General features: G+C 74.4%; 56 protein-coding genes, 2 tRNA genes and 2 pseudogenes (1 of these 60 only partly in view). 43 read left to right on the top strand and 17 right to left on the bottom strand.

Going from position 1 to position 56382, the window contains the following annotated elements; translation table 11 throughout:
- Nucleotides 1-72: 72 nt before the first annotated feature.
- Nucleotides 73-333: a 30S ribosomal protein S20 gene (rpsT, locus tag HL189_RS10075; protein WP_369133562.1), complete on the bottom strand. Its 261-nt coding sequence runs from the start codon at nucleotides 331-333 to the stop codon at nucleotides 73-75.
- Nucleotides 334-522: 189 nt separating this feature from the next.
- Here rpsT and lepA point away from each other — a divergent pair, with 189 nt between their 5' ends.
- The 6 genes from lepA (at nucleotide 523) to HL189_RS10045 (ending at nucleotide 10029) form a co-directional block, all read left to right on the top strand.
- A complete protein-coding gene (lepA, locus tag HL189_RS10070) occupies nucleotides 523-2367 on the top strand; it encodes a translation elongation factor 4 (RefSeq protein WP_369133561.1) in 1845 nt (614 codons plus the stop codon).
- Nucleotides 2368-2387: 20 nt separating this feature from the next.
- Complete coding sequence (locus HL189_RS10065; RefSeq protein WP_369133560.1) at nucleotides 2388-3062, top strand: MOSC domain-containing protein; 675 nt, start codon at nucleotides 2388-2390, stop codon at nucleotides 3060-3062.
- A 122-nt stretch (nucleotides 3063-3184) separates the two neighbouring features.
- A complete protein-coding gene (locus HL189_RS10060) occupies nucleotides 3185-6766 on the top strand; it encodes a BTAD domain-containing putative transcriptional regulator (RefSeq protein WP_369133559.1) in 3582 nt (1193 codons plus the stop codon).
- A gap of 12 nt (nucleotides 6767-6778) precedes the next feature.
- Entirely contained in the window at nucleotides 6779-8167 is a 1389-nt protein-coding gene (locus HL189_RS10055) for an FAD-binding oxidoreductase (RefSeq protein ID WP_369133558.1), read from the top strand.
- Nucleotides 8168-8264: 97 nt separating this feature from the next.
- On the top strand, nucleotides 8265-9662 hold the full coding sequence (locus HL189_RS10050) for an FAD-binding oxidoreductase (RefSeq protein ID WP_369133557.1): 1398 nt from the start codon (nucleotides 8265-8267) through the stop codon (nucleotides 9660-9662).
- Nucleotides 9663-9723: 61 nt separating this feature from the next.
- Nucleotides 9724-10029 (top strand): hypothetical protein, encoded by a 306-nt coding sequence (locus HL189_RS10045; RefSeq protein WP_369133556.1) that lies wholly within the window; start codon nucleotides 9724-9726, stop codon nucleotides 10027-10029.
- Here the strand turns inward: HL189_RS10045 and HL189_RS10040 are convergent.
- The 4 genes from HL189_RS10040 to selD form a co-directional block, all read right to left on the bottom strand.
- A complete protein-coding gene (locus HL189_RS10040) occupies nucleotides 10019-10336 on the bottom strand; it encodes an antibiotic biosynthesis monooxygenase (protein ID WP_369133555.1) in 318 nt (105 codons plus the stop codon). The genes HL189_RS10045 and HL189_RS10040 overlap by 11 nt on opposite strands.
- A 13-nt stretch (nucleotides 10337-10349) precedes the next feature.
- Nucleotides 10350-10811 carry a YbaK/EbsC family protein gene (locus HL189_RS10035; protein ID WP_369133554.1) on the bottom strand — a complete coding sequence of 154 codons (462 nt, stop codon included), beginning with the start codon at nucleotides 10809-10811 and terminating at the stop codon, nucleotides 10350-10352.
- A 92-nt stretch (nucleotides 10812-10903) separates the two neighbouring features.
- Nucleotides 10904-11869, bottom strand: coding sequence for a zinc-binding dehydrogenase (locus HL189_RS10030; protein ID WP_369133553.1), 966 nt, complete (start codon nucleotides 11867-11869; stop codon nucleotides 10904-10906).
- Between the two features lie 76 nt (nucleotides 11870-11945).
- Nucleotides 11946-12956 carry a selenide, water dikinase SelD gene (gene selD / locus HL189_RS10025; protein WP_369133552.1) on the bottom strand — a complete coding sequence of 337 codons (1011 nt, stop codon included), beginning with the start codon at nucleotides 12954-12956 and terminating at the stop codon, nucleotides 11946-11948.
- Nucleotides 12957-13191: 235 nt separating this feature from the next.
- Between selD and HL189_RS10020 the strand changes: the two genes are divergently transcribed.
- The 6 genes from HL189_RS10020 (at nucleotide 13192) to selB (ending at nucleotide 19694) form a co-directional block, all read left to right on the top strand.
- Nucleotides 13192-14148 (top strand): carbohydrate ABC transporter permease, encoded by a 957-nt coding sequence (locus HL189_RS10020; protein WP_369133551.1) that lies wholly within the window; start codon nucleotides 13192-13194, stop codon nucleotides 14146-14148.
- On the top strand, nucleotides 14145-15032 hold the full coding sequence (locus HL189_RS10015) for a carbohydrate ABC transporter permease (RefSeq protein WP_369133550.1): 888 nt from the start codon (nucleotides 14145-14147) through the stop codon (nucleotides 15030-15032). The genes HL189_RS10020 and HL189_RS10015 overlap by 4 nt, the downstream gene beginning before the upstream one ends.
- A 52-nt stretch (nucleotides 15033-15084) precedes the next feature.
- Entirely contained in the window at nucleotides 15085-16461 is a 1377-nt protein-coding gene (locus HL189_RS10010; protein WP_369133549.1) for an ABC transporter substrate-binding protein, read from the top strand.
- A 24-nt stretch (nucleotides 16462-16485) separates the two neighbouring features.
- Nucleotides 16486-16581: transfer RNA gene (locus HL189_RS10005), tRNA-OTHER, on the top strand.
- 60 nt (nucleotides 16582-16641) lie between these two features.
- Complete coding sequence (gene selA, locus HL189_RS10000; RefSeq protein ID WP_369133548.1) at nucleotides 16642-17958, top strand: L-seryl-tRNA(Sec) selenium transferase; 1317 nt, start codon at nucleotides 16642-16644, stop codon at nucleotides 17956-17958.
- Entirely contained in the window at nucleotides 17949-19694 is a 1746-nt protein-coding gene (selB, locus tag HL189_RS09995) for a selenocysteine-specific translation elongation factor (protein WP_369133547.1), read from the top strand. Before selA ends, selB begins: the two co-directional genes overlap by 10 nt.
- A 3-nt stretch (nucleotides 19695-19697) precedes the next feature.
- Here the strand turns inward: selB and HL189_RS09990 are convergent, their stop codons facing one another.
- Both HL189_RS09990 and HL189_RS09985 read right to left on the bottom strand, forming a co-directional pair.
- Complete coding sequence (locus tag HL189_RS09990; protein WP_369133546.1) at nucleotides 19698-19862, bottom strand: hypothetical protein; 165 nt, start codon at nucleotides 19860-19862, stop codon at nucleotides 19698-19700.
- A 101-nt stretch (nucleotides 19863-19963) separates the two neighbouring features.
- A complete protein-coding gene (locus HL189_RS09985) occupies nucleotides 19964-20746 on the bottom strand; it encodes an enoyl-CoA hydratase-related protein (protein ID WP_369133545.1) in 783 nt (260 codons plus the stop codon).
- Between the two features lie 48 nt (nucleotides 20747-20794).
- Between HL189_RS09985 and hemW the strand changes: the two genes are divergently transcribed.
- The 5 genes from hemW to HL189_RS09960 all read left to right on the top strand — a co-directional run bounded on the left by hemW (nucleotide 20795) and on the right by HL189_RS09960 (nucleotide 25520).
- Nucleotides 20795-22039, top strand: coding sequence for a radical SAM family heme chaperone HemW (gene hemW, locus HL189_RS09980; protein ID WP_369133544.1), 1245 nt, complete (start codon nucleotides 20795-20797; stop codon nucleotides 22037-22039).
- Nucleotides 22040-22120: 81 nt separating this feature from the next.
- Nucleotides 22121-23029: an ATP-binding cassette domain-containing protein gene (locus HL189_RS09975; protein WP_369133543.1), complete on the top strand. Its 909-nt coding sequence runs from the start codon at nucleotides 22121-22123 to the stop codon at nucleotides 23027-23029.
- Complete coding sequence (locus HL189_RS09970) at nucleotides 23026-23772, top strand: ABC transporter permease (RefSeq protein WP_369133542.1); 747 nt, start codon at nucleotides 23026-23028, stop codon at nucleotides 23770-23772. The genes HL189_RS09975 and HL189_RS09970 overlap by 4 nt, the downstream gene beginning before the upstream one ends.
- Nucleotides 23773-23808: 36 nt before the next feature.
- Nucleotides 23809-24918, top strand: a complete 1110-nt coding sequence (locus HL189_RS09965) for a sensor histidine kinase (RefSeq protein WP_369133541.1) — start codon at nucleotides 23809-23811, stop codon at nucleotides 24916-24918.
- A complete protein-coding gene (locus HL189_RS09960) occupies nucleotides 24915-25520 on the top strand; it encodes a DNA-binding response regulator (RefSeq protein ID WP_369133540.1) in 606 nt (201 codons plus the stop codon). Before HL189_RS09965 ends, HL189_RS09960 begins: the two co-directional genes overlap by 4 nt.
- A gap of 140 nt (nucleotides 25521-25660) precedes the next feature.
- Here the strand turns inward: HL189_RS09960 and HL189_RS09955 are convergent.
- Nucleotides 25661-25951 (bottom strand): annotated as a pseudogene (locus HL189_RS09955) (type II toxin-antitoxin system VapB family antitoxin); the annotation flags it as partial.
- A gap of 207 nt (nucleotides 25952-26158) precedes the next feature.
- Here HL189_RS09955 and hrcA point away from each other — a divergent pair.
- The 8 genes from hrcA to HL189_RS09915 all read left to right on the top strand — a co-directional run bounded on the left by hrcA (nucleotide 26159) and on the right by HL189_RS09915 (nucleotide 32937).
- Nucleotides 26159-27181, top strand: a complete 1023-nt coding sequence (gene hrcA / locus HL189_RS09950; RefSeq protein ID WP_369133539.1) for a heat-inducible transcriptional repressor HrcA — start codon at nucleotides 26159-26161, stop codon at nucleotides 27179-27181.
- Nucleotides 27182-27194: 13 nt separating this feature from the next.
- On the top strand, nucleotides 27195-28325 hold the full coding sequence (gene dnaJ / locus HL189_RS09945) for a molecular chaperone DnaJ (RefSeq protein WP_369133538.1): 1131 nt from the start codon (nucleotides 27195-27197) through the stop codon (nucleotides 28323-28325).
- Complete coding sequence (locus HL189_RS09940; RefSeq protein ID WP_369133537.1) at nucleotides 28322-29080, top strand: 16S rRNA (uracil(1498)-N(3))-methyltransferase; 759 nt, start codon at nucleotides 28322-28324, stop codon at nucleotides 29078-29080. The genes dnaJ and HL189_RS09940 overlap by 4 nt, the downstream gene beginning before the upstream one ends.
- Nucleotides 29081-29107: 27 nt before the next feature.
- Complete coding sequence (locus tag HL189_RS09935; RefSeq protein ID WP_369133536.1) at nucleotides 29108-29467, top strand: histidine triad nucleotide-binding protein; 360 nt, start codon at nucleotides 29108-29110, stop codon at nucleotides 29465-29467.
- A 112-nt stretch (nucleotides 29468-29579) separates the two neighbouring features.
- Nucleotides 29580-30716 carry a PhoH family protein gene (locus HL189_RS09930; RefSeq protein ID WP_369133535.1) on the top strand — a complete coding sequence of 379 codons (1137 nt, stop codon included), beginning with the start codon at nucleotides 29580-29582 and terminating at the stop codon, nucleotides 30714-30716.
- A gap of 5 nt (nucleotides 30717-30721) precedes the next feature.
- Entirely contained in the window at nucleotides 30722-31234 is a 513-nt protein-coding gene (gene ybeY, locus HL189_RS09925) for an rRNA maturation RNase YbeY (protein ID WP_369133534.1), read from the top strand.
- Complete coding sequence (locus HL189_RS09920; protein ID WP_369133533.1) at nucleotides 31231-32592, top strand: hemolysin family protein; 1362 nt, start codon at nucleotides 31231-31233, stop codon at nucleotides 32590-32592. The genes ybeY and HL189_RS09920 overlap by 4 nt, the downstream gene beginning before the upstream one ends.
- A gap of 6 nt (nucleotides 32593-32598) precedes the next feature.
- A complete protein-coding gene (locus tag HL189_RS09915) occupies nucleotides 32599-32937 on the top strand; it encodes a cytidine deaminase (RefSeq protein ID WP_369133532.1) in 339 nt (112 codons plus the stop codon).
- 60 nt (nucleotides 32938-32997) lie between these two features.
- Here HL189_RS09915 and HL189_RS09910 read toward each other — a convergent pair whose 3' ends face one another.
- Nucleotides 32998-33594, bottom strand: a complete 597-nt coding sequence (locus tag HL189_RS09910; protein ID WP_369133531.1) for a hypothetical protein — start codon at nucleotides 33592-33594, stop codon at nucleotides 32998-33000.
- Between the two features lie 58 nt (nucleotides 33595-33652).
- Between HL189_RS09910 and era the strand changes: the two genes are divergently transcribed.
- Genes era through HL189_RS09895 form a run of 3 tightly spaced genes read left to right on the top strand, consistent with a single transcriptional unit; the run spans nucleotide 33653 to nucleotide 36078 of the window.
- Nucleotides 33653-34570, top strand: coding sequence for a GTPase Era (gene era, locus HL189_RS09905; protein WP_369133530.1), 918 nt, complete (start codon nucleotides 33653-33655; stop codon nucleotides 34568-34570).
- The gene (recO, locus tag HL189_RS09900; protein WP_369133529.1) at nucleotides 34571-35317 is read left to right on the top strand and encodes a DNA repair protein RecO; all 747 of its coding nucleotides are present in this window, start codon (nucleotides 34571-34573) and stop codon (nucleotides 35315-35317) included.
- Nucleotides 35314-36078 carry an isoprenyl transferase gene (locus HL189_RS09895; protein ID WP_369133528.1) on the top strand — a complete coding sequence of 255 codons (765 nt, stop codon included), beginning with the start codon at nucleotides 35314-35316 and terminating at the stop codon, nucleotides 36076-36078. The genes recO and HL189_RS09895 overlap by 4 nt, the downstream gene beginning before the upstream one ends.
- 12 nt (nucleotides 36079-36090) lie before the next feature.
- On the opposite strand, the gene HL189_RS09890 is transcribed toward HL189_RS09895, so the two are convergent.
- Nucleotides 36091-36483 (bottom strand): Fur family transcriptional regulator, encoded by a 393-nt coding sequence (locus tag HL189_RS09890; RefSeq protein WP_369133527.1) that lies wholly within the window; start codon nucleotides 36481-36483, stop codon nucleotides 36091-36093.
- Entirely contained in the window at nucleotides 36483-36836 is a 354-nt protein-coding gene (locus HL189_RS09885; RefSeq protein ID WP_369133526.1) for an ArsR/SmtB family transcription factor, read from the bottom strand. Before HL189_RS09885 ends, HL189_RS09890 begins: the two co-directional genes overlap by 1 nt.
- A gap of 50 nt (nucleotides 36837-36886) precedes the next feature.
- Between HL189_RS09885 and HL189_RS09880 the strand changes: the two genes are divergently transcribed.
- The 3 genes from HL189_RS09880 to HL189_RS09870 all read left to right on the top strand — a co-directional run bounded on the left by HL189_RS09880 (nucleotide 36887) and on the right by HL189_RS09870 (nucleotide 39424).
- Nucleotides 36887-37174 carry an antibiotic biosynthesis monooxygenase gene (locus tag HL189_RS09880; protein WP_369133525.1) on the top strand — a complete coding sequence of 96 codons (288 nt, stop codon included), beginning with the start codon at nucleotides 36887-36889 and terminating at the stop codon, nucleotides 37172-37174.
- Nucleotides 37165-37926 (top strand): sulfite exporter TauE/SafE family protein, encoded by a 762-nt coding sequence (locus tag HL189_RS09875; protein WP_369133524.1) that lies wholly within the window; start codon nucleotides 37165-37167, stop codon nucleotides 37924-37926. Before HL189_RS09880 ends, HL189_RS09875 begins: the two co-directional genes overlap by 10 nt.
- Before the next feature lie 82 nt (nucleotides 37927-38008).
- Complete coding sequence (locus HL189_RS09870) at nucleotides 38009-39424, top strand: glycine--tRNA ligase (RefSeq protein WP_369133523.1); 1416 nt, start codon at nucleotides 38009-38011, stop codon at nucleotides 39422-39424.
- Nucleotides 39425-39427: 3 nt separating this feature from the next.
- Here HL189_RS09870 and HL189_RS09865 read toward each other — a convergent pair whose 3' ends face one another.
- Nucleotides 39428-40003, bottom strand: a complete 576-nt coding sequence (locus HL189_RS09865) for a DinB family protein (RefSeq protein ID WP_369133522.1) — start codon at nucleotides 40001-40003, stop codon at nucleotides 39428-39430.
- 80 nt (nucleotides 40004-40083) lie between these two features.
- Between HL189_RS09865 and dusB the strand changes: the two genes are divergently transcribed.
- From dusB to HL189_RS09830, 7 genes are all read left to right on the top strand, one after another.
- Complete coding sequence (dusB, locus tag HL189_RS09860) at nucleotides 40084-41244, top strand: tRNA dihydrouridine synthase DusB (RefSeq protein WP_369133521.1); 1161 nt, start codon at nucleotides 40084-40086, stop codon at nucleotides 41242-41244.
- Between the two features lie 13 nt (nucleotides 41245-41257).
- The gene (locus HL189_RS09855; protein ID WP_369133520.1) at nucleotides 41258-41716 is read left to right on the top strand and encodes a hypothetical protein; all 459 of its coding nucleotides are present in this window, start codon (nucleotides 41258-41260) and stop codon (nucleotides 41714-41716) included.
- Nucleotides 41717-41843: 127 nt separating this feature from the next.
- Nucleotides 41844-44546 (top strand): pyruvate, phosphate dikinase, encoded by a 2703-nt coding sequence (gene ppdK / locus HL189_RS09850; protein WP_369133519.1) that lies wholly within the window; start codon nucleotides 41844-41846, stop codon nucleotides 44544-44546.
- Between the two features lie 66 nt (nucleotides 44547-44612).
- Nucleotides 44613-45227, top strand: a complete 615-nt coding sequence (locus HL189_RS09845; RefSeq protein ID WP_369133518.1) for a YdcF family protein — start codon at nucleotides 44613-44615, stop codon at nucleotides 45225-45227.
- Nucleotides 45227-45748 (top strand): hypothetical protein, encoded by a 522-nt coding sequence (locus tag HL189_RS09840; RefSeq protein WP_369133517.1) that lies wholly within the window; start codon nucleotides 45227-45229, stop codon nucleotides 45746-45748. The genes HL189_RS09845 and HL189_RS09840 overlap by 1 nt, the downstream gene beginning before the upstream one ends.
- Nucleotides 45748-48576: a DNA primase gene (dnaG, locus tag HL189_RS09835; protein ID WP_369133516.1), complete on the top strand. Its 2829-nt coding sequence runs from the start codon at nucleotides 45748-45750 to the stop codon at nucleotides 48574-48576. Before HL189_RS09840 ends, dnaG begins: the two co-directional genes overlap by 1 nt.
- Nucleotides 48573-49154: a hypothetical protein gene (locus HL189_RS09830; RefSeq protein WP_369133515.1), complete on the top strand. Its 582-nt coding sequence runs from the start codon at nucleotides 48573-48575 to the stop codon at nucleotides 49152-49154. Before dnaG ends, HL189_RS09830 begins: the two co-directional genes overlap by 4 nt.
- A gap of 7 nt (nucleotides 49155-49161) precedes the next feature.
- Here HL189_RS09830 and HL189_RS09825 read toward each other — a convergent pair whose 3' ends face one another.
- On the bottom strand, nucleotides 49162-49461 hold the full coding sequence (locus tag HL189_RS09825) for a hypothetical protein (RefSeq protein ID WP_369133514.1): 300 nt from the start codon (nucleotides 49459-49461) through the stop codon (nucleotides 49162-49164).
- A gap of 136 nt (nucleotides 49462-49597) precedes the next feature.
- Between HL189_RS09825 and HL189_RS09820 the strand changes: the two genes are divergently transcribed.
- Nucleotides 49598-49670 (top strand) — tRNA-Asn (locus HL189_RS09820).
- A 348-nt stretch (nucleotides 49671-50018) separates the two neighbouring features.
- On the opposite strand, the gene HL189_RS09815 is transcribed toward HL189_RS09820, so the two are convergent.
- On the bottom strand, nucleotides 50019-50234 hold the full coding sequence (locus HL189_RS09815; protein WP_369133513.1) for a hypothetical protein: 216 nt from the start codon (nucleotides 50232-50234) through the stop codon (nucleotides 50019-50021).
- A 233-nt stretch (nucleotides 50235-50467) separates the two neighbouring features.
- Between HL189_RS09815 and HL189_RS09810 the strand changes: the two genes are divergently transcribed.
- From HL189_RS09810 to HL189_RS09795, 4 genes are all read left to right on the top strand, one after another.
- Nucleotides 50468-51385 (top strand): CHAD domain-containing protein, encoded by a 918-nt coding sequence (locus tag HL189_RS09810; RefSeq protein WP_369133512.1) that lies wholly within the window; start codon nucleotides 50468-50470, stop codon nucleotides 51383-51385.
- The gene (locus HL189_RS09805; RefSeq protein ID WP_369133511.1) at nucleotides 51382-52131 is read left to right on the top strand and encodes a ParA family protein; all 750 of its coding nucleotides are present in this window, start codon (nucleotides 51382-51384) and stop codon (nucleotides 52129-52131) included. Before HL189_RS09810 ends, HL189_RS09805 begins: the two co-directional genes overlap by 4 nt.
- Nucleotides 52132-52295: 164 nt before the next feature.
- Complete coding sequence (locus tag HL189_RS09800) at nucleotides 52296-53240, top strand: 3-hydroxyacyl-CoA dehydrogenase NAD-binding domain-containing protein (protein WP_369133510.1); 945 nt, start codon at nucleotides 52296-52298, stop codon at nucleotides 53238-53240.
- Nucleotides 53241-53260: 20 nt separating this feature from the next.
- The gene (locus HL189_RS09795) at nucleotides 53261-54043 is read left to right on the top strand and encodes an SDR family oxidoreductase (protein WP_369133509.1); all 783 of its coding nucleotides are present in this window, start codon (nucleotides 53261-53263) and stop codon (nucleotides 54041-54043) included.
- Between the two features lie 18 nt (nucleotides 54044-54061).
- On the opposite strand, the pseudogene HL189_RS09790 reads toward HL189_RS09795, so the two are convergent.
- The 3 genes and pseudogenes from HL189_RS09790 to aceB form a co-directional block, all read right to left on the bottom strand.
- A pseudogene (locus HL189_RS09790) lies at nucleotides 54062-54286 on the bottom strand (serine hydrolase); the annotation flags it as partial.
- A gap of 27 nt (nucleotides 54287-54313) precedes the next feature.
- The gene (locus HL189_RS09785; RefSeq protein ID WP_369133508.1) at nucleotides 54314-54835 is read right to left on the bottom strand and encodes a serine hydrolase domain-containing protein; all 522 of its coding nucleotides are present in this window, start codon (nucleotides 54833-54835) and stop codon (nucleotides 54314-54316) included.
- Nucleotides 54836-54902: 67 nt separating this feature from the next.
- Nucleotides 54903-56382, bottom strand: the 3' portion of a protein-coding gene (gene aceB, locus HL189_RS09780) for a malate synthase A (protein ID WP_369133507.1). 176 nt of this gene lie beyond the right edge of the window; only the last 1480 of its 1656 coding nucleotides appear in the window; its start codon lies off the right edge, out of view; the stop codon is at nucleotides 54903-54905.

Below are 56382 nucleotides of genomic sequence, written 5' to 3'. Positions count from 1 at the left end.
CCGGAACGCGACGAGCCCCTCTCCCAGCGGGGGAGGGGCTCGTGGACGGGGCGGCGCGGCCGCCCCGGTGGATCAGAGAGCGGCAGCGCGCTTGGCCAGCGCCGACTTGCGGTTGGCGGCCTGGTTCTTGTGGATGATGCCCTTGCTGGCGGCCTTGTCCAGCGCCTTGCTGGCGCTCCGCAGCGCGGTGACCGCGGTCTCCCGGTCCCCGGCGTCGGCGGCCGAGCGGAAACGCCGGACCGACGTCTTCAGGGCGGACTTGACCGCGACGTTGCGCTGACGCGCCCGCTCGTTCGTCTTGATCCGCTTGATCTGGGACTTGATGTTCGCCACGCGTGAGCCTCGGATGTCTCGCAGGAAGGGGTACGTCTGACAGTGCGTCCACGGCACGACGAAGCGCCTGCGGACCGGCCTCACAAGATACCAGCACACCGGAACCGCCCCAACCCGGAGGCGGGGGCAGGCGGCGCGAGCGGCGTCCTGCCGGGGTTTCGGCTCGACGGCGGGGGAGTCCGTGGGACGATGGGCAGCACTGTGACGACTCCTGCCTCCACCGATCCTGCCCGGATCCGGAACTTCTGCATCATCGCCCACATCGACCACGGCAAGTCGACGCTGGCCGACCGGATGCTCGAGGTCACCGGGATCATCGAGGCACGGCAGATGCGTGCCCAGTACCTCGACCGGATGGACATCGAGCGGGAACGCGGCATCACCATCAAGGCGCAGAACGTGCGCCTGCCGTGGCGGGTCGGCGACGACGAGTACGTCCTCGACATGATCGACACCCCCGGCCACGTCGACTTCACCTACGAGGTGTCCCGGTCGCTGGCCGCCTGCGAGGGCGCCGTGCTGCTGGTCGACGCCGCGCAGGGCATCGAGGCCCAGACGCTGGCCAACCTGTACCTGGCGATCGAGAACGACCTCACGATCATCCCGGTGCTCAACAAGATCGACCTGCCGGCCGCGCAGCCGGAGAAGTACGCCGCCGAGATCGCCCACATCATCGGCTGCGACCCCAGCGAGGTGCTCCGGGTCAGCGGCAAGACCGGGGAGGGCGTCGCCGACCTCCTCGACGTCATCGTCGAGAAGATCCCCGCTCCCGAGGGGGACGCCGACGCACCGGCCCGGGCGATGATCTTCGACTCGGTCTACGACATCTACCGCGGCGTGATCACCTACGTCCGGGTCGTCGACGGCCGGATCTCCGGGCGCGAGCGGATCAAGATGATGTCCACCGGTGCGGTCCACGAGCTGCTGGAGATCGGCGTCATCTCCCCGGAGCCCAAGCCGGTCGAAGGGCTCGGGGTCGGTGAGGTCGGCTACTTCATCACCGGGGTGAAGGACGTCCGCCAGTCCCGCGTCGGTGACACCGTCACGCTGCAGCACAAGCCGGCGGCCGAGCCGATCGGCGGCTACAGCGACCCCAAGCCGATGGTCTACTCCGGCCTCTACCCGATCGACGGCAGCGAGTACCAGCTGCTCCGCGAGTCGCTGGACAAGCTGCTCCTCAACGACGCCGCGCTGGTCTACGAGCCGGAGACCTCGGCCGCGCTGGGCTTCGGGTTCCGGGTCGGCTTCCTCGGCCTGCTGCACCTGGAGATCGTCCGCGAGCGGCTGGAGCGCGAGGGTGGGCTGAGCCTGATCTCGACCGCGCCCAACGTCGTCTACCGGGTGGTGATGGAGGACCGCTCGGAGGTCGTCGTCACCAACCCCAGCGACTGGCCGGCCGGCAAGATCGACAAGGTCTACGAGCCGATCGTCAACGCCACGATCATCGCCCCCAGCGACTACACCGGCGCGATCATGGAGCTCTGCCAGAGCCGCCGCGGCGCGCTCACCGGGATGGATTACCTGTCCGAGACCCGCGTCGAGCTGCGCTACACCCTGCCGCTGGGCGAGATCATCTTCGACTTCTTCGACGCACTGAAGTCCCGCACCCGCGGCTACGCCTCCCTGGACTACTCCGAGGCGGGTGAGCAGGAGTCGCAGCTGGTGAAGGTGGACATCCTGCTGCAGGGCGAGGCGGTCGACGCGTTCTCCGCGATCGTGCACAAGGACAAGGCGTACAGCTACGGCGTGCTCATGGCCGGCAAGCTGCGCGAGCTGATCCCGCGGCAGCAGTTCGAGGTGCCGATCCAGGCCGCGGTTGGGTCCCGGGTGATCGCCCGGGAGACCGTCCGCGCCATCCGCAAGGACGTGCTGGCCAAGTGCTACGGCGGTGACATCACCCGCAAGCGCAAGCTGCTGGAGAAGCAGAAGGAGGGCAAGAAGCGGATGAAGATGGTCGGCCGCGTCGAGGTCCCCCAGGAGGCCTTCGTGGCCGCGCTCTCCACCAACGAGTCCACCGCCGCCAAGCCCAAGTGAGCGCGCCCGCGAGCTCACCGGTGAGCAGAGCCGGTGGCGGGAGCGGCCGGGTCACCGCGGTCTGCGTCTCGGGCGCGGACCTGCTGCCGCTGCCCGACCGGCGCCCGAACCGCAGCGGCATCGACAAGCGGCCGGTCGACGGCCGGGTCACCGTCGGCGAGCTCGGCCTGGACGGCGACGTCCAGGTCAACCGGAAGTACCACGGCGGCGAGGGGCAGGCGGTGTACGCCTACGCCCAGGAGGACGCCGACTGGTGGGCCGCCGAGCTCGGCCGCGACCTTCCCCCGGGCCGGTTCGGCGAGAACCTGCGCACCAGCGGCCTGGACCTGACCAACGCCGTCCTCGGGGAGCGCTGGGCGGTCGGCACGGCACTGTTCGAGGTGACCGCCTGCCGGATCCCGTGCGCGAACTTCGAGCGGTTCTGGAACGTGCCCCGGCTGGTCAAGCGGTTCACCGCGCACGGGGCCAGCGGCGCCTACCTGCGGGTGCTGCGGACCGGCGAGGTCGGTGCCGGCGACGCCGTCGATGTGGTGGCCCGCCCCGACCACGGCGTCACCACCGGCCTGCTGTTCCGCGCCACCACGACCCAGAAGCACCGGATCGCCGAGATCGCCCCGGCCCTGGCCCACCTGCCGGTCAAGGACCAGCCGAAGGTGGCCGGGAAGATCGACCGGCTGCTGGCCGCCCGCGCCTGACGGCGCCTGGCAGCGCCGGCCGCCCGCGTCTGACGGCCGGCCGCTGGGGACGGCGGCGGTGCCGCGGCCCCTGCCCTGCACGCGCTCGCTCGTCTACCTTTCGGGCGGGCAGGGAAGGGCGGGTGGTCGGCACGACCGAACTGCGGGTCAACCTCCTGGGTGAGCTCACGGCCTCGTGCGCCGGGGCGCCCCTCGACCTGGGCGGTCCACGGCAGCGCGCCGTCCTGGCCGTCCTGCTGCTCGCCCGCGGCGAGATCGTGCCCGCCGACCGCCTGGTCGAGTCCGTCTGGGGTGACCACCCGCCGGCCGACACCAGCGGCGCCCTGCAGGCCTACATCTCCCACCTGCGCCGCCGGCTCGAACCGGGCACCGCCGCGCGCACCCGCTCGGCGGTGATCGTGCGGCAGGGCCCCGGCTACGCCGTCCGGCTGCCGGGTGACGCCGTGGACGCGTGGCGCTTCGAGACCCTGGTGCACCGCGCGGCGACCGCCGCCCCGGACCAGGCGGTGGACCTGCTCCGGGAGGCGCTCGGGCTCTGGCGGGGGCCGGCCCTCGCCGACTACCCCGACGCGCCGTGGGCCGAGGCCGAGATCGGCCGGCTCACCGAGCTGCGCGCCGCCGCGCGGGAGCGGCTGCTCGCCGCCCGCCTCGACCTCGGCGAGGCGGCGCTGCTCATCCCCGACCTGGAGGCCATGGTCGCCGAGGAACCACTGCGCGAGGAGCGGTGGCGGCTGCTCGCCCTGGCCCTCTACCGGTCCGACCGGCAGGCCGACGCCCTCGCCGCGCTGCGCCGGGCCCGCGCCACGCTGGCCGACGAGCTCGGCGTCGACCCCGGTCCGGCCCTGCGGGAACTGGAGGACGCCGTCCTGGCCCAGTCACCCGCGCTGCGGTCCCCGCCGCGACGCATGCCCGGGCCGGCACCGCGCCTCGCGGCCGCCCGGGCGGCGCCCGACGACCTGGCCGACCGGGACCGTGAGCTGGCCGCGGTCGGTGAGGCACTCGACGGGCTCGCCGAGGGCCGGCCCGGGCTGCTGCTGGTCGAGGGACCCGCCGGCATCGGCAAGACCCGGCTGCTCGCCGAGGCCCGGCGGCTGGCGGCCGAGCGCTCAGTGCGGGTGCTCACCGCCCGCGGCAGCCAGCTGGAGAAGGCCTTCGGCTTCGGCGCCGTCCGGCAGCTGTTCGAGCCCGAGCTCATGGCCGCCGACCGGCGCGAGGAACTGCTCAGCGGGGCCGCAGCCCCGGCTCGCGCGGTCTTCGACCTCGCCCCGGGCGAGGCGCCGGAGGGCTCGTTCGCCGCGCTGCACGGGCTGTACTGGCTGGCGGTCGAGCTCGCCGCTGCCGGCCCCCTGCTGCTGTCCGTCGACGACCTGCAGTGGTGCGACAGCGCGTCGCTGCGCTGCCTGGCGTACCTGGTCCGCCGGCTGGACGACGTACCGGTGCTCATCGTGGGCACGGTCCGGACCGGGGAGCAGCACGACGACGAGGAGCTGCTCGCCGAGCTGGCACTCGAGCCCACGGCGGTCGTCGTCCGGCCCGCGCCGCTGTCGGCGGAGGCGACGACCCGCATCGTCGGCCGCCGGCTGGGGGAGCCGGTGTCGCCGCTGTTCGCCCGCGCCTGCCACCGCACCACCTCGGGGAACCCGCTGCTGCTGCGGCAGCTGCTGCGCGGGCTGGAGGCCGACCGGGTGCGGCCCGACGCCGCGCACGCCGACACGGTCGTCGCGGTCGGCTCGCGGGCCGTGTCCAGCATGGTGCTGGTCCGGCTCCGCCGGGTCCCGCCCGACGTCCCCGCGGTGGCCCGGGCGGCAGCCGTGCTCGGGGACGGCGCGCCCCTCCCGGTTGTCGCCGCGCTGGCCGGCCTGCCCGAGCAGCAGACGGCGGCGGCCCTCGCCGTCCTCGCCCGGGCCGAGATCGTCAAGGACGAGCAGCCGCTGGCGTTCGTCCACCCACTGGTCCGCGACGCCGTGTACCGGGACCTGCCGGCCGCCGAGCGCGGGCTGCGCCACGAGGAGGCGGCACGGCTGCTGCGCGCGGCCGGCGCCAGCGACGAGCAGGTGGCGGCCCACCTGCTGCTCGCCCCGCCCCGCGCCGACGAGGTCACCACCGACGTGCTGCGCCGGGCAGCGCGGACCGCGGCCGACCGGGGTGCCTCCGACAGCGCCGTCACCTACCTGCGCCGGGCGCTCACCGAGCCGCCGTCGCTGCGGTCCCTGCCCGGCGTGCTGATCGAGCTGGGCACGGTGGAGGCGCTGGTCGACGGCGCCGCCGGCACCGGTCACCTGCTGCGCGCCTACGCGCTGGTCGACGACCCGCGGACCCGCGCGGACCTGGCGATCGTGATCGCCCGCACGCACGTCTTCGCCAGCCCGCCCGGCACCGCCACCGCCTTCGCCCGGGCAGCCGGTGCGGCGCTGCCGGCCGAGCTGACCGACCACCGGCAGGCGCTGGTCGCGCTGGAGCGCACCAGCGGCTACATGCACGGCCTGGACCCGGCGGTGTGGCGGACGCCGACGCCCCCGGTTCCGGAGGGGGACGGGGACGGCGCGCGGATGCTCGCCGCCTCGCTGGCGTTCGAGACCACCCTGGCCGGGGAGGACCGGGCCCGGGCCGTCGAGCTGGCCCGCGCCGCCCTCGCCGGGGACCGGCTGTGGACGGTCGACAGCGGGCTGTTCTGGATCGTCGCCGCCGTCGTCCGGGTGCTCGCCGACGACGACCTCGGGGACTTCTGGCACCGGGCCAGGGCCGCGGCGCACGCGCAGGGATCGCTGTTCGCCGTGCACTCGACGAACCTGTGGCAGGGCTTCTGGCACTGGCGGCGGGGTGAGCTGGACGAGGCGCTCACCTGCCTGCGGGACGCCCTCGACCAGGCCCGGATGTGGGGCGGCACCGAGCTCGGCGACTCCTACACCCGGGCCTTCGAGATCGCCTGCCACCTCGACCGCGGGGACCTCCCCGCCGCCCGCCGGGCAGCGGACGCCGGGCTCGCCGCGCCGCACCCCGGGGAGGGAGGCAGGCTGCTCCAGCACGCCGTCGCCCGGCTGCTGGTCGCGGAGGGCAGGTTCGAGGAGGCCCTGGGGGTGGTCGTGCGGATCCCGGCGCCGGTGGCGATCCCGAACCCGGTGTGGCACCCGTGGCGGGGCACCGGCGCCCTCGCCCTGGCCGGCTTGGGCCGCACCGGCGAGGCGGTCGGCCTCGCGGAGGAGGAGGTCCGGCTGCTGCGGCGGTGGGGCGCGCCCAGCCACCTGGGCGCCGCGCTGCGCCTGCTCGGTGAGCTGCGCGGCCCGGCGGGGCTGGCCGACCTGCGCGAGGCGGTGGAGGTGCTGGCGCCCACCTCGGCCGCGGTCGAGCTGGCCCGGGCCGGCTGCGCGCTGGGCCGCCGTCCGGAGGTGCCGGACGAGGAGGCGGAACCGCTGCTGCGCGCCGCGAGCGAGACCGCGCACCAGCGCGGGGCGGCGGGCGTCCTCGCGGAGGCATGCGCGGCGCTGGAGGCGCGGGGGTTGACCGACGAGCCCCGGCCCGCCGCCGAGCACCTGTCCACCACCGAGCGCCGCATCCTCGACCTGACCGCGGCCGGCCTCGACGTCCGGGAGGTCGCCGAGCGGCTGTACCTCGCGCCCGGCACGGTCAACTCGGTGCTGCAGGCCGCCGACGGCGACCGCCTCAAGTTCCTCTCAAGTCCGCCGACCGACGCTGTGCACCGCTGAGACGAGGTGACCGTGACGCAGCAGCAGACACCGCTCCCCGCCCGCATCCGGGCGGAGGGCCTGCGTGGGCTGTGCGGGGGATCGGTGCACCTGCCCGGTGACCCGGCATACGACATGGCCCGATCACCGTGGAACCTGCAGATGTCCGACCACCCCGCCGCGGTGGTCTACCCGGCGTTCCCGGACGAGGTGGCCGACGTCCTGCGCACGGCGTGCGCGGCCGGGCTGTCGGTGGCGCCGCAGGGGACCGGGCACGGCGCGCCGCCCCTGCACGGCCACCTGACCGAGGCCGTGCTGCTGCGCACCTCGGCGATGAGCGAGCTCGCGGTGGACGTCGAGCGGCGCAGCGCCCGGGTCGGCGCGGGCGTGCTGTGGGGGGACCTCACCGACGCCGCTGGGCGGGCCGGGCTGGCCGCCCGGCACCCGTCGTCCCCGGACGTCGGCGTCGTCGGCTACTCGCTCGGCGGGGGCATCGGCTGGTACGCGCGCCGGCTCGGGCTGCAGTGCAACGCGGTCACCGCCGTGGAGCTGGTGCTCGCCGACGGCACCTTCGTCCGGGCCACCGCCGACGACGACGCCGACCTGTTCTGGGCGCTGCGCGGCGGGGCGGCCCCGCTGGGCGTCGTGACCGCGCTGGAGTTCGACCTGTTCCCCCTCGACACCGTGGTCGCGGGCTTCCTGGCCTGGGACTGGACCGCCGTCGAGCGGGTGCTGCCGGCCTGGGTGGCGTGGTGCGCCGACGCGCCGGAGGAGGCGACCACCGCCTTCCGGCTGCTGGAGGTGCCGTCGGGGGAGGAGTTCCCCGCGCACCTGCGCGGGCGGCGGCTGGCGATGGTGGACGGCGCCGTCCTGGGTGACGACCGCTCCGCCGCGGACGTGCTCGCCCCGCTGCGGGCGCTCGCCCCGGAGATCGACACCGTCACCCGGGTGGCGGCCGCGTCGCTCGCCCGGCTGCACCTCGACCCCGAGGGGCCGACGCCGGCCTACGCCAGCAGCACGCTCGTCGGCGGCCTGCCCGACGCCGCGATCGGCGCGGTCATCGACGCCGTGGGCCCCGGCTCGGGCACCCGCCTGGCCGCCGCCGAGCTGCGCCAGCTCGGTGGCGTGCTGTCCCGGCCGGACCCGGACGGCGGCGCGCTGTCCTACCTGGACGGCGCCTTCCTCGCCCTCGGCCTGGGCCTGGAGGGCGGGCCGGAGGACTGGCCGCAGCAGCGCGCCGCCGCGGCCCGCTTCCTCTCCGCGCTGGAGCCGTGGGCGACCGGGCGGCACTACCCGCCGATGCTCGACGAGCCGGTCGACACCCGGAAGGTGTTCCCGCCCGGGGTGCACGCCCGGCTGTCGGCGATCCGGCACAGCGTGGACCCCCGCGGCCTGTTCGTCGCGCCGCACCCGCTGGCTTGAGGTCGGCCGTCAAGGACGGCTCAAGAGCCCGCCAAGGCCCCGGCGGCACGGTTCCTCCAGACGTCATCCGGACGTCGCCCCGGACCTGGAGGATCCCGTGACCGCACTCCTCGACACCGCCGTCGACGAGACCACCGCCGTCGACGCCCCGTTCGACGTGCTCGACGCCGTCCTGACCGGCTCGGTGCACACGCCCGACGACCCCGGGTACGGCCCGCTCGTCTCGCCGTGGAACCTCGCCGTACCCGTGCAGCCGGCCGCCGTGGTCGACGCACGGACCGGGCAGGACGTCGCCACCGCGGTGCGCTTCGCCGGCGCCTTCGGGCTGGGCGTCGGCGTCCAGGCCACCGGCCACGGCGCCGTCCGCGGTATCACCGGGGACCTGCTGATCTCCACGAAGGGCCTGGACGAGCTGACCGTGCACCCGGAGGGCTGGGCCCGGGTGGGCGCCGGCGTGAAGTGGCTGCGGGTGATCGAGGCCGCGGCCCCGCTCGGGCTCGCCCCGCTCAACGGGTCCTCCAGCGACGTCGGCGTCGTGGGCTACACCACCGGCGGCGGCGTCGGCCCGATGGCGCGGACGTACGGCCTGGCCGCCGACCGGGTCCGCGCGTTCGACGTCGTCACCGGCGACGGCGTGCTGCGCCGGGTGACCCCCACCGAGCACCCCGACCTGTTCTGGGCGCTGCGCGGGGGGAAGGGCACGACCGGCATCGTCACCGCCGTCGAGTTCGACCTGCTGCGCATGTCCACCTTCTACGGCGGCGCGATCTACTTCGACGGCGCGGACACCGCCCGGGTGGTCGAGGCATGGCGGCACTGGTCGGCGACCCTGCCGGAGCAGGGGACGACGTCCTTCGTGATCTTCCAGCTGCCACCGCTGGAGTTCGTGCCGCCGCCGCTGGCCGGGCGGATGACCCTCGGTGTCCGGTTCCTGTGGACCGGCGACCCGGCGGAGGGCGCGCGGCTGCTCGACCAGCTGCGCGCGGTGGCCCCGGTGGTCCTGGACGACGCCGCGCTCAAGCCGTACACCGCCGTCGACTCGGTGCACGCCGACCCGGTGGACCCGATGCCGGTGATCGACCCGGCGATCCTGCTCCGCGACTTCCCGGCCGAGGCGGCCGAGCTGCTGCTCGCCGTCGCCGGCCCCGGCTCGGGGTCACCGCAGGTCCTGGTCGAGGTGCGCCAGCTGGGCGGGGCGTACGCCCGCGAGGCCGAGCACCCCAACGCCTTCGACCACCGCGACGCCCGCTACAGCCTGCTCGTCGTCGGCATGGCGCCGGACCCGGCGGCCCCGGGGCACGCCGAGGCGGTGTTCAGCGCCCTCGCCGACTGGGACACCGGCACCGTGTGGCCCAACTTCGGCCCGGTGCACGACGCACGGTCCGCCCGGCGGGCCTACGACGAGGCGACCCGGCGGCGGCTCGCCGGGATCGTGGCCACCTACGACCCGGACGGCGTGCTGACCCCTGGCCGCTGGACCCGGGACACCGACTAGCGTCAGCCCCCGGTCCGGCGGGACCGCCGGACCGGGGACGCAGACCTGAGCGGAGTCCGCCATGACCTACGGGTTCGTCATGGACGTCCCGGCGCCGATCGAGGCGTACGAGGCGATGCACGCCGAGATCACGCGCCGGGCGACGGGCCCCGTCGAGGGGCTGCTGCTGCACCTCGGCCGGGCGACGGCCCGCGGCTTCCAGATCGTGGAGCTCTGGGAGTCCAAGGAGCAGTACCTCCGCTACGACGCCGAGCTCGTCCAGCCGGTCGTCGCCCGGATGGCGGCCGGGCAACCACCCGTCGAGTCGACGGTGGAGGAGTTCGAGCCGCGCGGCCTGATCCTCCCCGGCGCGACCGTCAGCGTGTGACGGCGCCGGACGCCACGTCGAAGTGGCTCACCGTGGTCTCCCGGTCGACGAGGTACCGCTCGTCCTCCGGGTAGAACACGGCCTGCTCGACGTGGTCGCCGGCGAACGCGCGGATCGCCTCGAACGACTCCCACAGGCTGAAGGTGACGATCTCCGTCCGCCCGTCGTCGAGGTCGCGGGTGAGCATCCAGGCACCCTGGTTGCCGGGCGTCCGGCGGTACTCCGCCATCCCGGTGGCCTCGATGTAGTCGACGTAGGCGTCGCGGTCCGCGGCGCGGACCCAACCGCGCCAGATCCGGGCGATCACAGCGGTCCTCCGTTCAGGCGACTGCGGCCTCCAGGCCGCCGGTGACCCGCACCAGGTCGGTGTAGGTCACCGCGATCATCGTGTGGTGGTCACCGCCGCCGGCCCACAGCACCGGGTGCGCGGCCAGGTCGACGTCGACGACGGCGCGCAACGGGGACGGGTGGCCGACGGGGGCGACCCCGCCGACCTCCTGGCCGGTCGCCGCGAGCACGAACTCCGGCGCCGCCCGCCGGACGCGCGCCGCGCCGACGAGCGCGGCCACCGTGCCGGTGTCGACGCGGTGCGCGCCGCTGGCGAGCACGAGCAGGGGAGCACCGTCGGCGTCGAACACCAGGCTGTTGGCGATCGCGCCGACGTCGCAGCCGAGGACCCGCGCGGCGGCGGCAGCCGTGGGCACCGGCTCGTCGAACCGGCGCACCTCGGCGTCCACGCCCCCGGCGCGCAGCGCCGCGACCACCCGCTCGACCGCGCTCACCGGCTCCCCACCCGCAGCGCTGTCCGGTTCGCTCCCGCGGGGCGCTCCGCTCCTCGCTCGTTCCTCGCTGCGATGCCCACGCCCCTGTCCGCTCACAGGCTGAAGACGATCTTCCCGGCCGTCCGGCCCTCCAGCATCCGCTCGAAGCCGTCCCGCGCCTGCGCCAGCGGCAGCTCGACGTCGATCTCGGGACGGACGCCCGTGACCCGGCACATCTCGATCAGGTCCTCGAGCTCCCCGCGGGTGCCCATCGTCGAGCCGATCACCGACAGCTGGGTGAAGAAGACGCGGTTGAGCTCCGCGCCGGGGTCGTAGCCGGTGGTGGCGCCGCAGGTGACCACGACCCCGCCCGGGCGCAGCGACTTGATGCTGTGCGACCAGGTCACCTTGCCGACGCTCTCCATCACGCCGTCGACCCGCTCGGGCAGCCGCGCACCGGGCTCGAACGCCTGGTCGGCACCGAGCGCCAGGGCCGCCGCCCGCTTCTCCTCGCTGCGGCCGGTCACCCACACCCGGTAGCCGGCGGTGCTGGCCAGCCGGATCAGCGCCGTCGCGACGCCGCCGCTGGCGCCCTGCACCAGGATGGTCGACCCCGGGCGCAGGCCCGACTTCACGAACAGCATCCGGTAGGCGGTCAGCCACGCGGTGGGCAGGCAGGCGGCCTCGGCGAAGGACAGCTCGGCGGGCTTGGGCAGCAGGTTGCGCCGCGGCACCGCGACCCGGTCGGCGAACGTGCCCTGGTACAGCTCGGAGAACAGCGTCCGCTTCGGGTCCAGCGTCTCGTCGCCGGTCCAGCCGGGGCTGGCGACCACCCCGTGGACGACGACCTCGTTGCCGTCGGCGTCCAGGCCGGCCGCGTCGGTCCCCAGGACCATCGGCATCCGCTCGACCGGCAGCCCGACCCCGCGCAGGCTGAAGAGGTCGTGCTGGTTGAGCGAGGCGGCCCGGACCTGCACCGTCGTCCAGCCCTCGGGCACCTCGGGCTCCGGGCGGTCACCGACCTCCAGCACCGACAGCGGATCGTCCGGGGCGGGCTTCGAGACGAAGGCAGCGAGCATGCAGGCAACGTAACGAAGGGCAGGCAGCCCGGCGACGTGTACGTGATCGGGAGGAAGTCCCCGTACTCGATCCCGATCACGTACGGACGACGACGACGTGCTCCTGGCGCGGGACGAACTCCCCGATCACCGGTGCCCCGGGCACCTCCCCGCCGAGCAGCAGCCCCCCGGAGGTCTGCGCGTCGGCCAGCAGCAGTGCCTCGTCCTCACCGACCGCCGACAGGTCGGCGTGCGGCCGCACCCAGTCCAGGTTGCGCCGGGTGCCGCCGGAGACGAACCCGGCGGCCAGCGCCTCCCGCGCCCCGGCGAGGTAGGGGACGGCGGCGGCGTCGACCACCGCGGTCACGCCACTGGCCCGGGCCATCTTGTACAGGTGGCCGAGCAGGCCGAACCCGGTGACGTCGGTGCCCGCCCGGATCCCGGCGGCCAGCGCCGCTCGCGACGCCTCCGCGTTCAGCGTGGTCATCGACGCGAGCGCCTCCGCGGACACCTCGCCGGTGCTCTTCATCCGGTTGTTGAGCACCCCCACGCCCAGCGGCTTGGTCAGCGACAGCGGGGTGCCGGCGACCGCCGCGTCGTTGCGGATCAGCCGCGCGAGGTCGACCAGCCCGGTCACCGCCATGCCGTACTTGGGCTCGGGATCGTCGATCGAGTGCCCCCCGCCGACGTGGCAGCCGGCCTGCTGGGCCACCTCGAGACCGCCGCGCAGCACGTCCGCGGCGAGCTCGGCGGGCAGCACGTCGCGGGGCCAGCCGAGCAGGTTCACCGCGACCACCGGGGTGCCGCCCATCGCGTAGACGTCGGAGAGGGCGTTCGCGGCGGCGATCCGGCCGAAGTCGTAGGCGTCGTCGACGACCGGGGTGAAGAAGTCGGTCGTGAGCACCAGCCCCTGGCCGCCGGGCAGTTCGACGACGGCGGCGTCGTCCCCGTCGTCCAGCCCGACCACCAGCCGGGTGGCCGGGTCGACCGGCCCGCCGCCGGTCAGCCCGGCGACGACGGCCTCGAGCTCCCCGGGCGGGATCTTGCAGGCGCAGCCACCGCCGTGGGCGTACTGGGTGAGCCGGACGGTGGCGGGAGCAGTGGTCACGCCGCGAGGTTAGAGCCCCGTCGCGGCGGGCCGCAGCGGCGTCCTGCCTGGTCGTCGTTGCGAAACCGTGTTGCGGACCGGTGAACGGGGACGGTTGCGGGACGTTACGCTCCGCGTCACCTCGCGGTGGCCCGCAGGAAGCACTGGGCCCGCAGTCTGCTCGGTGGCCGACCGGTTCGGGGCGGCCGCCCCGAAGGGAGTTGGTCGGCGTGCCCGTGCCACGGTGGTGTTGCCCGTGACGACGACGGAAGCCCCCCGGGCGCTCCCGCCGACGTCCCCCGCCCGTGCGGCCGCGCCCCGCCGCCGCAGCCGGTTCTCGCGGCGCAACCGGCGCGACTACCTGGTGTTCCTGGCCTTCGCGGCGCCGAACCTGCTGCTCATCGCCCTGTTCACCTACCGGCCTCTGTTCTCGAACATCTACTACTCGACGCTGAACTGGACGCTCGGTTCGCCGGTGGCCACGCCGGTCGGGCTCGGCAACTACGTGGAGTTCTTCACCTCGCCGGGGACCCGCGGCGTGCTGGTGACCACCGCGGTGTTCACCGTCGCCACGGTCGGCGGGTCGATGGTCCTCGGCCTGCTGGTGGCGCTCGCGCTGAACAAGCGGGTCCGCGGCGTCGGATTCGCCCGGGCGGCGGTCTTCTCGCCGTTCGTCCTCTCCGGGGTCGGCGTGGGCCTGGTCTGGCTGTTCATCTTCGACCCGGTGGTCGGCGTCCTGGGCTACCTGCTGCGGCTCGTCGGCGCGTCGAGCCCCCAGTGGTTCAACGACCCGACGCTGAGCCTGGTCATGGTGATCATCGTCTACATCTGGAAGAACCTGGGCTTCGCCGCGGTGATCTACCTGGCGGGGCTGCAGTCGATCGACCGGGACCTCCTCGAGGCCGCCTCGATCGACGGCGCGAACTCCCGGCGCACCTTCTTCTCGATCGTGCTGCCGCTGCTCTCGCCGACGACGTTCTTCCTGCTGGTCACGAGCATCCTCAACTCGCTGCAGGCCTTCGACATCCTGCGGATCATGAACCCGCTGGGCCGGGGCACCACGACGCTGATCTACGAGGCGTACCTGCAGGCCTTCGGCGGCTCCAACCGGGCCGGCTACTCGGCGACCGTCTCCACCGTGCTGTTCGGGCTGCTGGTGCTGCTGACGGTCTTCCAGTTGATCGTCCTCGAGCGACGGGTGCACTACCGGTGACCGCCGTCGCCGAGCGGGCGCCGGTGCAGGCGCGCCGCAACGGACCGCTGTCCCGGCAGAACCTGGTCGCCACGATCGCCACCGGGTACGTGCCCATCGTCCTCGCGACGCTGGTCGTGGTCCTGCCGTTGCTGTGGATGATCCTGGCGTCCTTCAAGGGCCCGGGGGAGCTGCTCACCCAGACCCCGAGCGTGCTGCCGGAGTCCTTCGCGCCGACCAACTACACCGAGGCCGCGGAGAAGGTGCCGTTCGGACGGCTGTTCTTCAACTCGGTCCTGGTCACCGCCATCGGCGCCGGGATCAAGGTGGCGCTCGCCGTGCTCACCGCCTACGCGCTGGTCTTCGTCCGGTTCCCCGGCAAGAAGATCATCTTCGCGCTGGTGCTGGCCACGCTGATGGTGCCGCCGCAGGTCTCCCTGCTGCCCAACTACGTGCTGATCACGGGCCTGGGCGGGGCCGACACCTACTGGGGGATCATCCTGCCGGGCCTGGCCACCGGGTTCGGGACCTTCCTGCTGCGGCAGCAGTTCCTCACCCTGCCGGCCTCGATCCTGGAGGCCGCGGAGATCGACGGTGCCAGCCACTGGAAGCGGCTCACCCGGATCGTCGTGCCCATCTCGACGCCGGCGATCGCGACCGTCGCCCTGGTCAGCATCGTCTTCGAGTGGAACGAGTACCTGTGGCCGCTGGTCATCGTCTCGGACCCGAACATGATGACCCTCCCCGTCGGCCTGACCCTGCTGCAGAACAGCGAGAGCGGCGCCGACGGCTACGGCCTGGTGATGGCCGGCACGGTGCTGGTGATCGTCCCGGTCCTCGTCGTCTTCACCGCGTTCCAGCGCTACATCGTCTCCGGGCTGACCCAGGGCGCCGTCAAGGACTGACCCCCGCCCACGCTCCACCCCGCTCCCACCCGCTCGACCAGGAGGTCCACCCATGCCCCCGCAGCTGCCCCCCTCGCTCACCCGCACCGCGCTCGATCGCCGCCGCTTCCTCGGGCTGGCCGGCCTGGGGCTGTCCGCCGCCGCGATCGCCGCCTGCGGCGGTCCCAGCACGTCCGGTGGGGGCGGCGCGGCCGCCCCGACCGACGAGACCGACTGGTCCTCGGTCACCCCGGCCAGCGAGATCACCTTCTGGTCCAGCAACCCGGGCTCGTCCCAGGCGGTGACCCAGCAGCTGATCGACGCGTTCCACGCGTCGCAGCCCGACATCAAGGTCACCCTGGTCACGGCGGGGGCGAACTACGAGGAGATCGCGCAGAAGTTCCAGGCCGCCCAGGCCGGTGGCGACCTGCCGGACCTCATCGTCTTCTCCGACGTGTGGTGGTTCCGGTACAAGATGCTCGACTCGATCATCCCGCTGGACGGGCTGGTCGAGGCGGTCGGCATCGAGAAGGACGACTACCGCGAGGGCCTGTGGGCCGACTACACCTACGACGACGCCCAGTGGGCGATCCCGTGGGCGCGCTCCACGCCGCTGTTCTACTGGAACAAGGCCCACTGGGCGGCCGCCGGCCTGCCCGACCGCGCCCCGGAGACGTGGGCGGAGTTCACCGAGTGGGCGCCCAGGCTGCAGGCGGCCGGAGTGGGCACCCAGCGCGCCTTCCAGCACCCGGCGCTGGCCGGCTACGCGGGCTGGAGCTTCCAGAACGTGCTGTGGGGCTGGGGTGGTGGCTGGTCGGCGAAGGAGTCCTTCGACATCACCTGCAACTCGCCGGAGTCGGTGGCGGCCATCCAGTTCCTGCAGGACTCCGTCTACAAGGACGCCTGGGCGGGGGTGGCCAGCAGCGACTCGGTCAACGACCTCACCGCGGGCGCGGCCAGCGCGACCATCGCCTCGACCGGCAGCCTGGTCGGCATCCTCAAGGCCGCCACCTTCGAGGTCGGGGCCGGCCCGCTGCCCGGCGGCCCGGTGGAGACCTCGCCGGTCTGCCCGACCGGCGGCGCCGGCGTCGGCATCCCGAAGGACATCGCCCCGGAGAACCAGCTCGCCGCGGCCACCTTCGTCAAGTTCCTGACCTCGCCGGAGAACACGGTCACCTTCTCGCAGGCCACCGGCTACATGCCGGTGCGGAAGTCCGCCGACACCGCCGCGATCGTCGCGGCGGCCCCGCAGGTGCAGGTGGCGCTGGACCAGCTCGAGGCGACCCGGACGCAGGACTACGCCCGGGTGTTCCTGCCCGGCGCGGACCAGGAGATGGCCAAGACCTGCGCGAACATCCTGACCTCGCAGGCGGACGTGCAGGCCGAGCTCGACGCGCTGAAGACGACGCTGGAGACGATCTACACCCGGGACGTCGAGCCGAACCTGTGACGGGGCCTGCGTAGGCTCGGCCGCGGAGACGTCAGGGTGCCTGGTGGCCTCCGCGGCCTCTAAAGCCGACGTGGCCGAGCAGCTCGGTCAGGCGGGTTCGATTCCCGTCCGTCTCCGCCAGCCGTCGTGCGGAGCCGGCCTCGCGGCCGGCTCCGCACCGGCGACCTACGCTGGGCGATCATGACCGGAGACCCCCGCCGCCTGGTCCCGCGGACCGATGCCGTGCTGGCCGAGCCGCGGGTCGCCGCCGCCGCGGAGCGGCTGGGCCGGGAGCTGGTGAAGTCCCTCGTGCAGGGCGCGCAGCAGCAGGTGCGGAACGGCGGGCTCGCTCCGGAGGACGTCGTCCCGGCGGTGCTCGCCGGCCTGCCCGCCACCGCCGGCAGCCTGCGGCCGGTGCTCAACGCGACCGGCGTCCTGGTGCACACCAACCTCGGGCGGGCGCCGCTGTCGCCGGCCGCGGTCGACGCCGTCGTCGCCGCCAGCGGCACCACCGACGTGGAGCTCGACCTCGGCACCGGGCGGCGCGGGACCCGCGGCGAGGGTGCGCTGGCCGCGCTGCTGGCCGCCGTGCCCGCCGCCGAGGCCGCCCTGGTGGTGAACAACTGCGCCGCCGCGCTGGCCCTGGTGGCCACCGCGCTCGGGCAGGGCCGCGAGCTGGTCCTCGCCCGCGGCGAGCTGGTGGAGATCGGGGACGGCTTCCGGATCCCCGACCTGCTGGTCGCCACGGGCGCGCGGCTGCGCGAGGTGGGGACGACGAACCGGGTCACCCTCGCCGACTACACCGACGCCCTCGGCCCGGGCACCGGCGCCGTGCTCAAGGTGCACCCGTCGAACTTCGTCGTCCGCGGCTTCACCCGGGCGGTGCGGGTGGCCGAGCTGGCGGGCGCGCTGGCCGGGACCGGGGTGCCGCTGGTCGCCGACGTGGGCAGCGGCCTGCTCGCGCCGCACCCGCTGCTGCCCGACGAGCCGGACCTGCAGAGCACGCTGACCGAGGGCGCGGACCTGGTGCTCGCCAGCGGCGACAAGCTGCTGGGCGGCCCGCAGGCGGGGATCGTCCTGGGCCGCGCCGACCTCGTGCAGCGGCTGCGCCGCCATCCGCTGTACCGCGCGCTGCGGGTGGACAAGACCACGCTGGCGGCGCTGGAGGCCACGCTCCGCGGCCCGGTGCCGCCGGTGCGGGCGATGCTCGAGGCCGACCTGGCCGAGCTGCGGACGCGTGCGCAACTCGTCGCCAGGACCGTCGTGGCCGCCGGGGTGGACGCCCTGGTCGTCGGCGCCACGGCGCGGGTCGGTGGCGGGGGAGCGCCCGAGTTCGAGCTGCCGAGCGTGGCGGTGGCGCTCCCCGCGGCCTTCGCCGAACCGCTCCGCCGGGGCCCCGTCCCCGTGGTCGGGTACGTGGCCGACGACCGGACGCTGCTGGACCTGCGCAGCCTGCCGCCCACGGACGACGTGCGGCTGATCGCCGCGGTGCTGGAGGTGGCCCGCCGGTGGACGTGATCGCCACCGCCGGGCACGTCGACCACGGCAAGTCCACGCTGGTGAAGGCCCTGACCGGGATGGAGCCGGACCGCTGGGAGGAGGAGCGCCGGCGGGGGCTCACCATCGACCTCGGCTTCGCCTGGACGACGCTGCCCTCGGGTCGGCGCCTCGCGGTCGTCGACGTGCCCGGGCACGAGCGGTTCGTCGGCAACATGCTGGCGGGGGTGGGCTCGGTCCCCGCGGCGCTGGTCGTGGTCGCCGCCGACGACGGCTGGTCGGCGCAGACCGCCGAGCACGTCGCCGTGCTGGACGCCCTCGGTGTGCGGCACGGGCTGCTCGCGGTGACCAAGGCCGACCTCGCCGATCCCGCGCCGGTGCTCGCGGACGCGACCGAGCGGCTGGCCGGCACCTCGCTGGGCCGGCTCCCCGCCGTCCCGGTGAGCGCCCGCACGGGCGAGGGGACCGCCGAGCTGGCGGCCGCGCTGGAGCAGGTGCTCGCGGGGCTGCCCGCCCCCGACGCGACGGCCGCCGTGCGGCTCTGGGTGGACCGGGCCTTCACCATCCGCGGCGCCGGCACCGTCGTGACCGGGACCCTCGCCGCCGGGACCGTGCGCCCCGGCGACCGGTTCGTCCTGGGCGGCCGCGAGGTGACCGTGCGCGGGCTGCAGTCGCTGGGCGCGCCCGTGGACGCCGCCTCCGCGACGGCGCGGGTGGCGCTCAACCTGCGCGGGGTGGCCGTGGAGGAGATCTCCCGCGGCGACGCCCTGCTCACCCCGGATGCCTTCCGGCAGGCCACCGACGTCGACGTCACCCTCGTCGCGGGCACCGATGACCGGCTGCCCGCCGAGCTGGTCGTGCACGTCGGCTCGGCGACCGTCGCCGCCCGGGTGCGCCCGCTGGGCGGGGCGGCGCTGCGCCTGCGGCTGGCCGCACCGCTGCCGCTGCGGGTGGCGGACCGGCTGCTGCTGCGCGACCCGGGCGCGCGCCGGGTGCACGGCGCGGACGTGCGGGACGTCGACCCGCCCGAGCTGCGCCGCCGCGGCGCCGCCCGCACCCGCGGGAGGGAACTGGCCGAGCAGCCGCCCGGGGAGGCCGGGGCCCGGGCCGAGCTGGCGCGCCGCCGGTTCGTCCGCCGCGCCGACTGGGTGGCGATGGGCTGGCCGGTGCCGGTGGACGTGCCCGCCGTCGGCCCCTGGCTGGTCGCGCCGGGGGTGCTGACCGAGGTGGCGCGACGGGTGCCCGGCGTCGTCGCCGCGCACCGGGCGGCGCACCCGCTGGAGCCCGGGCCGCCGGCAGAGGTGGTGCGGCGCGAGCTGGACCTGCCCGGTCCCGAGCTGCTCGCGGTGGTCGTCCGGCCGCCGCTCGCGTTGCGCGACGGCCGCGTCGTGGCCGCCGCGGCCGGGCTGCCACCCGCGGTGCAGCGGGCGGTCGACGGGATCCGGACGCGGCTGGCCGACGCGCCGTTCGCGGCTCCGGCGGCCGGTGACCTCGTGGCGGCCGGGCTCGGCGCGCGGGAGCTGGCGGCGGCGGTGCGCGAGGAGCAGCTGGTGCGGATCGCCGACGGGGTCTACCTGGCACCCGGGGTGGCCGAGGAGGCGCGCCGGCGGCTGGCCGGGCTGCCGCAGCCGTTCACGCTCAGCCAGGCGCGTCAGGCCTGGGAGACCAGCCGGCGGGTCGCCGTCCCGCTGGCCGAGTGGCTCGACGCGCGCGGGGTGACCGTGCGCCTCCCGGACAACACCCGCCGGCTGCGCTGACGATCAGGGGGTGCCGGGGCCCAGCAGGGCCAGCCGCCAGTCGGTCTCGAGCTGGGTCTCGACGACGACCGGGCGGTCGGCGTCGGTGGTCTCGACCAGCTCGTCCGGCCGGACCCGCTCGGGCAGCTCGCGGAACCGTGCGCGCGGATCGTCCGGGACGTCGGTCATGCCGTGAGGATGCGGTCGGCGCCGCCCGACGGCAAGGACTCGCTCCGACGCTCGTGCTCTGAGTGCACCGGCGACTCAGAGCACGAGCGTCCGCGAGGAGGTCATTCGGCGGGGACCCAGCGGGCCGGGCGCTTCTCGCGGAAGGCGGCGATCCCCTCCTGTCCCTCCGGCGAGGCGAAGAAGCGGGCCGAGAGCTCCAGCAGCGACGGGAACTGCCCGGCCAGGTCGGTGCCCGCCCGCAGCAGCCGCTTGGTCTCGGCCAGCGCGGCCGGCGCGCCCGCGGCCAGTGCCCGCACCTGGGCCGTCACGGTGGTGTCCACCTCGTCGTCCGGCACCACCAGGTCGACCAGCCCGCCGGCGGCCGCCGTCGCGGCGTCGAACACCTCCCCGGTGAGCATCAGCCGGTGGACCGCGTGCGGCAGCATCCGCGGCCGGCACACCGCGGAGATCACGGCGGGGACGACGCCGATCCGCACCTCGGTGAACGCGAACGTCGCCGAGCTCCCGGCCACCACCACGTCGCAGGCGGCGGCCAGCCCCACCCCACCCGCCCGGGCCGGTCCCCGGACGACCGCGAGCACCGGCTTGGGCGCGGACCACACCAGCCGCAGCAGCTCGGGGAACTCGTTCACCCCCTGCTCGGCCGCCGACCCGCCGGTGGCCTCGGCGAGGTCCATGCCCGAGCAGAAGACCCGCCCGGTGTGGTCCAGCACGACCACCCGGACGGCGTCGTCGGCCAGCGCACCGGTGAGCGCCGCACGCAGCTGGCCCCGCATGGCGCGGGACAGCGCGTTGCGGTTGGCGGGGGAGTCGAGGGTCAACCGGGCGGTGCCGCCCGTGGTCTCGACCCGCAGCGCCTGGTCCTCGTTCGCAGTGGACGTCACACCAGGGCATCCTGCCGTCGGCCGCCCAGGGCGCACACTGGAGGGCAGATGACCACCACCCTGCCCCTGATCGGCGGCGCCCGGGCCGGCGACCCGGTGCTCCCGGCCGACCGGTCGATGCTCCCCGGGACCGCCCGTGCCGGTCTGCCGACGACCCCGTTCGGGCTGTACGTGCACGTGCCCTTCTGCGCCACCCGGTGCGGCTACTGCGACTTCAACACCTACACCTCCGACGAGCTGGGTCCCGGTGCCAACCGCAGCGAGTACGCCGGCACCGCGGTGGCGGAGCTGCGGCTGGCCGCCGAGGTGCTCGGGCCGGACCTGCCCACCGTGCGGACCGTGTTCGTCGGCGGCGGCACCCCCACCCTGCTGCCGGCGAGCGACCTCGTCGCGGTGATGGAGGCCGTCCGCGAGCTGTTCCCCGTGGTCGGCGACGTCGAGGTGACCACCGAGGCGAACCCCGAGTCGGTCACGCCGCAGTCCCTGGACACGCTGCGGGCGGGCGGGTTCACCCGGATCAGCCTGGGCATGCAGTCCGCGGCGGAGCACGTGCTCGCCGTCCTCGACCGCCGGCACACCCCGGGCCGGGCGGTGCAGGCCGCGCTGGAGGCCCGCGCCGCCGGGTTCGAGCACGTCAACCTGGACCTGATCTACGGCGCGCCCGGGGAGACCGAGGCCGACTGGTCCCGCTCGCTCGACGCCGTCCTCGCCGCGCCCGTGGACCACGTCAGCGCCTACGCGCTCATCGTCGAGCACGGCACCCGGCTGGCCCGCCGGGTCGCGCGCGGCGAGCTGCCGATGCCGGACGACGACGTCCTCGCCGACCGCTACGAGCAGGCCGACCGGGCGCTGCGTGCCGCCGGGCTGGGCTGGTACGAGGTCTCCAACTGGGCCCGGGACCGCGCCGCCCGGTGCCGTCACAACGAGCTGTACTGGGCCAACGCCAACTGGTGGGGGATCGGCCCGGGCGCGCACTCGCACGTCGGCGGCGTGCGCTGGTGGAACGTCAAGCACCCCGCCGCCTACGCCGACCGGCTCGCCGCGGGGCTGCACCCGGCGTCCGACACCGAGCGGCTGAGCGCCGCCGACCAGGCCCTCGAGCGGGTCATGCTCGGCCTCCGGCTGCGGGACGGGCTCCCGCTGGCGGCGCTGAGCGAGGCCGGGCGCCTGCGGGCCGCGGAGTCCGTCGTCCGCGGGCTGCTGGAGCCCGGGCCGCACGCCGCCGGGCTCGCCGTCCTCACCGACCGCGGCCGGCTCCTCGCCGACGCCGTCATCCGCGACCTGACCGACTGAGGGCGGGTCTGACATCTGTCAGACCGAGCTGACGACGTTCCGCACTGCCGCCGGCGAACCCCCGGCGGCCAGGGTGATCGCATGCTCGACACCCCCGCCCTCGACATCGAGGGGCTGACCGTCCGGTACGGCTCCGCCGTGGCCGTCGACGGGATCGACCTGCACATCCCCCGTGGCCAGACCGTGGCCCTGCTCGGTCCCAACGGCGCCGGCAAGTCCTCGACGGTCAACGCCGCGCTCGGCCTGTTCCGCCCGGCCGCCGGCCGGGTGGAGGTGCTCGGCCGGGAGCCCGGGGCGGCCATCCGGGACGGCGGTGTCGGCGCGATGCTGCAGCACGGCGGGCTGCCCAGCGAGACGCGGGTCGGGGAGGTGCTGCGGCTGGTCGGCCGCCGGTACGCCGCGCCCTGGCCGCTGGCGGACCTGGCGGCCACCACCGGCATCGACGGGCTGCTCGACCGGCGGGTCGACGCGCTGTCCGGGGGTCAGCGCCAGCGCGTCCTGCTCGCCGTCGCCCTCGCCGGTGCCCCGCCGCTGCTCCTGCTCGACGAGCCGACGTCCGCGATGGACGTCGAGGGGCGGCAGGCCTTCTGGGCGACCATGCGCGGCCTGGCCGACCGCGGGCACACCGTCGTCTTCGCCACCCACCACCTCGACGAGGCCGACGCCGTCGCCGACCGGGTGGTCGTCGTCGCCGGCGGCCGGATCGTCGCGGACGGCTCCGCCGCCGAGATCAAGCGGCGCATCGACGGGCGCACCGTCCGCTTCACCTGCCCCGGCCCCCGCGACGAGCTGGTCGCGTTGCCCGGCGTCACCGGGGTGACCGCCCTCGGCGACCTGGTCGAGCTCGCCACCGCCGACGTCGAGGCCACCCTCCGCGGGCTGCTCGCCACCCGCGACCTGCTGCCGGACCTCGAGGTCCGCGGCGCCACGCTCGAGCAGGCCTTCCTGCGCCTGCTGGACACCCGCCCCGAGACCGGAGCCCTGCGATGACCGACCTGCTGCTCTTCCAGCTGCGCCGCGTGGGGCGCAACAAGCAGTACCTGTTCTTCACCGTGCTGCTGCCCGCGCTGTTCACGGTCTTCTTCACGAAGGTCTTCGGCGCGCAGGCCGGGAGCTCGGCCCAGTACCAGGAGTGGGCCCGCGGCTACCTGGTCTCGATGATGGCGTACGGCGCGCTGGGCGCCGCGCTCGGCGCGACGATCCGGCTGGCCTTCGACCGGCGGTCCGGCTGGCTGCGGCAGCTGCGGGTCACCCCCTTCCCGCCCGGTGCGGTGCTCGCCGTCGACGTCCTGGTGGGCGCGCTGCTCGTGCTGCCCAGCCTGGTGGTCGTCGCCCTGGTCGGCCGGTTCGTCAACGACGTGCAGCTGGGGCTGGGCACCTGGGTCGCGCTGGTCGGCGTGCTGTGGGTCGGCGCTGCGGTGTTCGTCGCGCTCGGCCTGGCGCTGGGGCTGGCGCTCGACGAGCAGGCCGCCGGCGGGGCCATCGGCATCCTCAGCACCGTGCTGGCGGCGCTCGGCGGCCTGTGGGTGCCGGTCGCGGTCTTCCCCGACGGGCTCGCCGCCGTCGCCCGGGCCATGCCCAGCTACCAGTACGCGCAGCTGGGCCGCGACGTCGTCGCCGGCGGCGCGCCCGCGGTGGTCTCGCTGGTCGCCGTGGCCGGGTACGGGCTGACCTTCGCCGTCCTGGCGCTCGCGGTCGGCCGGCGGCGCCCGCTGCACGCGATGGCCGGCTGACCCGGATCGATGTCGCCGAGCGATAGCGTCCCGGACGTGGACACCCCGGGGCACCTGCGGCAGAGCATGCTCGTGGCCCTGCCGTGGCTGCTGTTCCAGGCCTTCCCGGTGCTCGACCTGGTGGGGACCGACCGGCCGGTCTGGCTGCGGCTGCTGGGCGCGGCCGGGCTCGTGGTCTTCACCGCCGTCTACCTGCGGGTGATGTCCGACTTCACGGTCCGCACGACGCCGCCCTGGGACGTCGTCGGCCTCGTCGTCCTGGGGATGGCCCTGACGGTCGGCTTCGGCCCGAGCTGGGCCGGCCTGATGATCTACCTCTCCGCGGCCGCGGCCAGCGTGCTGCCCGGACGCTGGATGTTGCTCACAGTGCTGGCCGCCACCTCGGTCTCCGCCGGGGTGCTGGCCGCGGCCGGGGAGTGGGGGATGTTCGTGCTCCCTGTGCTCTGCCCGCTCACCGCCTTCGCCCTGCGCGGCACCCGCTACCTGATCACCGTGAACCGGGAGCTGGAGGAGGCGCGCGAGGAGCTCGCGAGCAACGCCGTGGCCCAGGAGCGGCTGCGCTTCGCCCGGGACCTGCACGACCTGCTCGGGCACTCGCTGTCGCTGATCGCGCTGAAGAGCGAGCTCGCCCGCCGGTTGGCCGAGCGGGACCCGGCCCGCGCCGCGGCCGAGATGGCCGACGTGGAGGACGCCGCCCGCCGGGCACTGGCCGAGGTGCGCGACGCGGTCAGCGGCTACCGCCAGGTGAGCTGCGCGCAGGCGCTGGCCGAGGCGCGGTCCGCGCTCGGCGGGGCGGGGGTCGCCGTGCGGCTGCCCGACCGGGTGCCGTCGCTGCCGGGCACCGTCGACGCGGCGCTGGGCTGGGTGGTGCGCGAGGCCACGACGAACGTGCTGCGGCACAGCGGGGCGGGGTCGGTCACCGTCGAGCTGGCCGAGGACGGCGTGCAGGCGGTCCTCACCGTGACCGACGACGGCGCCGGGACCGGGCAGCGGGTCACCGTGCTGGGTGCCGGGTCCGGCCTGGCCGGGCTGCGGGAGCGGCTGACCGCGCTGGGCGGTGAGCTGCATGCCGGCCCGCTGGACCAGGGTGGGTACCGGCTGCAGGCGCGGGTGCCGCTGCAGCCGGCGGTGGCGGTGGCCCGGTGATCAGGGTGCTGCTGGCCGAGGACCAGACCCTGGTGCGCGGGGCGCTGCGGGCGCTGCTGGACCTCGAGGACGACATCGAGGTCGTCGCGGAGGTGGGCCGCGGGGACCTCGTCGTCCCGGCCGCCCGGGAGCACCGGCCCGACGTCGCGCTGCTGGACATCGAGATGCCCGGCCAGGACGGCATCGAGGCGGCCCGCGACCTGGCCGAGGCCGTGCCCTCGGTGCGCGCCGTCGTGCTGACCACCTTCGGCCGGCCCGGTTTCCTGCGCCGGGCCATGGAGGTCGGCGCCGCCGGCTTCCTGGTCAAGGACTCCCCGGTCGCCGAGCTGGCCCGGGCGATCCGCGCGGTCATGGCGGGGGAGCGGGTGATCGACCGGGACCTGGCCGCGGCGGCGCTGGCGCAGGGCGCGACGCCGCTGTCCGCGCGGGAGGCCGACGTCCTGCGGGCCGCGGCGGACGGCGCGACGGTCGCCGACATCGCCGGGCGGCTGTTCCTGTCGGAGGGGACGGTGCGGAACTACCTGTCCTCGGCGATCGGCAAGACCGGCGCCCGCACCCGGGTGGAGGCCGCCCGGGTGGCGGAGGAGAAGGGCTGGCTCTAGCGGGGGTCGTCCAGGTTCAGCGCCGTTCCGCGGGAGGCGCTCCAGGGCCCGGTGCCCCAGGGGGCCGCGACGTCGGCCAGCTCGTCGGGGGGCGGAGGTGCCTCCGCGGTGCCGTCCCGCCCGGACGCCGACAGGAGGGCGTCGAGGTCGAGCACCCGCACGTGGATGACGTTGCGCTGCTGCAGGGCCGCGCGCAGGGCGCGGTGGAGGCCGTCCTCCAGGTACATCTCGCCCTGCCACTGCACCGCGTGGGGGAACAGGTCCCCGTAGAAGGTGGAGTCGTCGGCGAGCAGCATGTCCAGGGCCAGCTCGCGCTTGGTCGTGACCAGCGTGTCGAGCCGGATCTGCCGGGGCGGGATCACCGCCCAGTCGCGGGTGGAGAAACCGTGGTCGGGATACGGCTTGCCGTCCCGCACCGCCTTGAAGATCAGGGCTGGTCCTCCGTTCCCCGGGACCCCCGTCGTCGGGGTCCACCGACCGTCCCCCACCCTAGTGGGTGCCCCGGCGCTGCCTCCGGGGCGAGCCGGAGGACGGCGGGTGCCGCCGGTCGTATGCTGGCACTCTGTCCGCGCGAGTGCCAGGACGGTGTCCTGGCCGACCGGGTGCGGCGCGTCGACCGGTACGGGAGGTGTCAAGCCGTGGCGCACGACGACCGGCGCCTGCGGGTGCTGAGGGCGATCGTCCAGGACTACGTCTCCACCAACGACCCGGTGGGGAGCAAGGCGCTGGCGGCCCGGTACGACCTGGGCGTCTCGCCGGCGACCATCCGCAACGACATGGCGGTGCTGGAGGAGGAGGGGTACATCACCCAGCCGCACACCAGCGCCGGCCGGGTGCCCACCGACAAGGGCTACCGCTTCTTCGTCGACCGCCTGTCCACGGTCAAGCCGCTGTCGGCGGCCGAGCGCAGGGCGATCGAGAAGTTCCTCGACGGCGCCGTCGACCTGCACGACGTCCTGGGCCGCACGGTCCGGCTGCTCGCGCAGCTGACCCGGCAGGTCGCCGTCGTCCAGTACCCCACCTTGTCGCGCAGCGCCGTCCGGCACCTGGAGCTCGTGCCGCTGACGCCCAGCCGGCTGCTGGTCGTGCTGATCACCGACACCGGCCGGGTCGAGCAGCGGGTCGTCGAGGTCCACGGGGACGCGGAGGCGGACACGGTCGCCGAGCTGCGCACCCTGCTCAACGCCGCGTTCACCGGCAAGAAGCTCGCCGAGGCCAGCGTCGAGGTCGGTGACCTGGTGGACCAGGCGCCGCCGCACCTGCGGCCCCTGGTCGCCGCGGTGAGCGCGACGCTGCTGGAGACCCTGGTCGAGCCCTCCGAGGACCGGCTGGTCATCGGCGGGACGGCGAACCTGGCCCGGTCCGGCGCCCTCGACTTCCCCGGGACGATGCGCCCGCTGCTGGAGGCCCTGGAAGAACAGGTGGTCGTCCTGCGGTTGATGGCTGAGGTGGGGCCGAGCCAGGTGACGGTGCACATCGGCGGCGAGAACGAGCACGAGGCGCTCTCCAGCGCGTCGGTGGTGACCGTCGGGTACGGCTCCGGCGACCAGGCCCTCGGCGGCCTGGGCGTCGTGGGCCCCACGCGCATGGACTACGCAGGGAACATGGCCGCGGTACGAGCCGTGGCCCGCTACGTCGGCCACCTGCTGGCCGAGAGCTGAGGACGAACACCGCATGGCGACCGACTACTACGGCGCGCTGGGCCTGGCCCCGGGTGCCACCGACTCCGACATCAAGAAGGCCTACCGCCGGCTGGCGCGCGACCTGCACCCGGACGTCAACCCCGACCCCGGGGCCAAGGAGAGGTTCCAGCAGGTCAGCCGCGCCTACGAGGCGCTGACCGACCCGGAGAAGCGCCGCATCGTCGACCTCGGCGGCGATCCGTACGACAACGGCGCCCGCGCCGGCGGCAGCCCCTTCGGCGCCGGGGCCGGGTTCGGCGGGCTCGGCGACATCATGGACGCCTTCTTCGGCGGCGCGACGGCCCGCGGGCCGCGCAGCCGCGTCCGGGAGGGTGGCGACGCGCTCATCCGGGTCGAGCTGGACCTCGCCGAGACGGTCTTCGGGACGACGACGGACATCACCGTCGACACCGCCGTGCTCTGCGACTCCTGCACCGGGGCCGGGACGGCGCCGGGCACCCACCCGACCACCTGCTCCACCTGCAACGGTCGGGGCGAGGTGCAGAGCGTGCAGCGCTCGTTCCTGGGCCAGGTCATCGCCAGCCGCCCCTGCCCGACCTGCTCGGGCACCGGCCAGGTCATCCCCGACCCGTGCCCGAAGTGCGCCGGCGAGGGCCGGGTGCGCACCCGCCGCACCATCCCGGTGAAGATCCCCGCCGGCGTCGAGGACGGCATGCGGATCCGGCTGGCCGGCCACGGCGAGGTCGGCCCCGGTGGTGGCCCGGCCGGCGACCTGTACGTCGAGGTGCACGAGCGGCCGCACCCGGTGTTCACCCGGGACGGCGAGGACCTGCACTGCCGGGTCATGCTGCCGATGACCGCGGCCGCGCTGGGCACCACGCTCAAGCTCGAGACGCTCGACGGCAACGAGGACCTCGACATCAAGCCCGGCACCCAGTCCGGCAGCGTGCTCACCCTCCGCGCGCACGGCGCTCCCCGGCTGCGCGCGACCGGCCGCGGCAACCTGCTGGTGCACATCGACGTCCAGACCCCCACCCGGCTCGACGAGCGCCAGCAGGAGCTGCTCCGCGAGCTGGCGAGCCTGCGCGGGGAGGAGCTCCCGGTCGGCAGCGGCGCGCCGCAGGGTGGGCTCTTCTCCCGGGTCCGCGACGCGTTCAAGTGACCCAGCCCGGAGCTCCCGCCCCGGAGCTGGACGGTGCCCCGCTGTTCCTGCTCGACGAGCTGCCCGACGGGGACGTGGTCACCGTGGGCGGCGCGGAGGGGCGGCACGCGGCCGACGTGCTGCGGCTGACGGTCGGCGAGCGCGTCCGGGTCGGCGACGGCCGCGGGCTGCTGGTCGAGGGCACGGTCGCGGCCGCCGCCGCGGGCGAGCTGCAGGTGCAGGTGCTCGCCCGGCACCACGTGCCCGCACCCGACCCGGAGTTCGTGCTCGTGCAGGCGCTCCCGAAGGGCGACCGCGGTCCGCTCGCCGTCGACCTGGCCACCGAGCTCGGCGTCGACCGGGTGGTGCCGTGGACGGCGGCCCGCTGCGTCACCCGCTGGCGCGAGGACCGCGTCGACAAGGGCCTGGCCAGGTGGCGGGCCGCCGCGCGGGCCGCGAGCAAGCAGGCCCGCCGGCCCCGGGTGCCCGAGGTGACCGGGCCGATGAGCACCCGCCAGGTGTGCGGGATGCTCGCCGACGTCGACCTGGCCCTGGTGCTGCACGAGCAGGCCCGTGACCCGTTCACCCGGGTCGAGGTGCCCGCGACCGGCACGATCGCGGTCATCGTCGGGCCCGAGGGCGGGCTCACCGACGGCGAGGTGGTGGCCTTCCGGGCCGCCGGCGCCCGCTCCGTGCGGCTCGGCGGTGAGGTGCTCCGGACCTCCACCGCCGGCGCGGCCGCGCTGGCCGCGCTGAGCGTCCGCACCCGCTGGTAGCGGCCGCGCTGCCCTAGGGTCGGCCGGGTGAGCGACTGCCTGTTCTGCCGCATGGTCTCCGGCGAGATCGCGCCCGACGTCGTCCGGGAGACCGACCGCACCCTCGCGTTCCGGGACGTCAACCCCCAGGCGCCCACCCACGTGCTGGTGATCCCCAAGGAGCACCACGCCACCGTCGGCGCCGTCGCCGCCGCCGACCCCCAGCTCGCCGCGGAGCTCCTCGGCGCCGCGCAGGCGGTCGCCGAGCAGGAGGGCCTCGGGACGGCGGACTCACCGGAGCCGGGCTGGCGGCTGGTCACCAACAGCGGGCCGCAGGCCGGGCAGAGCGTGCACCACGTGCACCTGCACGTGCTGGGCGGCCGCGGGATGACCTGGCCACCCGGCTGAGCAGCCCGGACGTCCGGTCACCCCGTCGGGTCGAGCCGGATTCGGAGGTGCCGCGCGCGGGTAGACTCGCTCGGGTCACAGCCCCGTAGCAGGAAGGCAGGGTCGAGCGTTCTTGCCCGACACCTCACCGGACGCCGTCCCGACCGGCCCCGTCAGCGCGCGTGAGCTCTCCGCCCGCGCGGCGGCAGCCGACAGCGACGCCGCCGAGGCGCCGGCCGCACCGGCCGCCGTCCGCACCGCCATCACCGTTCCCGAATCCGTCTCGATGGTCGCCCTGCTGGGCTCCGGGGACGAGTTGCTGCGCCTGCTCGAGAGCGAGCTCGCCGCCGACGTGCACGTCCGGGGCAACGAGATCGCCATCACCGGGCAGCCGGCCGACAACGCCTTCGCCGTCCGCGTCTTCGACGAGCTGATCGCGCTGCTGGCGACCGGCCAGCAGCTCCGGCCGGACTCCGTGCGCCGCGTCATGGCCATGCTCAAGGCCGGTGGCAGCGAGCGCCCCGCCGAGGTGCTCAGCCTCGACATCATCAGCCGCCGCGGCCGCACGATCCGGCCCAAGACGCTGAACCAGAAGCACTACGTCGACGCGATCGACGAGAACACCGTGGTGTTCGGGATCGGCCCGGCCGGCACCGGCAAGACCTACCTGGCCATGGCCAAGGCCGTGCAGGCGCTGCAGACCAAGCAGGTCAACCGGATCATCCTGACCCGTCCCGCGGTGGAGGCCGGCGAGCGGCTGGGCTACCTGCCCGGCACGCTGTCGGAGAAGATCGACCCCTACCTGCGCCCGCTGTACGACGCGTTGCACGACATGGTCGACCCCGAGTCGATCCCGCGGCTGATGCAGTCGGGCACGATCGAGGTCGCGCCGCTCGCCTACATGCGTGGCCGCACGCTCAACGATGCGTTCGTGATCCTCGACGAGGCGCAGAACACCACCGCCGAGCAGATGAAGATGTTCCTCACCCGGCTCGGCTTCGGCTCGAAGATGGTCGTCACCGGTGACGTCACCCAGGTCGACCTGCCCGGCGGCGCGCAGAGCGGGCTGCGGATCGTGCGCGACATCCTGCAGGGCATCGACGACGTGCACTTCGCCCAGCTCACCAGCACCGACGTCGTCCGCCACCGGCTGGTCGGGGACATCGTCGACGCCTACGAGCGGTGGGACACCGCGCGCCAGCCCGGCCCGCAGACCCCCGCCCGGCCGGCCCGTCCCGGCCGGCCGGCCGCCCGGCAGCAGGGGAGTTGAGCGGCGTGCCCGTCGAGGTCGCCAACGAGTCCGAGATCGCTGTCGACGAGCAGGCGCTGGCCGGCATCTGCCGCTACGTGCTCGACGCGTTGGAGGTCAGCCCGCTGGCCGAGCTGTCGGTGCTGTGCGTCGACGTCGACTACATGGCGAGCCTGCACGAGCGGTGGATGGGCGAGAAGGGCCCCACCGACGTGCTGGCCTTCCCGATGGACGAGCTGGACACCGCCCGGCCCGACGACCCCGACCCGGGCCCGGCGCTGCTCGGGGACGTCGTGCTGTGTCCCACGGTCGCGGTCCGGCAGGCCCGGGCGGCCGGCCACTCGATGGCCGACGAACTGCTGCTGCTCGCCACCCACGGCGTGCTGCACCTGCTCGGCTACGACCACATGGAGTCCGACGAGGAGAAGGAGATGTTCGCCCTGCAGCAGAAGCTGCTCGAGGGCTGGCGCTCCACCCCCCGCGAGCTCGTGACCGGCGAGCCGGTCACCGTCGAGAAGCCGGATCCGAGGGCACGATGAGCCCGACCGCGATCGTCCTGCTGGTGATCGCCGTCTGCCTGGTGCCGCTGGCCGGCCTCTTCGGCGCGCTCGACGCGGCGCTGCAGCGGCTGTCCAAGGCGCGGGTGGACGAGCTGCGCCGGGACGGCGTCAAGCGCGCCGACGCGCTGGCCGAGGTGATGACCGAGCGCTCCCGGCACATCGCGCTGCTCCTGCTGCTGCGGATCGCCTGCGAGACCGCCGCCGCGGTGCTGGTGGCGCTGGTCTTCTACGTGGTCCTGGACGGGCTGGCCGCCGGCGTCGTCGCCGCGATCGCGGTGATGACCGTGGTCAGCTACGTGCTGGTCGGGGTCGGCCCGCGCACGCTCGGCCGCCAGCACGCCTACGGCATCGCGCTGGGCGCCGCCGGCCTGATCCGGCTGCTGGGGCGGCTGCTCGGGCCGATCGCCACGCTGCTGATCCTCATCGGCAACGCGATCACCCCCGGGCGCGGCTACCGCGACGGCCCGTTCAGCAGCGAGGTCGAGCTGCGCGAGCTGGTCGACATGGCCGAGGAGCGCGGCGTCGTGGAGTCCGGCGAGCGCAACATGATCCACGGCGTCTTCGAGCTCGGCGACACCATCGCCCGCGAGGTGATGGTGCCGCGGCCGGACGTCGTCTGGATCGAGCGCGGCAAGACCCTGCGGCAGGCGCTCGCGCTGTCCCTGCGCAGCGGTTTCAGCCGCATCCCGGTCGTCGGGGACAACGTCGACGACATCATCGGCATCGTCTTCATGAAGGACCTCGTGCGCCGGTCCCAGGGCGCCTCGGTCGCCGGCGCGCAGGGGCCGAAGGTGGAGGAGCTGATGCGCCCGGCGGTGTTCGTCCCGGAGTCCAAGCCGGTCGACGAGCTGCTGCGGGAGATGCAGGCCTCGCGCACGCACATGGCCGTCGTCGTCGACGAGTACGGCGGTTTCGCCGGCCTGGTGACGATCGAGGACATCCTCGAGGAGATCGTCGGGGAGATCGCCGACGAGCACGACGCTGTGCAGCGCCCGCCGATCGAGGAGCTGCCCGACGGCTCGGTGCGGATCACCGCGCGGCTGCCGGTCGAGGACCTCGCCGACCTGTTCAAGGTCGAGCTGCCCGACGACGACGGCGTCGAGACCGTCGGCGGCCTGCTGGCCCGGGAGATCGGCATGGTGCCGATCGAGGGCTCGGCGGCGGAGGTCGGCGGGCTGCGGCTGGTCGCGGAGAGCACCGGCGGGCGGCGCAACCAGATCGACACCATCCTGGTCTGCCGGGTGCCCGAGCCCGGTGAGGACGACGAGGACCGCGCCGCCGACACCACGGCCGACCAGCCCGCCCGGGAGCCCGAGCCCGCCGTCGTGGAATCCTGACGCCTCGTGAGCGCCGCTGAGCTGGACCCCGAGGACGCCAAGCTGATCACCCTGGCCCGCTCCGCGCGCGGGCGCACGGGAGCCGCCGAGGGGGCCGCGGTGCGCGACACCGACGGCCGGACCTACCTCGCCGCGACGGTGGCCCTGCCGTCGCTGCGGCTGTCGGCGCTGCAGGCGGCGGTGGCGGCGGCGGTGTCCAGCGGGGTCGAGGGGCTCGAGGCGGCGGCGGTGGTCAGCGCGGCGGCGTCGGTCGAGGAGGCCGGGCTCGCCGCGGTCCGCGACCTCACGCCGTCCGCGCCGGTGCTGCTCGCCGGCCCCGACGGCGCTGTCCGCACGACCGCCTGAGAAAGGACCCCCCTGCCCCCACCACTCGCCGGCTCGCGGCGGGGCCCTGCAGGGGGGCCATCAGGGGAGGGGCCGGCCGAGGGCGTCGGCGAAGGCCTCGGGGTCGCGCACCCAGGCGGTGAGGGCCTGCTCGGTCTCGCCGTCCATGCCCAGGTGGCGCACGCTGACCCGCTGCCGCCCTGGCCACCAGCCACCCCGCCGCTTCGGCCGCGGCCAGCCCTCCGGCGCCGGTCCGGCGACGACCTGCTGCACCAGGACCAGCGGCACGATGCCGAACGGGGAGACCTGCCGCAGGCCGGCGATGTCGGTGGAGACGCCGGTGTCGGAGACGGTGAGCCGGCCGGTGGAGCCGACCAGCACCAGCAGCCCGAGGCCGAGGGCGAGCGGCAGCTCGTCGACCACGGCCGCCCGACCGTCCCGCCAGCCGAGGAAGGACAGCCACGCGGCGACGGCGAGCACGGTCAGCGCGACCACCCGCAGGGACGCCGGCTGGTACTGCCAGTACCGCAGCGGGGCCGGGGTGACGGTGACGTACCGCTTCGGGCCGCGGCCGGCGAAGTAGCCGTAGCTGGTCACCTGGGTGACGTGCCGCTCCCGGTCGCGGGCCGCCCGGACCACCAGGGGACCACCGTGCTCACGTCGGGACCGGGGAGGCATGGCGACCATGATCCCAGCCGCCGCCGAGGTGTCGGCGGTCAGTGGGAGACTGGACGGCGTGACCGAGACCGATCAGCCGCCCTACCGCAGCGGCTTCGCCTGCCTGGTCGGCCGGCCCAACGCCGGCAAGACCACGCTGACGAACGCCCTGGTGGGGGAGAAGGTCGGCATCGTCAGCAACCGGCCGCAGACCACGCGGCACGCGATCCGCGGAGTGGTGCACCGCCCGGGTGGCCAGCTGGTGCTCGTCGACACCCCCGGCCTGCACAAGCCCAAGAGCCTGCTGGGCCGGCGGCTCAACGACGTCGTCCGGGACACCCTGTCCGAGGTCGACGTGATCGTCTTCTGCATCCCCGCCGACCAGCCCGTCGGCAGCGGTGACGCCTTCATCGCCCGGCAGCTCAAGGACGTCACCACGCCGATCGTCGTGGTGGTCACCAAGACCGACGCGGTGGGCAAGAAGCAGGTCGCCGAGCAGCTGATCGCGGCCAGCCAGCTGGTCGACGCGGCCGAGGTCGTGCCGGTCAGCGCGGTGAAGGGCGACCAGGTCGAGCTGCTGGAGGACCTCCTGGTCGGGCTGCTGCCCGAGGGCCCGCCGATGTACCCCGAGGACCAGACCACCGACGAGGACACCGAGCGGCAGATCACCGAGCTGGTGCGCGAGGCGGCCTTGGAGAAGGTGCGCCAGGAGGTGCCGCACTCCCTCGCCGTCACCGTCGAGGAGATGGAGCGCCGTCCCGACCCGAGGAACGCCGGCGGCGAGCTGGTGGTCATCCACGCGTTGCTGCACGTCGAGCGGTCGAGCCAGAAGCCGATCGTGCTCGGCAAGGGCGGGCAGACGATCAAGGCGATCGGCAGCGAGGCGCGCGTCGGGCTGGAGGAGCTGCTCGGTGCCCGGGTCCACCTGGACCTGCACGTCACCGTGCTCGGCGAGTGGCAGGACGACCCCAAGAAGCTGAACCGGCTGGGGTACTAGGTGTCCACCACGCCGCAGTCGCTGTACCGCGACGAGGGCGTCGTCCTGCGCACCCAGAAGCTGGGTGAGGCCGACCGCATCATCACGGTGCTGACCCGGCGCACCGGCAAGGTGCGCGCCGTGGCCAAGGGCGTGCGCCGGACCAAGAGCAAGTTCGGCGCGCGGCTGGAGCCGTTCAGCCACGTCGACCTGCAGCTGTACACCGGCCGGAACCTGGACATCGTCAGCCAGGCCGAGTCGCTGCACGCCTACGGCCCCGCGGTGGTCCGCGACTACCGCGCCTACACCGCCGGCACTGCCGTGCTGGAGACCGCCGACCGGCTGACGGCGGAGGAGAAGGAGCCGCAGCTGCGGATGTTCCTCCTGGTCATCGGTGCGCTGCGCACGCTGGCCGACGCCAGCCGCCCGCCCGGGCTGGTGCTCGACGCGTTCCTGCTGCGGGCGATGTCGGTGGCCGGGTGGGAGCCCGCGCTGGGCGACTGCGCCCGCTGCGGCGAGGAGGGCCCGCACCGGCACTTCTCGGTCCCGGCCGGGGGCACCGTGTGCCCGGCCTGCCGTCCCGCCGGGTCGGCGATGCCGAACCTGGTGACGATCGACCTGCTGGAGGCGTTGTTGAGCGGCGACTGGGTGCGGGCCGAGGCCAGCCAGGCGATGAGCCGGCGCGAGGGCAGCGGCCTGGTCGCGGCGATGCTGCAGTGGCACCTGGAGCGCGGTCTGCGCTCGCTGCCGCTGGTGGACCGGTCATGAACCGCGAGGTGAAGGCGCCCAACCCACATCCGTCCGGGGCCCGTCCGCCGAAGCTGCCGGCGGACCGGGTGCCCGGGCACGTGGCGATCGTGATGGACGGCAACGGCCGCTGGGCCAAGCAGCGCGGCCTGCCGCGCACCGCCGGGCACGAGGCGGGGGAGTCCTCGCTGTTCGACTGCGTCGAGGGCGCGATCGAGCTCGGCGTCACGGCGATCAGCGCCTACGCCTTCTCCACCGAGAACTGGCGGCGCAGCCCCGAGGAGGTCCGCTTCCTCATGGGCTTCAACCGGGACGTGATCCGCCGCCGCCGGGACGAGATGCACGAGCTGGGGGTGCGGGTGCGCTGGGCCGGTCGCCGTCCGCGGCTGTGGAGCAGCGTCATCAAGGAGCTCGAGATCGCCGAGGAGCTCACCAAGGAGAACGACGTCCTCACCCTCACGATGTGCGTCAACTACGGCGGCCGGGCGGAGATCGCCGACGCCGCGGCGGCGATCGCCCGGGAGGTCGCCGCCGGGCGGCTCAAGCCGGACAAGGTCGACGAGGCGACGGTCGCCCGGTTCCTCGACGAGCCGGACATGCCCGACGTCGACCTGTTCGTCCGCAGCTCCGGGGAGAACCGGACCAGCAACTTCCTGCTCTGGCAGTCGGCCTACGCGGAGTTCGTCTTCCTCGACACGCTCTGGCCCGACTTCGACCGCCGCCACCTGTGGCTGGCCTGCGAGGAGTACGCCAGCCGGCAGCGCCGCTTCGGCAGCGCCTGACGAAGGGCCGGGTCAGGCCTGCGCCTGCGACCGGCAGCCGCCGCACGTACCGACGATCTCCAGCGTGTGGCTGACGTCGGCGAACCCGTGCTCCCCGGCCACGCGGTCGGCCCACTGCTCCACCGCGGGCCCGGCCACCTCCACCGTGCGCCCGCACGAGCGGCAGACGAGGTGGTGGTGGTGCTGGGTGCTGCAGCGCCGGTAGAGCGCCTCGCCGGAGTCGGTGCGGATCGAGTCCAGCTCGCCGTCGTCGGCGAGGGCCTGGACGGCGCGGTAGACGGTGGACAGACCCACGCCGTCCCCGGCGCTGCGCAGCCGGGCGTGCACCTCCTGGGCGCTGTGGAAGCCCTCGAGCTGGTCGAAGACGGCGGCGACGGCGGCGCGCTGGCGGGTGGTCCGGGCCATCAGGCGATCGCCGTGCCCCGGGGGGCGTCGCCCGCGCGACCGTGACCGGCGTGCTCGATGGCGTCCCGCACGATGTGTGCCACGTGCGCGTCGACCAGCCGGTACTCCACCTGCCGGTGCCGCCGCTCGCCGGCGACGAGCCCGGCCGACCGCAGCACCCGCAGGTGCTGGGAGACCAGCGGCTGCGGCACACCCAGCGCGTCGACGAGCTGGTGCACGCAGTGCGGGCCGTGCTCGGCCAGCAGGGCCACGATCGACAGCCGGAGCGGGAAGGCCAGCGCGGTCAGCAGCGCACTGGCCGCCAGCACGTCGGCCGGGATCGTCCGGCTCGGGGTGGTGAGGGCCGCGGACATGACATCATCGTCGGCGCACGTGAGAATCGTTGTCAACTGAAGGGGGTCCGGTGTTCGCCGTCACCCGGTTGCGCGCCCCGGCCGACGACGTCCCGGCCCTGCTCGCCGCGGCGGGTGAGCTGCTGGCCGTGCTCCGGACCCGCCCCGGGTTCCGGGACGGCGCCGTCGGCCGCGCCGCCGACGACGACTCGCTGTGCGCCCTCTGGACGACGTGGGACGGCGTGGGCGCCTACCGCCGCGCGCTGTCCGCCCCCGAGGCGAAGATCGCCGGCGCCCCCGTGTGGGTCCATGCGGTCGACGAGCCGGGCGCGTACCTGACGGACGAGGCGTGGACCTGACGCTGCTCCTCTCCGGCGCGGCGGTGGTCGTCGGTGCGAGCCTGCTCGGCGGCGTCACCGGGTTCGGCTTCTCCCTGGTCTGCGCGCCGTTGCTCTTGCTGCTGGGGATGGAGCTGACCGACGTCGTCGTCGTCAACCTCACGATCGGGCTGCTCACCCGGCTGGCGACGGTCGCCCGGATGCACGCGTCGGTGCACCGGCGCCGGGCGGCGTACCTGGTCGCCGGTTCCGTGCCCGGCCTGCTGCTCGGCCATCTCGTCCGGGACGTGGTCAGCGGGGATGCGCTGAAGGTGACGGCGGGGGGCGTGGCGGTCGTGGTGGCCGCGTTCCTGCTGCTCGGTCCGGCGGGGGCGAGATCGGCCGGCGACGCCACCCGGGTACCTCCGCTCGCCACGGGCGGCGCGGGGATGCTGGGCGGCTTCCTCGGCATCACCACGTCGCTCAACGGCCCGCCCCCGGTCGTCCTGCTCTCCCGGCAGAACGTCGCGCCGCGGCAGTTCGTGGCCGACCTGGCGGTGTACTTCATCGTCTGCAACGCCCTCGCCCTGGCCCTGATCGGGCTGGCCGGCGAGCTGGACCTGGGCCGGGTGGGGCTGCTCCTGCTGTGCTGGCTGCCGGGCGCCGTGCTGGGCAACGCCCTCGGCAACACCTGGGCCGGCCGGGTGCCCCGGGGCCCGTTCCGGGTGATGACCCTGTGCCTGGTCATGGTGACCGGGCTGGCCACCGTGGTCACCGCGCTCGCCGGCGGGTGAGCCGCCGGTGCGACGGCGGGGCCGCGAGGGGCGGCGACTAACGTCTGGGTGGACCGCCGACCGCCAGCCGGATGGAGCCCCCGTGCCCAGCGACACCCCGACCGCCCCCCGCACCGCCGACCCCGCCCGCCTGGACAAGGTGGTGAACCTCTGCAAGCGCCGGGGGTTCGTCTTCCCGTCCGGTGAGATCTACGGCGGCACGCGCTCGGCCTGGGACTACGGGCCGCTGGGCGTGGAGCTGAAGGACAACATCAAGAAGCAGTGGTGGCGCACCGTCGTCCAGGGGCGGGACGACGTCGTCGGCCTGGACTCCTCGGTGATCCTGCCCCGCCAGGTGTGGGTCGCCTCCGGTCACGTCGGCGTCTTCACCGACCCGCTGACAGAGTGCACGAACTGCCACAAGCGGTTCCGGGCCGACCACCTCGAGGAGGAGTTCGAGGAGAAGAAGGGCCGGGCGCCGGAGAACGGCCTGGCCGACATCTCCTGCCCGAGCTGCGGCGTCAAGGGCCAGTGGACCGAGCCCCGCGACTTCAACATGATGCTGAAGACCTACCTCGGCCCGGTCGAGGACGAGTCCGGCCTGCACTACCTGCGCCCGGAGACCGCGCAGGGGATCTTCGTCAGCTTCGCCAACGTCATGGGCGCGGCACGGAAGAAGCCGCCGTTCGGCATCGGCCAGATCGGCAAGTCCTTCCGCAACGAGATCACCCCCGGGAACTTCATCTTCCGGACCCGTGAGTTCGAGCAGATGGAGATGGAGTTCTTCGTCCAGCCCGGCACGGACGAGGAGTGGCACCAGTACTGGATCGACGAGCGCACCCGCTGGTACACCGACCTGGGCATCTCCCGGGACAACCTGCGGCACTACGAGCACCCGAAGGAGAAGCTGTCCCACTACTCGACGCGCACCGTCGACATCGAGTACCGGTTCGGCTTCACCGGCTCGGAGTGGGGCGAGCTCGAGGGCATCGCGAACCGCACCGACTTCGACCTGAAGACCCACAGCGAGCACTCCGGCGCCGACCTGTCGTACTTCGACCAGGCCAGCGGCGAGCGGTGGACGCCGTACGTCATCGAGCCCGCGGCCGGCCTGACCCGGTCGCTGATGGCGTTCCTGGTCGAGGCCTACACCGAGGACGAGGCGCCCAACGCCAAGGGCGGCGTCGACACCCGCACGGTGCTCCGGCTGGACCCGCGGCTGTCGCCGGTCAAGGCCGCCGTCCTGCCGCTGTCGCGCAACGCGGACCTGTCGCCCAAGGCCCGCGACCTCGCCGCGGAGCTGCGCAAGAGCTGGAACGTCGACTTCGACGACGCCGGCGCCATCGGCCGTCGCTACCGGCGGCAGGACGAGATCGGCACCCCGTTCTGCCTCACAGTCGACTTCGACACCCTGGAGGACGACGCGGTGACGGTGCGGGAGCGCGACACCATGGCCCAGGAACGGGTGGGCCTCGACCAGGTCGTCTCCTACCTGGGCGCCCGTCTGCCGGGGTGCTGAGGGTCAGCTCCGCCAGCGGTACAGGTCGCGCAGCAGCGCGATCTCCGCGCCGTGGTGCAGCACCTCCCGGTTGATGTGCAGCACCAGCTCGGCCATCGGGTGCTCGGCGAACGGGCCCTCGGCCGGGCCGACGGCCCGGCGCATGTCCTCCGCGCTGAGCCCGCGGACGCCGGTCATCCAGGCCGCGTAGGTGGCGTCGAGCTGGGCGAGGGCCGTGGCGGCGTCACCCGGGTAGTCGTGGGTGGGGTAGTCGAACGGCGGCCCGCCGAAGTGGCTGGCCGCCCGGCCGCCGAGCACGCCGACGACGAGGTGCCCGATCCGCCAGGCGATCGTGGTCACCGGCGCGGGATCGGGCTCGGGGACGGCGAAGTCGATGGTGAACTCGCCGGCGCCGACGGCCATCGGCGCGGTGCTGGTGCCCCGCGGCCGGACGTTCCAGCAGCCGGCCACCGGCTCCCAGCGGTACTCGTCGTCGGTGAGCCCCTCCAGCCGCGGGCGCAGGTGGCCGGACCAGTGCCAGTCGAGCTGCTCCACGAGCTGGCCCGTCCAGTCGATCGGTGCGGTGAGGGTCGTCTCCATGGGCGGACGATAGGGCTCCCTCCGACAGGGAGGGCGTACGTGATCACGGGCACTCGGCCGCGGCACCTACTCTGGACGACGTGACCAGCGGGACCCTCGAGCGCGCGACGGCGCTGCCGGCGTTGCAGCTCGGCTCGCTGACCGTCGACCCCGCGGTGGTGCTGGCGCCGATGGCGGGCATCACCAACCCGGCCTTCCGCACGCTGTGCCGCGAGTTCGGGGCGGGCCTGTACGTGTGCGAGATGATCACCACCCGGGCGCTGGTGGAGCGCAACGAGAAGACGCTGCAGATGGTCCGGGCCACGCCCGGCGAGGCGGACGCCTTCTCCGTGCAGCTCTACGGCGTCGACCCGGCGACCGTGGGTCGGGCCGTCGAGATGCTGGTCGACGAGCGGGTCGCCGGCACCCGCCCGGTGCACATCGACCTGAACTTCGGCTGCCCGGTGCCCAAGGTGACCCGCAAGGGCGGCGGCTCGGCGCTGCCGTGGCGCCGGGTGCTGTTCCGCGACATCGTCCGCGCGGCCGTCCGCGCCGCCCGCGACGTCCCGGTGACCGTGAAGACCCGGATCGGCATCGACGCCGAGCACGTCACCTACCTGGAGGCCGGCGCGATCGCGCAGGACGAGGGCGCCGCGGCGATCACCCTGCACGGGCGCACCGCCGACCAGCTCTACAGCGGCACCGCCGACTGGTCGTACATAACCCGGCTGGTCGAGCACGTCGACATCCCGGTGCTGGGCAACGGCGACCTGTGGGAGGCCGACGACGCGCTGCGCATGGTCGCCGAGACCGGCTGCGCGGGGGTGGTCGTCGGCCGGGGGTGCCTGGGCCGGCCCTGGCTGTTCGGCGACCTGGCCGCCGCCTTCGCCGGCGACACCCGCCGGGCGCTGCCGACGCTGCGCGAGGTGGCCGCGGTCATGCACCGGCACGCCACGCTGCTGTCGGCGGAGCAGGGCGAGCTGCACGGCTGCACCGACTTCCGCAAGCACGTCGCCTGGTACCTCAAGGGCTTCTCCGTCGGCTCCGACGTCCGCCGTTCCCTGGCGATGGTGTCCGGGCTGGACGAGCTGGCCGGGCTGCTGGACCGCATCCCCGACCAGCCCTACCCCGAGGCGGTGCTGGGTGCCCCGCGCGGGCGCACCAGCCAGCCCCGGCCCGTCGCGCTGCCGCAGGGCTGGCTCGACGACCGTGACGACCCGCGTCCCCCCGTGGGCGCCGAGCTGCTGGTGAGTGGCGGATGACCGGAGTCGAGCCATGAGCAACGGCCCGTTCCTCTACGACGACCGGCCCGAGCCGCTGCACACCGGCGAGGGGCGCCGGCGCACCGGGCTGCTGATCGCCATGCTGGGCGGCACCGTTGCGGTCGCCGTGGTCATGGTCGGCCTGATGAGCGTGTTCAAGGGCTCGGCGCAGGACCAGGCCAAGGAGGTCGCGACGGTCTTCACCGCCGCGCTCTCCCAGGGCGACGTCGAGACCGCCTACACGCTCGTCTGCGACGACGTCCGCGCCACCGTCCCTCCCGCGGAGCTGGCCGACGAGTTCCTGCAGCCGGGCACCCCGGAGGTCGTCGGGTCGCGCGGCGGCCAGCTCGCCGGGGCACCGGTGCAGTACGTCACGGTCCGCTGGGACGACGGCGGCGGTCCCGTGGAGACCGAGCTCACCGTCGTCCCGGAGGGCGGCACGAAGGTCTGCGGCACCCGGCTGGCCGACTGAGCCCTCCGCCCCTGGTGTGCCGCGCCCCGGCGGGCCACCCTGGAGCCACGCCACCGGGGCACACCGGGGTGCCCGCCGTCGCGGACGGTCCCGTCCGCGCCGGCCCGCGGTGGCCCCGGGAGGGGCGATGTCGAGCGTCGGCAACGGCAGGACCTGGGTGCAGGACTTCAGCCAGGGCTCCATGGACCAGAAGGAACTCCTCGGCGGCAAGGGCGCGAACCTCGCCGAGATGACCCGGCTGGGCCTGCCGGTGCCGCCGGGCTTCACGATCACCACCGAGGCCTGCCGCTGGTACCTCACCCACGGCGCGCCGCCCCCGGGGCTGGCCGCCCAGGTGGAGGAGCACCTCGCCGCGCTGGAGCGGACCCTCGGCCGGCGGCTCGGGGACCCGGACGACCCGCTGCTGGTCTCCGTGCGGTCCGGGGCGGCGCACTCGATGCCCGGGATGATGGAGACCGTCCTCAACGTCGGGCTGACCGACGCCTCGGTGCAGGGGCTGGCCCGCCAGTCCGGCAGCGAGCGGTTCGCCTGGGACTCCTACCGGCGGCTGGTGCAGATGTTCGGGCACACCGTGCTGGGCATCGACGACGAGCACTTCGACGACGCGCTGGAGAAGGCGAAGGCCGTGCAGGGGGTGTCCCGGGACGTCGACCTGGACGTCGCGCACCTGCGTGACCTGGTCGCCGCCTACCGGGCGATCGTCCGCGAGGAGACCGGCCGCGAGTTCCCGGCCGACCCGCGCGAGCAGCTGGAGCTGGCGATCACCGCCGTCTTCGACTCGTGGAACGCCGACCGGGCCGTCCTCTACCGCCGCCAGGAACGGATCCCCGCTGACGGCGGGACGGCGGTCAGCGTCGTCGCGATGGTCTTCGGCAACCTGGGGGAGGACTCCGGCACCGGCGTCGCGTTCACCCGGGACCCGGCCACCGGCGCGCCGGGGATCTACGGCGACTACCTGGCCGATGCCCAGGGCGAGGACGTCGTCGCCGGCATCCGCAACACCGTGCCGCTGGCCGAGCTGGCCGAGCTGGACCCGCGCTCGTTCGCCGAGCTGCGGGAGGTGATGCGCCGGCTGGAGCAGCACTACCGGGACCTGTGCGACATCGAGTTCACCATCGAGCGCGGCAAGCTGTGGATGCTGCAGACCCGGGTGGGCAAGCGCACCGCGGCGGCGGCGTTCGTGATCGCCGCCCAGCTGGTCGACGAGGGGCTCATCGACCTCGACGAGGCGCTGCGCCGGGTGAACGGCGAGCAGCTGGCCCAGCTGATGTTCCCGCGGTTCGCCGACCGGGGGGACGCCGTCCTGCTGACGACCGGGATGAACGCCAGCCCCGGCGCGGCGGTCGGCAAGGCCGTGTTCTCCTCGGAGACGGCGGTCGAGTGGGCCGAGCGCGGGGAGGACGTCGTCCTGGTGCGGCGGGAGACCACCCCCGACGACCTGGCCGGGATGATCGCCGCCCGCGGGGTGCTCACCAGCCGCGGCGGGCGCACCAGCCACGCCGCCGTCGTGGCCCGCGGCATGGGCCGCACCTGCGTCTGCGGCGCCGAGGAGCTCGACGTGGCCCCGCGGGCCCGGCGGTTCACCGCCCCCGGCGGCACGGTGGTGCGCGAGGGCGACACGATCTCCGTCGACGGCTCCACCGGGCGGGTGTGGCTGGGGGAGGTGCCGGTGGAGGCGTCCACCGTCGTCCGGTACGTCGAGGGCGAGCTGGACCCCGCGTCGGACGACGCCGACGACGTCGTCCGCGCCGTCCACCGGCTGCTCGGGCACGCCGACACCCGCCGCCGGCTGGGCGTGCGCGCCAACGCCGACACCCCCGCCGACGCCGCCCGCGCACGCCGGTTCGGCGCGGTCGGCATCGGGCTGTGCCGCACCGAGCACATGTTCCTGGGGGAGCGGCGGGAGCTGGTCGAGCAGCTCGTCCTCGCCGTCGACGACGCCCAGCGGACGGCGGCGCTCGACGCGCTGCTGCCGCTGCAACGCCAGGACTTCCTGGAGGTGCTGGAGGCGATGGACGGGCTGCCGGTGACGATCCGGCTGCTGGACCCGCCGCTGCACGAGTTCCTGCCCGACCTCACCGAGCTGTCGGTGCGGGTGACCCGGGCGGAGGACCAGGGCGAGCCGGACGAGGCGGACCTGCGGCTGCTGACCGCCGTCCGCCGGATGCACGAGCAGAACCCGATGCTCGGGCTGCGCGGCGTGCGCCTGGGCGTGGTCGTGCCCGGGCTCTACGCGATGCAGGTGCGGGCGGTGATGGAGGCGGCGTGCGCGCGGCTGAGGGCCGGCGGGGACCCCCGCCCGGAGCTGATGGTGCCGCTCGTCGGGGCCCTGCAGGAGCTGCACCTGGTCCGCGCGGAGGCCGAGGCGGTGATCGCCGACGTGTGCGAGGAGCACGGGCTGGAGCTGCCGGTCCCGATCGGCACGATGATCGAGGTCCCCCGGGCCGCGCTGACCGCCGGGGAGATCGCCGCCTGCGCCGACTTCTTCTCCTTCGGCACCAACGACCTCACCCAGATGACCTGGGGCTTCAGCCGGGACGACGTGGAGGCCGCGTTCTTCCCCGCCTACCTGGAGGCCGGCGTGTTCGACGTGTCGCCGTTCCAGACGCTGGACCGCTCGGGGGTCGGACGGTTGGTGGAGCTGGCCGTCACCGAGGGCCGGGCCGCCCGGCCGGACCTGCACCTGTGCGTCTGCGGGGAGCACGGCGGTGATCCGGAGTCGGTGCACTTCTTCGCCCGAATCGGCCTGGACGAGGTCTCCTGCTCGCCCTTCCGGGTGCCGGTGGCCCGGCTGGAGGCCGGGCGGGCGGCGGTCACCCCGGCGGGCTGACCGGCCGGCGCGGCACGCCCTCCCCGGGGGCGCACTGCCGTCAGCCCGGCGTGGTACCCATGACGCGTGGCGTGGGTCGGACGAGTGGTGGGGGCGGTGCTGGCCGCCGCCGTCCTCCTGGTCGCCTCCACCGGGCTGGCCATCTGGTGGACCGCGCGGCAGGACGCCCGACCGCAGTCCGACGCGATCGTGGTGCTGGGGTCGGCGCAGTACAACGGCGTGCCGTCCTCGATCTTCGAGGCGCGGCTCGAGCACGCCCTGCGGCTCTACGAGGAGGGTGTGGCGCCGGTGGTGGTTACGGTCGGCGGGAAGGCCGCCGGCGACGCGTTCACCGAGGCGGAGGCCGGCCGGGACTACCTGGCGCAGGCCGGCGTCCCGGCCGACGGGCTGCTCGCCGTCCCCCAGGGCGTCGACACGCTGGAGAGCATGCGCGCGGTCGCGACGACGCTCACCGACCGGGGCTGGTCCTCCGTCGTGCTGGTCACCGACCCGTGGCACGCGATGCGGGCCGAGCGGATGGCCGAGGACGCCGGGCTGGCCGCCACCAGCTCACCCACCCGGCAGGGCCCCGCGGTGCAGACCCGCGCCACCCAGTTCCGGTACATCCTCCGCGAGACCGCCGCCTACCTGCTCTACCGCACGACCGGTGAGAGCGTCGCCGGCGCCCCGGGGATCGGCTGATGGACGGGACCGTGCTCGAGCTGGGCAAGGCCGGGACCGCCGGCGTCGCGAAGGGTGTCGTCCCGGTGCTGTCCGGGGGCGCCGTGGTGGCGACGCTGCACGCATCGAACTGGAAGGAGTCCGCCACGGCCGTCGTCGGGGACCGCACCTGGGTCTTCGGGAAGCAGGGCCGGGAGCTGACCGCCCGCTGGGAGGCCGACCTCGAGTCCAGCGCCCGGCTGAGCGCCCGGCAGACGTCGCTGTGGAAGGGCACCTGGGAGCTGGAGCTGGACGGCGCCGTGGTCGAGATGACCAGCCTCTCCTACTGGCACGGCACCCACCGTTACACCGCCGGCGGCCGCACCGTCGCCGAGAGCGGCACGACCGGCGGCTGGTCGCCGCGGCCGACGCTCACCGCCGACGCCGGGCTGCCGCTGGCCACGCAGGTGTTCCTGCTGTGGGTGGAGCTGGTGATCACCCGGCGGAACACCGCGGTCGTCGTCGGGGCGACCACCGCGGCGGTCATCGGCGGGAGCAGCTGATGGCCGGGCGAGGACGCATCCGGGCCGCGGACATCGCGCTGGTCCGCGAGCGGTCGAAGATCGACGACATCATCGGCGAGCACCTGCAGCTCAAGCGGGCGGGTGGCGGCAGCCTCAAGGGCCTGTGCCCCTTTCACGACGAGAAGTCCCCGTCGTTCCAGGTGACCCCCTCACGCGGCCTCTACCACTGCCTGGCGGGGGAGACCGGCGTCCTCACCGAGGACGGCACCGTGCCCATCCGCGAGCTCGCCGGCCGGACGGTGCGCGTGCTCAACGGCGACGGCGGCTGGGTCGAGGCCCCGTTCCAGAGCTACGGCGTGCAGCGGCTGATGCGCGTGACGGTGACCCGCAACGAGCGCACGAAGCTGCTGCACGCCACCGACGAGCACCGCTGGTTCGTCCCCTCCGGATCCCTGCGCCAGCAGCGCCGCGAGAAGCTCACCAAAGACCTCCGCCCCGGCGACCGGCTGTCGCACTCGTTCCCGGTGAGCCGGGTGCTCAACCCGGCCACCCGGCCCTCGCCGTTCGGCGTCGCGCGAGGGCTCGTCTATGGCGACGGCACCCGGGCAGGGGCCGGCTCGATCGCCGTGCTGTACGGCGAGAAGGACGCCGAGCTCGCCCGGTTCTTCGAGGGTTGCCGTTCCTGGTCCGACGAACGGGGGACGCGCTTCTACGGTCTGCCCGCGTACTTCAAGGAGGAGCGCCCGGCCCTCGACGAGGATGCCTCCTACCTCCTCGGATGGCTCGCTGGGTACTTCGCCGCCGACGGGTGCGTGGCGGACGACGGTGATGCGGTCCTCAACTCGGCCGACCCGGCTGACCTGGAGTACGTGCGCACGCTGTGCACCCGGCTCGGCATCGGCACCTTCGGTGTCGCCAAGCAGACCCGCGTGGGCATCGATGGCGTGCCCAGCGACATCTACAACGTCCGCTTCATGACCAAGGGACTGCCGGAGTCCTTCTTCCTCCTGCAGCAGCACCGTGCGCGGTACCTCGCCAACGAGAAGAAGTTCGAGCGCAAGAACTGGGTCGTCCAGTCGGTCGAGTGGAGCGACCGGGTCGAGGAGGTCTTCTGCGCCGAGGTCCCGGGGACCCATGCGTTCACGCTCGAGGACAACATCCTCACCGGGAACTGTTTTGGGTGCGGGGTCGGCGGGGACGTCATCCGCTTCATCCAGGAGATCGACCACCTGTCGTTCGCCGAGGCGGTGGAGCTGCTGGCCGGCCGGGCCGGCGTGCAGCTGCAGTACGAGGACGACGGCGGCCGCCCCACCGGCGGCCCCGACCGGGCCGGCGCCGGCCAGCGGGCGCGCCTGGTGGCGGCCAACGCCGCGGCGGCGCAGTTCTACGCCGAGCAGCTGATGACGCCGGAGGCCGCGCCGGCCCGGCAGTTCCTCGCCGAGCGGGGCTTCGACCGGCAGGTGGCCCTGGACTTCGGCTGCGGCTACGCCCCGGGCGGCTGGGACGTGCTCACCCGGCACCTGCGGGGGCTGGGCTACACGCAGGCCGAGCTGGTCACCGGCGGGCTGGCCAAGGAGTCCTCCCGCGGCACCCTCATCGACCGGTTCCACCGCCGGCTGGTCTGGCCGATCCGCGACCTCACCAACGACGTCATCGGTTTCGGCGCCCGCAAGCTGATGGACGACGACCCCGGTCCGAAGTACCTGAACACCCCTGAGACCCCGCTGTACAAGAAGAGCTCGGTGCTCTACGGCGTCGAGCGGGCCAAGCGGGACATCGCCCGCAGCCACCAGGCCGTCGTCGTCGAGGGCTACACCGATGTCATGGCCTGCCACGTCGCCGGCGTCACCACGGCGGTGGCCTCCTGCGGGACGGCGTTCGGGGCGGAGCACATCAACGTGCTGCGCCGGCTGCTGATGGACCAGGACGAGTTCCGCGGCGAGGTCGTCTACACCTTCGACGGCGACGCGGCGGGCCAGGCCGCGGCCATGAAGTCGTTCAAGGAGGACCAGCGCTTCGTCGCGCAGACCTTCGTCGCCGTCGAGCCCGAGGGCCGCGACCCGTGCGAGCTGCGCCAGGCGCACGGGGACGCCGCCGTCCGCGACCTCATCGCCCGGCGCACCCCGCTGATCGAGTTCGTGCTGCAGACGATCCTGCGGGAGTACGACCTGGACACCGTGGAGGGCCGGGTCGCCGCCCTGGAGAAGACCGCGCCGCTGATCGCGCAGATCAAGGACCACGCCCTGCGCCCCGCCTACGCCCGGCGGCTGGCCGGCCTGCTCGGCCTGCCCGACGAGACCGAGGTCGTGCAGCGGGTGCGCCGGCTGACCGACGGCGGGCAGACCGCCGAGCGGCCGCGGTCCCGCACGCCGCGGAAGAGCCCGGACGACGTCGCGATCGAGGTGGAGCGCGAGGCGGTGAAGGCGGCCCTGCAGGTCCCGGAGATCGCTGGCCCGGCGTTCGACGACGTCGCGGCGACCGACTACACGCACCCGGACTACTCGGCCGTGGCCGCGGCCATCTCCGCCGCCGGGGGAGCGGCGGGCGCCACCGTCTCCGGCGCCGCGTGGATCGACCAGGTCGGCGAGCACTGCGACCGGGAGACGGCGCGGGCGATGCTCACCGCGCTGGCGGTCGAGCCGCTGCGGTCGGTGGGCGAGAACGACGCCTCCTACGTCAACGCGCTGATGGCCCGGCTGCAGGAACTGGTGACGGTGCGGCGGATCGCGGCGATCAAGGGCCGGTTGCAGCGGATGAACCCGGTGGAGCAGGGCGACGAGTACATGAAGCTGTTCAAGCAGCTGATGGACCTCGAGCAGCTGGCCATCTCGCTGCGCAAGCGGGCCGCGGGCGGGCTCACCCCGTGAGCCTGCTGGGCACCGCCGTCCGGCTGGTGCGGCGGCGTTTCGCGGGCCCGCCCCAGCCGGTCCGCGCCGCCGTCGGGGGCCCGGGGGACCCCGACGAGCGGGTGCTGGCCTGGGGGGAGCGGGCCGACGGCGGGTGGCTGGTGGCCACCTCGCGGGGCCTGCGCACCGTCGTCCCCGGTGCCGCGGACGCCGGTGACCTGCTGCCGTGGCACCAGGTCGCCACCGCCCGCTGGGCCGCCGACGCCGCGGGCGGGGGCATCTTCTCCATCGCAGCGCTGACCGAGGTGGAACCGGGCGTGCAGGCCCGGGAGCCCGCCGTCCGGCACGTGCTCCGGGAGGCGGGGGAGCTGCCCGCGGTGCTGCGCAACCGGGTCGACCGGACCGTGGTCACCAGCCAGCGGCACCCGCTGCCCGGCGGTGGGTCGGTGCTGCTCGTCGCCCGGCGGGTGCCGGGTCAGCCGGTGCGGGAGTGGAGCGTCGTCTTCGACGACGGGGCCGACCGGGACGACCCGGCGGCGCGCCGGGTGGCGCGGGAGCGACTGGCGGCCGCGGTCGCCGCGGACGACCCGAGCCGCTGAGGCCGGCTCAGCGGACGGTCGGCCCCTGGCCACCGACCGGGGGCTGCTGGCCGCCCACGGTGGACTGCGAGCCCCCGGTGGTGGACCGCGAGCCCCCGGTGGTGGGCTGGTGGCCGGTCAGCTTCGACTTGACCGTGCCGACCGCCGCGTCGGCGCGGGCCTGGGCCATCCCCGCCGCGCTCTGCAGCCGCGGGTCCTCCTTGGCGTGGTGGTACATGCGGCGGATCTGCTCGTACCGCTCCCGCCCGGCCCGGGCACCGAGGACGTAACCGGCGCCGAGACCGGCGAGGAAGGACAGCTTGGCCACGAGGGCACCTCCATGATCGGGCGGACGGGAGCACGCTACCGGCGGCGACGCGCCGCGACCCGTCGAAGGCCCCCTCCCGGGTCCCCGGCAGCCGTGGGGTAGTCTCGACGAGCGCGCGGGACACCAGGCCCGCCGTTCCCCCGTAGCTCAATTGGCAGAGCATGCGACTGTTAATCGCAGGGTTATTGGTTCGAGTCCAATCGGGGGAGCAGCACCGCAGTTCAGCGGCTTGAACCCTTTCATCCAGCCCTTCTGCTGCGACCAGCGAACCCCTGAGGTGTCGGACCCGGCTCAGGGGCGCGCGCAGTCGTGGACTGCGCGGCGGAGGAGCAACCGGGCGGCACAGGTCAGCTGGGATGACGGCTGCCGGGCGCGTCTCACCCCGGTGGCCGGGTGCGACTCACCCCGGTGGCCGGGTGCGACCGACAGAATGCGCGACACCCGGCCGAGCTCGGTGATCCGAGAGGAACGCCGGTGAGCGATCCTGGCGGCGGCCCGTTCTGGGCCGGCCCCCAACCATCGGCAGTAGACGCTGCCCTGGCGGCGTTGGCGGCGAGCTACACGGTCGCCATGGACCGACCGGTCGCCTCGCGCACGACGTGGCTGGACAGCATCGACCTGCGGCTGTACCGCAGCCCGGCGATCTGCGCCCGCACCTCGAGCCCGTCCTCGGGGTGCGCGCCCTCATGCCGAGGGTCGAAGCTTCGGGGACGGCCGTCGCCGGCAGGTTGCTGGTCCTCGAGGGCAAGACCGTGCTGCGGGTGGTCGACCAACGCCTGGCCATCGTCTCCGGCGGCCGCGACCGGCTGCCCGGAGGCCTGTGGCTGATCCCGCTGCGGGGGTGCGGTGCGGCCGCCGAGTGTGCCGCGCGCATCGCGCACCCGGCGGGGCTGGTGCCTGAGACGCCGTCGCGCGACCGGCGGCCCGCGCCGCGGGAGTCGATCCCGACGCCCCCACGAGGCCCGTGCTGGAGACCGGTCCGCCCGCCTGCGCGGCGGTGGCCAGGGTGCTGCTGTCCTTCCTCGGTGAACTGGAGGCCGCCGTGGACGGAACGGTCGGCGATGTCGACATCGTGTTCCTGCACGACCTCCGGGTCGCGGTCCGGCGCAGTCGCTCGGCGGTCACACTGCTCGGTGACGTCCTGCCGCCCGACCTGGTCGCGTTGGTGACGCCGCAGATGAAGCAGCTCGGCGACCTCACGACGCCGTCGCGCGGGTTCGACGTCCTCCTCCAGCAAGTCCCGTCGCTGACGGCTGGCCTCACGAACGGCCGGCGCAAGGACGTGGAACCGCTGGTGCGCCACCTCACCGGGCTCCGTGCGGCCGAGCGGCAGAGGCTCGCGATCGGGTTGCGGACGCCGCGCTCCAAGCGGTTAGGTGCACGATGGCGCGCCTCGCTGCTGGCCCCGGCGACCTGGGACGGGCAGTCATGTGCGGGCCCCACCGCGGCCCAGGTGGTCGTGGAACGGCTCGACCGTGCGCATCGTCGTGTGCTCCGCCGCGGCTCGCGGATCACGGACACGTCGCCCGCCGAGGACCTGCACGGCCTGCGCAAGCGGGCCAAGGAGCTGCGCTACCTGATGGAGACCTTCCCCCCGACGACGGATCCGGCCGACGCCCGCGTCGCCATCAAGGAGCTGAAGGCATTGCAGGACGTGCTCAGGACGTTCCAAGACAGCGAGGTCCAGGGCGAGGCGCTCTACCCACTTGCCACCGACATGATGACCAGTGACGGCGCCTCTGCCCGGACGATGTTCGCGATGGGCGGGATCGCGACCCGGCTGCAGGCGGACCCGGACGCGTCGCGCGCACGGTCCGCCGTCACGTTCGAACGGTTCCCGCGGCGGCCGGCGCAAAGCCGGACGGCCTCGCCGACGCCCCGCCGGAGCGCGCCGGCCACCGCGATGGCAGGAGCGGCGCGGTGAAGGTCCTGGCCACGTACAACATCAAGGGGGGCGTCGGGAAGACGTCGACCGCGGTCAACATCGCCTACTTCGCGGCTCGCGACGGTCTGCGCACACTCCTCTGGGACCTCGATCCGCAGGGCTCGGCGACGTACCTGTTCCGGGGCAGACCGAAGGTGAAGGGCGGCGGCAAAGCCCTCGTGCGGGGGGAGCGCACCCTGGACGACGGGATCAGGGGAACCGACTTCCGCAATCTCGATCTCATGCCGGCCGACTTCAGCTACCGCAACCTCGATCTGGACCTGGACTCCACGAAGCGCCCCACGGACCGGATCCGCCGCCTGCTCGCGCCCCTGAAGGAGGACTACGACCTCGTGGTCCTCGACTGCCCGCCGAGCGTGTCCCTGGTCTCGGAGAACGTCGTCCACGCCAGCGACGTGCTGCTCGTCCCGCTGATCCCCGCCATGCTCTCGGTGCGCACCTACGACCAGCTCATCGACTTCGTCGACACTATGCCGGGGCGGAAGCCGCAGGTGATGGGCTTCCTGTCGATGGTCGACCGCCGCAAGAAGGCCCATCGCGACATCACCGAGCGGCTGCCCGCTGATCATGCGTCCATCGTCCCCGAGGCGATCCCGAACCGGGTGGTGATCGAGCAGATGGCCGACGTGCGCGCACCGGTTCCGGCGTTCGCGCCGGCCAGCTCCGCGACTGCCGCCTACGAGGCGCTCTGGTCTCGCGTGCAGTCCGCCTTGACCACCGGCTGACGCCCACAGCGAATCCATGGTCCCGAGGTCCTGACCAGTGAGGTGGCCGGTCGGGGGCTGTCTGCTGTGGCCGGACCCGTGCGCTTCGGACATCCTTTCGGCATCCACGACGGATGAAGCCGATGCCAGGCCTTGGTCCGGCTGGCGAGCACCAGGAGGACCTCGTGAGCGTCGCAGGAGTGGACCGGGTCGCGGTCGTCGGCACGGGGACCATCGGCGCCAGCTGGGCGGCGCACTACCTCGCCCACGGCCTCGACGTCACCGCCACCGACCCAGCCCCCGGAGCGGAGGACCGGCTGCGCGCGGACGTGGCCGCCCACTGGCCGGTGCTCGAACGGCTGGGACTGTCGGAGCGGGCATCGCAGGACCGCCTCTCGTTCACCGCCGACCCGTCGGATGCGGTGGCCGACGCCGACTTCGTGCAGGAGAACGGCCCGGAGCGCGAGAACGTCAAGCACGACCTGTACGCCGCCCTCGATGCCGCCGCGCGCCCGGACGTCGTCCTCGCCAGCAGCTCCTCCGGGCTGCTGCCCACCGCCATCGCGCGGGGCTGCCCGCACCACCCCGAGCGACTGGTGATCGGCCACCCGTTCAACCCGCCCCACCTGATCCCGCTGGTCGAGGTGGTCCCGGGGGAGCGCACCTCCGCGGAGACGGTCGACCGGGCGATGGACTTCTACGCGGCCGTCGGCAAGCGGCCGATCCGGCTGCGGCAGGAGCTGCCCGGCCACGTGGCCAACCGGCTGCAGGCCGCGCTGTGGCAGGAGGCCTTCTCCCTCGTCGAGCGCGGAGTGGCCTCGGTCAGCGACGTCGACATCGCCATCTCGCAGGGCCCGGGGCTGCGCTGGGCCGTGCTCGGCCCCTTCCTCAACCTGCACCTCTCCGGCGGTCACGGCGGGATCGCGCACATGCTGGAGCACCTCGGCCCGCCGATGGAGGAGTGGTGGCGCGACCTCGGGCAGGTCACCCTGACGCCCGAGCTGGTGCAGGAGCTGGCGGCCGGGGTGGACGAGGAGCTCGCAGGCACCGACGTCGCCGAGCTCATCGCCCGGCGCGACGTGGTCCTGGATGCCCTGCTCGCCGCCAAGGACGAGACCGGCCTGGCCTGACTGAAGAACCCGGGCCCACCATGGACCTCACCGCGCAGGACGGACCTCAGGGGATCCGACTGCACCTGCCCGGTGAGACTGCCGTGGTCACGGGCGCGGCCAGTGGCATCGGACGAGCTCTGGCCCGACGCCTTGCCCAGGCCGGTGCCCGCCTCGTGCTCGCTGACATCGACGGCCCGGCTCTGACGGCCACCGCCCACGAGGTGGGGGCGACCGCGGTCGTCACGGACGTGGCCAGCCCGGATGACAACGAAGCGCTCGCCGACGTAGCAGGTCCCGCTCGCGTCCTGTGCCTGAACGCCGGGGTGACCGGCAGCCACGTCGGACCGGTGTGGCTGACCCCGCCCGATCAGTGGGCACGGGTGATCGGCGTCAACCTCGGAGGCGTGATCAACGGGTTACGGGCGTTCGTCCCCCGCATGCTGTCCGACGACCAGCCGCACCACATCCTCATCACCGCCTCCCTCGCCGGTCTGGCGACCTGGCCCGGCGGTGGCGCCTATGCCGCGTCGAAGCACGCGGTGGTGACGGTGGCCGAGCAGACGGCACTGGAGCTGTCCGACAGCAGGATCACGGTCACGGTGTCGTGCCCGGCGCTGGTGCGGTCGGGCATGTCCACCGAGGGAGCCGAACCCGACGACGTGGCGGTCGAGGCGCTCGACGCCACGGCGCGAGGGGAGTTCACCGTCGTACCGACCGAGTGGCGCCAAGCCGTTCGCGACCGCGGCGTGAGGTTGGCCGCCGGAGAGCAGCCACGATTCCCGGCCGCGACACCACCGGCAGCGGGTGAGGGGTCGAGGTGACATCTCGATCTCGGCCGATCAGGCCGGCAGGCCGGTGAGCCCGTCGTAGGCGGCCGTCACTAGCTGCATCCCCCGGGTGTCGTCCGCGGGTTCGCGCATCTGGTTCGTCACGTACGCCACCGCCATCCTGTTGTCGGGATCGACCAGGACGAGCGAGCCGCCCCAGCCGCCCCACCCGAGCGAGCTGCCGAACAAGCCGTACCCCAGCCCCCAGCGGACGGACATGCCCAGCCGGCGGTCCTCGCGTCGAACTGCTCCTCCCGTGCCCGGTCAGCGCCCGCCGGCGACAGCAACTGCACCCCGTCCACTGCTCCTCCGCAGGCCAGCACCGACTGCACGAGGGCGACCGAGCGGGCGTTGCCGAAGCCGCTCGCCGCGGGGACCTGCGCCCGACGCCAGGCCATGCTGTTCCCGTCCCGGACCCGGACGGCGGTGCCGGGGGAGGGTGCGCCGCCGGCGGACGACCTCGCCCACGAGGAAGCCCTGGGTGAGCGAGTGGGACCCCGCCGCGCTCCCCGGCTCCCACAGCGGCTCCTGCCCGGCCAGCCGCGCCGTGGCGGACGGCCAGTCGTAGAGCTCCTCGATCGGCCCGTTCCAGTCGGGCAGGCCCGCGGTGTGCGCGAGCAGGTGCCGCACCAGCACCTGCTCCTTGCCCGCCGCGGCGAACTCGGGCCAGAACCGGGCGACAGGTGCGGCGAGGTCGAGATCCGCGTCCCCGTCGTCCAGCTGTACCGCCAGCGCCGTCGGCACCGCGGTGAACAGGTCGTCGTAGGAGCCCCGGATGTCGGCCATGCTCCCTACTGACGCCCACCGGCCGGCCGGAGGCAACCGATTTCCTCCAGCCGGCGCGGTGGCTGCGTCAGCAGCGCGGTGCCTCCACCAGGTGCCCCACGTAGCCGGGGACGGTGAAGAACGTCGGGTTGTCCTCACCCGACGTGACCGCCCGGACCAGCCGCGCGGCCTCGTCGAACCGGTCGTCCGCGGTGCGGGGCTGGGCCGCGACGACCTCGTCCAGCAGCTGCTCGACGTAGCCGGGGGTCACCCGGGTGCCCTCGGTGGTCGTCGTGCCGTGCGCCAGCCACTGCCCCAGCTGGGCCCGGCTGACCTCTGCGGTGGCGGCGTCCTCGATGTGCCCGTCGATCGGGACGGCGCCGATCCCACGCAGCCAGGCCTCCATGTACCGGACGGCGACCGAGACGTTGGCCCGCACCCCCTCGTCGGTGACCGGGCCGGTCGACCCGCGGACGTCGAGCAGGTCGGCGGCGGTGACCGTGACGTCCTCCCGCAGCCGCCCGAGCTGGTCGGTCGCCCCGCCGAGCTCCCCGTCGAACGCGTGCCGCGCGGTGCGCACCAGCGCGGGGTGGGCCACCCAGGTGCCGTCGAAGCCCTGCCCGGCCTCCCGCCGCTTGTCCGCGGCGACGCCGGCGAGCGCCCGCTCGGTGCCCTCCGGGTCCCGGTCGTCCGGGATCACCGTGCTCATGCCGCCGATCGCGTGCGCCCCGCGCCGGTGGCAGGTGGCCACCAGCAGCTCGGTGTACGCCCGCATGAACGGCGTCGTCACGGTCAGCGCCGACCGGTCCGGCAACACCCAGGACGCCCCGCGGCCGCGGAACTCCTTGATGATGCTCGCCAGGTAGTCCCACCGGCCGGCGTTGAGCCCGGCGCAGTGCTCCCGCAGCTCGTGGAGGATCTCCTCCATCTCGAAGGCCGCCGAGATGGTCTCGACCAGCACGGTCGCCCGGATGGTGCCCGGGGCCAGCCCGAGCACCCGTTCGGTCTCGGTGAAGACGTCGTCCCACAGCCGCGCTTCCGCGGCGGTCTCCAGCTTGGGCAGGTAGAAGTAGGGGCCCGAGCCCCGGTTCACCAGTTCGCGGGCGTTGGCGGCCATGTACAGGCCGAAGTCGACCAGCGACGCCGATGCCGGTGTACGGCGGCCGGAGGAGTCGGTGGCGCACAGGTGCTTCTCGACCAGGTGCCAGCCCCGGGGGCGGAGGATGATCGTGGGTGCGGCGTCCCCTTCGGGGGCGCCCATCCACCCCCGGACGGCGTCGGCGAGCACGACCTGCCCGTCGACGACGTTGCCCCAGGTCGGGCTGGTGCCGTCCTCCAGGTCGGCCACCCAGGTCTGCGCGCCCGAGCCGAGCGCGGCGGTCGCCGACCGGCGGTCGACCGGGCTGGTGATCTCCACCCGCCGGTCCGCCAGCCCGGGCCCGGCGCCGGCGACGCGCCAGCCCGGATCGGACCGGATCGCCGCGGTTTCCGGCCGGAAGCGCAGGTCACGGCCGTTGGCGACCGACGTCCTGCGGCGGGCCCGGTCGGCGAGCAGCTCGGCGCGGCGG

The organism is Modestobacter sp. I12A-02662, assembly GCF_041028325.1.
GTDB lineage: Bacteria > Actinomycetota > Actinomycetes > Mycobacteriales > Geodermatophilaceae > Modestobacter.
This window is presented reverse-complemented; position numbering and strand designations above follow the sequence as displayed.

Coding starts and splice junctions, on each gene's coding strand:
- HL189_RS09890 (WP_369133527.1), bottom strand. CDS start 36,483: ATGGCCCGGACCACCCGCCAGCGCGCCGCCGTCGCCGCCGTCTTCGAC.
- HL189_RS10010 (WP_369133549.1), top strand. CDS start 15,085: ATGCCCCCGCAGCTGCCCCCCTCGCTCACCCGCACCGCGCTCGATCGC.
- HL189_RS10030 (WP_369133553.1), bottom strand. CDS start 11,869: ATGCTCGCTGCCTTCGTCTCGAAGCCCGCCCCGGACGATCCGCTGTCG.
- HL189_RS10045 (WP_369133556.1), top strand. CDS start 9,724: ATGACCTACGGGTTCGTCATGGACGTCCCGGCGCCGATCGAGGCGTAC.
- HL189_RS09970 (WP_369133542.1), top strand. CDS start 23,026: ATGACCGACCTGCTGCTCTTCCAGCTGCGCCGCGTGGGGCGCAACAAG.
- HL189_RS09990 (WP_369133546.1), bottom strand. CDS start 19,862: ATGACCGACGTCCCGGACGATCCGCGCGCACGGTTCCGCGAGCTGCCC.
- HL189_RS09865 (WP_369133522.1), bottom strand. CDS start 40,003: ATGGAGACGACCCTCACCGCACCGATCGACTGGACGGGCCAGCTCGTG.
- selA (WP_369133548.1), top strand. CDS start 16,642: ATGACCGGAGACCCCCGCCGCCTGGTCCCGCGGACCGATGCCGTGCTG.
- HL189_RS09795 (WP_369133509.1), top strand. CDS start 53,261: ATGGACCTCACCGCGCAGGACGGACCTCAGGGGATCCGACTGCACCTG.
- dnaJ (WP_369133538.1), top strand. CDS start 27,195: ATGGCGACCGACTACTACGGCGCGCTGGGCCTGGCCCCGGGTGCCACC.
- ppdK (WP_369133519.1), top strand. CDS start 41,844: ATGTCGAGCGTCGGCAACGGCAGGACCTGGGTGCAGGACTTCAGCCAG.
- HL189_RS09910 (WP_369133531.1), bottom strand. CDS start 33,594: ATGCCTCCCCGGTCCCGACGTGAGCACGGTGGTCCCCTGGTGGTCCGG.
- hemW (WP_369133544.1), top strand. CDS start 20,795: ATGACCACCACCCTGCCCCTGATCGGCGGCGCCCGGGCCGGCGACCCG.
- HL189_RS09975 (WP_369133543.1), top strand. CDS start 22,121: ATGCTCGACACCCCCGCCCTCGACATCGAGGGGCTGACCGTCCGGTAC.
- HL189_RS09920 (WP_369133533.1), top strand. CDS start 31,231: ATGAGCCCGACCGCGATCGTCCTGCTGGTGATCGCCGTCTGCCTGGTG.
- lepA (WP_369133561.1), top strand. CDS start 523: ATGGGCAGCACTGTGACGACTCCTGCCTCCACCGATCCTGCCCGGATC.
- HL189_RS09840 (WP_369133517.1), top strand. CDS start 45,227: ATGGACGGGACCGTGCTCGAGCTGGGCAAGGCCGGGACCGCCGGCGTC.
- dnaG (WP_369133516.1), top strand. CDS start 45,748: ATGGCCGGGCGAGGACGCATCCGGGCCGCGGACATCGCGCTGGTCCGC.
- HL189_RS09895 (WP_369133528.1), top strand. CDS start 35,314: ATGAACCGCGAGGTGAAGGCGCCCAACCCACATCCGTCCGGGGCCCGT.
- HL189_RS09785 (WP_369133508.1), bottom strand. CDS start 54,835: ATGGCCGACATCCGGGGCTCCTACGACGACCTGTTCACCGCGGTGCCG.
- HL189_RS09855 (WP_369133520.1), top strand. CDS start 41,258: ATGAGCAACGGCCCGTTCCTCTACGACGACCGGCCCGAGCCGCTGCAC.
- HL189_RS09885 (WP_369133526.1), bottom strand. CDS start 36,836: ATGTCCGCGGCCCTCACCACCCCGAGCCGGACGATCCCGGCCGACGTG.